At 67.6% G+C, this 56,547-nt stretch carries 50 protein-coding genes and 3 pseudogenes (2 of these 53 running past the window's edge); 32 read left to right on the plus strand and 21 right to left on the minus strand.

All coding sequences use genetic code 11. From position 1 onward, the window contains the following. On the minus strand, positions 1-4,374 hold the 5' portion of the coding sequence (locus tag AC1MLT_RS17760) for a PAS domain S-box protein (protein ID WP_481035406.1). The gene continues 300 nt to the left of window position 1, outside the view; the window shows 4,374 of its 4,674 coding nt (coding positions 1-4,374); the start codon lies at positions 4,372-4,374; its stop codon lies off the left edge, out of view. A 100-nt stretch (positions 4,375-4,474) separates the two neighbouring features. After that, on the minus strand, positions 4,475-4,762 hold the full coding sequence (locus AC1MLT_RS17765) for a hypothetical protein (RefSeq protein ID WP_481035407.1): 288 nt from the start codon (positions 4,760-4,762) through the stop codon (positions 4,475-4,477). Between the two features lie 134 nt (positions 4,763-4,896). On the opposite strand from AC1MLT_RS17765, the gene AC1MLT_RS17770 reads away from it, so the two are divergent. The 6 genes from AC1MLT_RS17770 (at position 4,897) to AC1MLT_RS17795 (ending at position 9,727) form a co-directional block, all read left to right on the plus strand. Beyond that, entirely contained in the window at positions 4,897-5,187 is a 291-nt protein-coding gene (locus AC1MLT_RS17770) for a hypothetical protein (RefSeq protein WP_481035408.1), read from the plus strand. Positions 5,188-5,408: 221 nt separating this feature from the next. After that, positions 5,409-6,440 carry a Bug family tripartite tricarboxylate transporter substrate binding protein gene (locus AC1MLT_RS17775; protein ID WP_481035409.1) on the plus strand — a complete coding sequence of 344 codons (1,032 nt, stop codon included), beginning with the start codon at positions 5,409-5,411 and terminating at the stop codon, positions 6,438-6,440. 103 nt (positions 6,441-6,543) lie between these two features. After that, positions 6,544-7,524, plus strand: a complete 981-nt coding sequence (locus AC1MLT_RS17780) for a tripartite tricarboxylate transporter substrate binding protein (RefSeq protein WP_481035410.1) — start codon at positions 6,544-6,546, stop codon at positions 7,522-7,524. A gap of 11 nt (positions 7,525-7,535) precedes the next feature. Continuing rightward, positions 7,536-8,516 carry a metal-dependent hydrolase gene (locus AC1MLT_RS17785; RefSeq protein ID WP_481035411.1) on the plus strand — a complete coding sequence of 327 codons (981 nt, stop codon included), beginning with the start codon at positions 7,536-7,538 and terminating at the stop codon, positions 8,514-8,516. A gap of 385 nt (positions 8,517-8,901) precedes the next feature. Beyond that, positions 8,902-9,414, plus strand: coding sequence for a hypothetical protein (locus tag AC1MLT_RS17790; protein ID WP_481035412.1), 513 nt, complete (start codon positions 8,902-8,904; stop codon positions 9,412-9,414). A 139-nt stretch (positions 9,415-9,553) separates the two neighbouring features. Next, positions 9,554-9,727, plus strand: a complete 174-nt coding sequence (locus AC1MLT_RS17795; RefSeq protein ID WP_481035413.1) for a hypothetical protein — start codon at positions 9,554-9,556, stop codon at positions 9,725-9,727. A 6-nt stretch (positions 9,728-9,733) separates the two neighbouring features. Here AC1MLT_RS17795 and pcaG read toward each other — a convergent pair whose 3' ends face one another. Further along, entirely contained in the window at positions 9,734-10,339 is a 606-nt protein-coding gene (gene pcaG / locus AC1MLT_RS17800; protein WP_481035414.1) for a protocatechuate 3,4-dioxygenase subunit alpha, read from the minus strand. A gap of 16 nt (positions 10,340-10,355) precedes the next feature. Beyond that, entirely contained in the window at positions 10,356-11,084 is a 729-nt protein-coding gene (gene pcaH / locus AC1MLT_RS17805) for a protocatechuate 3,4-dioxygenase subunit beta (RefSeq protein ID WP_481035415.1), read from the minus strand. A gap of 107 nt (positions 11,085-11,191) precedes the next feature. Here pcaH and AC1MLT_RS17810 point away from each other — a divergent pair, with 107 nt between their 5' ends. Beyond that, on the plus strand, positions 11,192-12,211 hold the full coding sequence (locus tag AC1MLT_RS17810; RefSeq protein ID WP_481035416.1) for a LysR substrate-binding domain-containing protein: 1,020 nt from the start codon (positions 11,192-11,194) through the stop codon (positions 12,209-12,211). Between the two features lie 17 nt (positions 12,212-12,228). Here the strand turns inward: AC1MLT_RS17810 and AC1MLT_RS17815 are convergent, their stop codons facing one another. Beyond that, positions 12,229-13,065 carry an IclR family transcriptional regulator domain-containing protein gene (locus AC1MLT_RS17815; RefSeq protein WP_481035417.1) on the minus strand — a complete coding sequence of 279 codons (837 nt, stop codon included), beginning with the start codon at positions 13,063-13,065 and terminating at the stop codon, positions 12,229-12,231. Positions 13,066-13,218: 153 nt separating this feature from the next. On the opposite strand from AC1MLT_RS17815, the gene AC1MLT_RS17820 reads away from it, so the two are divergent. The 9 genes from AC1MLT_RS17820 (at position 13,219) to AC1MLT_RS17860 (ending at position 21,512) form a co-directional block, all read left to right on the plus strand. Beyond that, positions 13,219-13,914 (plus strand): 3-oxoacid CoA-transferase subunit A, encoded by a 696-nt coding sequence (locus tag AC1MLT_RS17820; protein WP_481035418.1) that lies wholly within the window; start codon positions 13,219-13,221, stop codon positions 13,912-13,914. 30 nt (positions 13,915-13,944) lie between these two features. After that, positions 13,945-14,604, plus strand: coding sequence for a 3-oxoacid CoA-transferase subunit B (locus AC1MLT_RS17825; protein WP_481035420.1), 660 nt, complete (start codon positions 13,945-13,947; stop codon positions 14,602-14,604). Positions 14,605-14,736: 132 nt separating this feature from the next. Then, positions 14,737-15,942, plus strand: a complete 1,206-nt coding sequence (pcaF, locus tag AC1MLT_RS17830; RefSeq protein WP_481035422.1) for a 3-oxoadipyl-CoA thiolase — start codon at positions 14,737-14,739, stop codon at positions 15,940-15,942. A 2-nt stretch (positions 15,943-15,944) separates the two neighbouring features. Further along, the gene (locus tag AC1MLT_RS17835) at positions 15,945-16,874 is read left to right on the plus strand and encodes a shikimate dehydrogenase family protein (RefSeq protein WP_481035424.1); all 930 of its coding nucleotides are present in this window, start codon (positions 15,945-15,947) and stop codon (positions 16,872-16,874) included. A 106-nt stretch (positions 16,875-16,980) separates the two neighbouring features. Beyond that, positions 16,981-17,814: a shikimate dehydrogenase family protein gene (locus tag AC1MLT_RS17840; RefSeq protein WP_481035425.1), complete on the plus strand. Its 834-nt coding sequence runs from the start codon at positions 16,981-16,983 to the stop codon at positions 17,812-17,814. 11 nt (positions 17,815-17,825) lie between these two features. Further along, positions 17,826-19,058 (plus strand): 3-carboxy-cis,cis-muconate cycloisomerase, encoded by a 1,233-nt coding sequence (gene pcaB / locus AC1MLT_RS17845; RefSeq protein ID WP_481035426.1) that lies wholly within the window; start codon positions 17,826-17,828, stop codon positions 19,056-19,058. Continuing rightward, complete coding sequence (locus AC1MLT_RS17850; RefSeq protein WP_481035427.1) at positions 19,055-19,543, plus strand: carboxymuconolactone decarboxylase family protein; 489 nt, start codon at positions 19,055-19,057, stop codon at positions 19,541-19,543. Before pcaB ends, AC1MLT_RS17850 begins: the two co-directional genes overlap by 4 nt. Next, positions 19,540-20,745, plus strand: coding sequence for an MFS transporter (locus AC1MLT_RS17855; RefSeq protein WP_481035428.1), 1,206 nt, complete (start codon positions 19,540-19,542; stop codon positions 20,743-20,745). Before AC1MLT_RS17850 ends, AC1MLT_RS17855 begins: the two co-directional genes overlap by 4 nt. Next, complete coding sequence (locus tag AC1MLT_RS17860; RefSeq protein WP_481035430.1) at positions 20,742-21,512, plus strand: alpha/beta fold hydrolase; 771 nt, start codon at positions 20,742-20,744, stop codon at positions 21,510-21,512. Before AC1MLT_RS17855 ends, AC1MLT_RS17860 begins: the two co-directional genes overlap by 4 nt. Before the next feature lie 46 nt (positions 21,513-21,558). On the opposite strand, the gene AC1MLT_RS17865 is transcribed toward AC1MLT_RS17860, so the two are convergent. Then, positions 21,559-22,344 carry an IclR family transcriptional regulator domain-containing protein gene (locus AC1MLT_RS17865; protein ID WP_481035431.1) on the minus strand — a complete coding sequence of 262 codons (786 nt, stop codon included), beginning with the start codon at positions 22,342-22,344 and terminating at the stop codon, positions 21,559-21,561. A 175-nt stretch (positions 22,345-22,519) separates the two neighbouring features. Here AC1MLT_RS17865 and AC1MLT_RS17870 point away from each other — a divergent pair, with 175 nt between their 5' ends. The 5 genes from AC1MLT_RS17870 to AC1MLT_RS17890 all read left to right on the plus strand — a co-directional run bounded on the left by AC1MLT_RS17870 (position 22,520) and on the right by AC1MLT_RS17890 (position 30,121). Continuing rightward, positions 22,520-24,418, plus strand: coding sequence for a bifunctional sugar phosphate isomerase/epimerase/4-hydroxyphenylpyruvate dioxygenase family protein (locus tag AC1MLT_RS17870; protein ID WP_481035432.1), 1,899 nt, complete (start codon positions 22,520-22,522; stop codon positions 24,416-24,418). Positions 24,419-24,459: 41 nt separating this feature from the next. After that, complete coding sequence (locus AC1MLT_RS17875; RefSeq protein WP_481035433.1) at positions 24,460-25,875, plus strand: MFS transporter; 1,416 nt, start codon at positions 24,460-24,462, stop codon at positions 25,873-25,875. Positions 25,876-26,107: 232 nt separating this feature from the next. Next, positions 26,108-28,081: an acetate--CoA ligase gene (gene acs, locus AC1MLT_RS17880; protein WP_481035434.1), complete on the plus strand. Its 1,974-nt coding sequence runs from the start codon at positions 26,108-26,110 to the stop codon at positions 28,079-28,081. Positions 28,082-28,085: 4 nt separating this feature from the next. Further along, positions 28,086-28,394 carry a DUF485 domain-containing protein gene (locus tag AC1MLT_RS17885; RefSeq protein ID WP_481035436.1) on the plus strand — a complete coding sequence of 103 codons (309 nt, stop codon included), beginning with the start codon at positions 28,086-28,088 and terminating at the stop codon, positions 28,392-28,394. After that, positions 28,391-30,121, plus strand: a complete 1,731-nt coding sequence (locus AC1MLT_RS17890) for a cation acetate symporter (RefSeq protein WP_481035438.1) — start codon at positions 28,391-28,393, stop codon at positions 30,119-30,121. The genes AC1MLT_RS17885 and AC1MLT_RS17890 overlap by 4 nt, the downstream gene beginning before the upstream one ends. Before the next feature lie 136 nt (positions 30,122-30,257). Here AC1MLT_RS17890 and AC1MLT_RS17895 read toward each other — a convergent pair whose 3' ends face one another. Then, positions 30,258-31,286 carry a tyrosine-type recombinase/integrase gene (locus tag AC1MLT_RS17895; RefSeq protein WP_481035440.1) on the minus strand — a complete coding sequence of 343 codons (1,029 nt, stop codon included), beginning with the start codon at positions 31,284-31,286 and terminating at the stop codon, positions 30,258-30,260. Positions 31,287-31,438: 152 nt separating this feature from the next. Between AC1MLT_RS17895 and AC1MLT_RS17900 the strand changes: the two genes are divergently transcribed. Further along, on the plus strand, positions 31,439-32,113 hold the full coding sequence (locus AC1MLT_RS17900; RefSeq protein ID WP_481035441.1) for a Crp/Fnr family transcriptional regulator: 675 nt from the start codon (positions 31,439-31,441) through the stop codon (positions 32,111-32,113). A 21-nt stretch (positions 32,114-32,134) separates the two neighbouring features. Here AC1MLT_RS17900 and AC1MLT_RS17905 read toward each other — a convergent pair whose 3' ends face one another. From AC1MLT_RS17905 to AC1MLT_RS17915, 3 genes are all read right to left on the minus strand, one after another. Further along, a complete protein-coding gene (locus AC1MLT_RS17905) occupies positions 32,135-33,151 on the minus strand; it encodes an SDR family oxidoreductase (RefSeq protein WP_481035442.1) in 1,017 nt (338 codons plus the stop codon). A gap of 232 nt (positions 33,152-33,383) precedes the next feature. Then, positions 33,384-33,590, minus strand: a complete 207-nt coding sequence (locus AC1MLT_RS17910) for a hypothetical protein (RefSeq protein WP_481035443.1) — start codon at positions 33,588-33,590, stop codon at positions 33,384-33,386. A 144-nt stretch (positions 33,591-33,734) separates the two neighbouring features. Then, complete coding sequence (locus tag AC1MLT_RS17915) at positions 33,735-34,070, minus strand: hypothetical protein (protein WP_481035444.1); 336 nt, start codon at positions 34,068-34,070, stop codon at positions 33,735-33,737. A gap of 407 nt (positions 34,071-34,477) precedes the next feature. On the opposite strand from AC1MLT_RS17915, the gene AC1MLT_RS17920 reads away from it, so the two are divergent. The 3 genes from AC1MLT_RS17920 to AC1MLT_RS17930 all read left to right on the plus strand — a co-directional run bounded on the left by AC1MLT_RS17920 (position 34,478) and on the right by AC1MLT_RS17930 (position 38,697). After that, on the plus strand, positions 34,478-35,338 hold the full coding sequence (locus AC1MLT_RS17920) for an MBL fold metallo-hydrolase (RefSeq protein WP_481035445.1): 861 nt from the start codon (positions 34,478-34,480) through the stop codon (positions 35,336-35,338). 403 nt (positions 35,339-35,741) lie between these two features. Further along, the gene (locus tag AC1MLT_RS17925) at positions 35,742-36,923 is read left to right on the plus strand and encodes a glycosyltransferase (RefSeq protein WP_481035447.1); all 1,182 of its coding nucleotides are present in this window, start codon (positions 35,742-35,744) and stop codon (positions 36,921-36,923) included. After that, on the plus strand, positions 36,916-38,697 hold the full coding sequence (locus AC1MLT_RS17930; RefSeq protein WP_481035448.1) for an ABC transporter ATP-binding protein: 1,782 nt from the start codon (positions 36,916-36,918) through the stop codon (positions 38,695-38,697). The genes AC1MLT_RS17925 and AC1MLT_RS17930 overlap by 8 nt, the downstream gene beginning before the upstream one ends. A gap of 38 nt (positions 38,698-38,735) precedes the next feature. On the opposite strand, the gene AC1MLT_RS17935 is transcribed toward AC1MLT_RS17930, so the two are convergent. Together AC1MLT_RS17935 and AC1MLT_RS17940 are read right to left on the minus strand one after the other, a co-directional pair. After that, entirely contained in the window at positions 38,736-39,251 is a 516-nt protein-coding gene (locus AC1MLT_RS17935) for a YciE/YciF ferroxidase family protein (RefSeq protein ID WP_481035449.1), read from the minus strand. 134 nt (positions 39,252-39,385) lie between these two features. Beyond that, on the minus strand, positions 39,386-40,507 hold the full coding sequence (locus AC1MLT_RS17940; protein ID WP_481035844.1) for an MFS transporter: 1,122 nt from the start codon (positions 40,505-40,507) through the stop codon (positions 39,386-39,388). Positions 40,508-40,621: 114 nt separating this feature from the next. Here AC1MLT_RS17940 and AC1MLT_RS17945 point away from each other — a divergent pair, with 114 nt between their 5' ends. From AC1MLT_RS17945 to AC1MLT_RS17965, 5 genes and pseudogenes are all read left to right on the plus strand, one after another. Then, positions 40,622-40,888 (plus strand): type II toxin-antitoxin system RelB/DinJ family antitoxin, encoded by a 267-nt coding sequence (locus tag AC1MLT_RS17945; RefSeq protein ID WP_013521177.1) that lies wholly within the window; start codon positions 40,622-40,624, stop codon positions 40,886-40,888. Next, on the plus strand, positions 40,875-41,156 hold the full coding sequence (locus AC1MLT_RS17950) for a type II toxin-antitoxin system YafQ family toxin (protein ID WP_013521176.1): 282 nt from the start codon (positions 40,875-40,877) through the stop codon (positions 41,154-41,156). Before AC1MLT_RS17945 ends, AC1MLT_RS17950 begins: the two co-directional genes overlap by 14 nt. A gap of 143 nt (positions 41,157-41,299) precedes the next feature. After that, positions 41,300-41,860, plus strand: a complete 561-nt coding sequence (locus AC1MLT_RS17955; protein ID WP_011239984.1) for a recombinase family protein — start codon at positions 41,300-41,302, stop codon at positions 41,858-41,860. A 2-nt stretch (positions 41,861-41,862) separates the two neighbouring features. Beyond that, a pseudogene (locus AC1MLT_RS17960) lies at positions 41,863-42,123 on the plus strand (DUF4158 domain-containing protein); the annotation flags it as partial. A gap of 145 nt (positions 42,124-42,268) precedes the next feature. Then, positions 42,269-42,724: pseudogene (locus AC1MLT_RS17965) on the plus strand (DUF4158 domain-containing protein); the annotation flags it as partial. Positions 42,725-42,866: 142 nt separating this feature from the next. Here AC1MLT_RS17965 and AC1MLT_RS17970 read toward each other — a convergent pair. From AC1MLT_RS17970 to AC1MLT_RS18010, 9 genes and pseudogenes are all read right to left on the minus strand, one after another. Beyond that, entirely contained in the window at positions 42,867-45,569 is a 2,703-nt protein-coding gene (locus AC1MLT_RS17970) for a Tn3 family transposase (protein WP_274923531.1), read from the minus strand. Positions 45,570-45,728: 159 nt separating this feature from the next. Then, positions 45,729-46,010, minus strand: a pseudogene (locus AC1MLT_RS17975) (IS21 family transposase); the annotation flags it as partial. A gap of 514 nt (positions 46,011-46,524) precedes the next feature. Next, a complete protein-coding gene (locus tag AC1MLT_RS17980; RefSeq protein ID WP_031942805.1) occupies positions 46,525-47,253 on the minus strand; it encodes a class I SAM-dependent methyltransferase in 729 nt (242 codons plus the stop codon). 700 nt (positions 47,254-47,953) lie between these two features. Further along, complete coding sequence (locus AC1MLT_RS17985) at positions 47,954-48,745, minus strand: phosphodiesterase (RefSeq protein ID WP_029309111.1); 792 nt, start codon at positions 48,743-48,745, stop codon at positions 47,954-47,956. Between the two features lie 15 nt (positions 48,746-48,760). Next, the gene (locus tag AC1MLT_RS17990; RefSeq protein ID WP_481035452.1) at positions 48,761-50,023 is read right to left on the minus strand and encodes an ABC transporter substrate-binding protein; all 1,263 of its coding nucleotides are present in this window, start codon (positions 50,021-50,023) and stop codon (positions 48,761-48,763) included. Positions 50,024-50,041: 18 nt separating this feature from the next. Next, complete coding sequence (locus tag AC1MLT_RS17995) at positions 50,042-50,875, minus strand: carbohydrate ABC transporter permease (RefSeq protein ID WP_165091848.1); 834 nt, start codon at positions 50,873-50,875, stop codon at positions 50,042-50,044. Further along, the gene (locus tag AC1MLT_RS18000) at positions 50,872-51,744 is read right to left on the minus strand and encodes a carbohydrate ABC transporter permease (protein ID WP_029309265.1); all 873 of its coding nucleotides are present in this window, start codon (positions 51,742-51,744) and stop codon (positions 50,872-50,874) included. Before AC1MLT_RS18000 ends, AC1MLT_RS17995 begins: the two co-directional genes overlap by 4 nt. A gap of 9 nt (positions 51,745-51,753) precedes the next feature. Continuing rightward, positions 51,754-52,896: an ABC transporter ATP-binding protein gene (locus AC1MLT_RS18005; protein ID WP_029309264.1), complete on the minus strand. Its 1,143-nt coding sequence runs from the start codon at positions 52,894-52,896 to the stop codon at positions 51,754-51,756. Further along, positions 52,889-53,602 (minus strand): HAD family hydrolase, encoded by a 714-nt coding sequence (locus tag AC1MLT_RS18010; protein WP_051723375.1) that lies wholly within the window; start codon positions 53,600-53,602, stop codon positions 52,889-52,891. The genes AC1MLT_RS18005 and AC1MLT_RS18010 overlap by 8 nt, the downstream gene beginning before the upstream one ends. 116 nt (positions 53,603-53,718) lie before the next feature. Between AC1MLT_RS18010 and AC1MLT_RS18015 the strand changes: the two genes are divergently transcribed. Further along, positions 53,719-54,426 (plus strand): DeoR/GlpR family DNA-binding transcription regulator, encoded by a 708-nt coding sequence (locus AC1MLT_RS18015; RefSeq protein WP_274923534.1) that lies wholly within the window; start codon positions 53,719-53,721, stop codon positions 54,424-54,426. A gap of 118 nt (positions 54,427-54,544) precedes the next feature. Further along, positions 54,545-56,547 carry the 5' portion of a Tn3 family transposase gene (locus tag AC1MLT_RS18020; protein ID WP_274923531.1) on the plus strand. It continues 700 nt past the right edge of the window, so only the first 2,003 of its 2,703 coding nucleotides appear in the window; its start codon is at positions 54,545-54,547; its stop codon lies off the right edge, out of view.

Genomic DNA, 56,547 nt, shown 5'->3' on the forward strand with positions numbered 1-56,547 from the left:
GCGCGTGCGGTGGCCGGCGCGGCGCAGCAGCTGCGCCAGCGCCCAGGAGGCGTCGGTGTTGTCGTCGGCCACCAGGATGTCGCGCACTGCCGGGATGGCCGCCGGCGGGGCCGACGGCGGGACCGCCGCCGCCGCCGCCGGCGCCGCGCCGGCCAGCACCGCCGGCAATCGCAGGGTGAAGCGGCTGCCGCGTCCCGGGCCCTCGCTGGCGCCCTCGATGGTGCCGTGGTGCAGGCCGACGATGGTGCGCGCCAGCGACAGGCCCAGGCCCAGACCGTCGTTGAGGGCGTGCGTGGCCATCGGCCCCTGGGTGTAGAGCTCGAAGATCTGGTCGAGCCGCTCGGGCTCGATGCCCACGCCGTCGTCGCTCACGACCACGCGCAGCCACTCGCCCTCGACCCGCACGCTCAAGCCGATCCGGCCCGCCGGCGGGGTGTACTTGGTGGCATTGCCCAGCAGGTTCACCAGCACCTGGGTGACGCGCAGCGGATCGACCCGCAACCGCACCGGCGCGGCCGGCAGGTCGAGCATCAGGTGGTGGCCGGCGGCGCGCAGGGTGGCCTCGACGGCCTCGAGCGCCGGCTCGATCACCTCGGCGAGGTCGACCTCGGCCGGGCGCAGCTCGAAGCGGCCGGCGGCCAGACGGGAGACGTCGAGCAGGTCGTCGAGCAGCAGCTTCATGGTGCGGGCCTGGCGCCGCAGCAAGGCGATGGCGCGTCGCTGCTCGTCCGGCAGGGCCGGCCCGGCCAGCAGCTCGGCCGCCGTGCTCACGGCCGCGAGCGGGTTGCGCAGCTCGTGCGAGAGCAGCGCCAGGAAACGGTCCTTGGCGGAATCGGCCTTCTCCAGCGCGGCGCGCGCCTGCTCCTGCGCCGCCAGCGCGCGCAGCAGCTCGTCCTGGCTGCGCTGCAGCTCGGCGCGCGCCTGGCGCGCCTGGGTCTCGTCGCGCAGGATCTTCACGAAGCCGATGGCGCCGCCCCGGCCGTCGTCCATGCGCATCAGGGTGCCATTGGCCCAGAAGCGCGAGCCGTCCTTGCGCTGGTGCTGGCGCTCGTCGGCCGCGCGACTCTCGCGCATGGCGGTGGCGGCCTCGCGCGCCGGCACGTTGGCGGCGCGGTCCTCGGCGGTGAAGATCATGTCGGCCGGGCGGCCGATCGCCTCCGACTCGGCATGGCCCAGCAGGTGCTCGGCGCCGCTGTTCCAGCTGGTGATGACGCGCGCGGTGTCCATCGAGAAGATCGCATAGTCGCGCGCGTTCTCGATCACCAGCCGCAAGCGTTGCTCGCTGCGCCGCAGGGCCTCCTCGTTGCGCCGCGCCGCGGTGATGTCGCGCAGGCTGGCGGTGCCGCCCACGACGCGGCCCTCGACATTGATGATGGGCGAGGCGGTGACCGCCAGGTGCAGCGCCTGCCCGTCGCGGGCCTGGCCGAGCGTCTCGAGGTTGTCGATGCTGCGCTGCTGGTTGACGCGTGCCAGCGTGTCGTCGCACCAGCCGGTCTGCCCGGGCCGGGCCAGCACCGCCAGCGGCTGGCCGATGACATCCTCGGCGACATGGCCGAAGACGCGCCGGGCGCCGCCATTCCAGCTCAGGATCGTGCCCTGCAGCGAGAAGCTGATGATGGCGTCGACCGACGACGCCACCACCGCCGACAGCCACTGGCTGATCTCGTCGGCGCGCTTGCGCTCGGTGATGTCGATGAAGGAGAGCACCACGCCGGCGATGCGATCGTCCATCGTCCGGTAGGGCAGCAGGCGCGCCAGCAGCCAGGTGCCATCGGCCAGGCCGACCTCGCGCTCCATCGGCGTCAGGCGCTCCAGCACCCGCGTCGCGTCGTCGGCGACCTCGGCGTACTGGAGTCGTGGCGTCAGGTCGGCCAGCGGCCGGCCGACATCGCCCGGCACCACCCCGAACAGCGTCACCGCCATCGGCGTGTAGCGCGCGATGCACAGGTCCCGGTCCAGGAACAGGGTGGCGATGGCGGTCGCGTTCATCAGGTTCTGCAGGTCGCTGTTGGCGTGCACGAGTTCGTCGACCTTGGTCTGGAGCTGCCGGTTGACGGTGACGAATTCCTGGTTGACGGCCTCCAGTTCCTCGCGGCTGCCACGCAATGCTTCCATGGCGGACCGCAGGGCCTCGTTGCTGGCCTGCAGTTCGTCGTTGCTGGTGGTGAGTTCGCGCACCGAGACCGCGTGCCGCCGCACCGTCTCGCGCAGCTGCGAGCGCAGCTCCGCGATCTCGCGGTCGAGTTCGGCGGCGCCAGGATGCTCGGTCGCCGGCCGCAGCGCGATGGCGTCGGCCTGCGGCGCGGGCGCGCCGAGCAGTACCAGGTACAGCAGCGCCGGGCCGCGGCGCAGCGGCACCACGCGCAACAGGAGCGGGGCGGCGTCGGGCAGGGCCACGCGGGACTCGACCGGCCGGGCACTGTCGGCGGCCCGGAACAGCGCGGCGCGCAGTTCGATCCGCAGCGGCGGCTGCACCAATCGCAGCAGGTTGTGGTCGGGCTCGCCGGCGGGGTGCTCCAGGTAGCGCCCGGCGCCGGGCGACAGGTGCAGGATGTCGTGGGCGGCATCGACCAGGATCGAGGGCGGCCCCAGCTGTTCGAGCAGGTCGAGGTGCACGTCGCCCCAATCCCCGTCGGTCCCACCGATCCCGTCCGTCACGCCCGTCCCGCCCCAGCCCCGGCGCCCGGACCGTGGCGCCGCCGCCAGCGCGCTGGCCCGTGGCGACCCGGTCGCGTCCGGCGGCCGATGCGCCGGTGGCGCCGCCCCGGCCCACGACCAGGCCTGCGAGGGTGGCAGCGGCACGTCCTCCGGGTGGCCGGCCCGGGCCGGCGCCGCGCGGCGGGCGAACAGCCCGGGCGCTTCGGCGATGGCCGTGAAGCCGGCCGGGGCGGTGCCTGGATCCGGTTCGGAGACGCCCAGGAACAGCCGGCCGCGCGGCGCCAGGGCGAAATGGAACAGTCCGCACAGCCGGGCTCGCGCCGGTGGCGCCAGGTCGCCGACCAGGTAGCGGCAGCTCAGGAGGTCGAGGCGGGTGAACGGCAGGTCGCGCAGCAGGTCGTGCACCGCGAACATCACCAGCTTGCGCAGGTCGCGCCGGACCCGGAACGCGCCGCGCTCGGCGACGAAATGCCGCTGCAGCGATTCGGCCGGGATGCTGGCGCGGATCGACGCCGGATAGAGACCCTCGCGGGCGATGCGGATCGCCTCCGGCGCGACGTCGGTCGCGAAGACCTGCACCGCCGGCGGTGTCGCCAGGCCGCGCGCGTGGTCGGCCAGAAGCATCGCGACCGAATAGGCCTCCTCGCCGGTGGCGCAGGCCGCGACCCATACCCGCACGACATCCGCCGGGCCCTTGTGCTGGAACAGGGACGGCAGTTCGTCGCGCAGCGCGGCGAAGGCGGGGGGATCGCGGAAGAAGGTGCCCACCGGCAGCCACAGCTCGTCGCGCAGCGCCTCGGTCTCGCCCGGCCGGGTGTCGAGCGTCCGGACATAGTCCTGGAGGGTCGCGACGCCATGGATCCGCATGCGCCGCGCGATGCGGCGCCGCAGCGCGGGACCGCCATAGCCGTCGAACGCGCGGCCCGTGCGGCGGCGCAGCAGGTCGAGCAGCTGCCGCAGCAGGGCATCGTCGGCCGTCGGGGCCGTGGCGGGATCGGTGTCGCCTGCGGCATCGGGCTCGGCGGCGCTGGCGCTCCCTGCGGCGCCGAGATGCCGGCCCGGGGGCGCGCCGCTTGGGAAGCACTCCCGCAGGCGCGCGCCGATCCGCGCCGCCGGCAGGACCCGATCGACCATGCCCGAGGCGATGACGGCCCGGGGCAGGGCGGCCTGCGCGGCCTCCGACGGGTCCTGGACGATCACCACGCCGCCGTGGGCGCGCAGGCGACCGACGTCGATCGCGCCGGCATCGGCATCGGCTTTGGCGTCGTGGCCCGACAGCACCACGGCGGCGGCACGCGGGCCGCGCTGGCGGGCCAGGAGGTCGAGGAAGGCGTCGAGTCGCGGACGCAGACCGGTCGCCGGATCGCCTGGCCCGGCCTCGATGGCCTCCGGCGTCGCGGCCAGGACGGTCCCCGCCGGCAGCAGGTAGACGTGGTCGGGTTCGATCCGTGCCCGTCGCGCCACCCGCACCAGCGGCAATGGCGTGCGCGCCCGCAGTCCTTCGAGCCGGGCCTCGTCGGGCACCATGAGCGGCAGCACCAGGTAGGCCATGCCGTGGTCCGCCGGCAGGGTCGGCAGCAGATGTTCCAGCGCCGCCACCAGGCCTTCCTCGCCCACGATGCCGATCCAGGGCGTCATGCCCGCCGGCGGATCGGCCATGGGGCCGTCGGCGCCGATGCGGGCGCCGGAGCGGGGAGCCGGAGGGGTGGATGGCATGCGGATCGAGGTCGGGGGAAGCGGAAGCTCCCGGGCGGGGAAGACATGCTTGTCGCGCATTTGCTCCCGACGCGCAAGCCAGCGGCGGGAAACCGCGCGGCTAGGTGTCGCGCGGTTCCGATCGGTCGGCGCGCAGGGCGCGGATGAAGCCGCGTGCCTGCTCGATCGGCGGCGACCCCGGCGCTGGCCCGTCGCAGCGCTCCGTCAGCGGGACCAGATCGGTGTTGCTGAACGGCGGCGCCAGGCGGCCGCGCTCCAGCAGGGCCAGGCGCAGCGACAGTCGCCAGGCGAACGGCACGTCGATCGCCAGGTCGAGCAGCCGCGTGGCCAGGCGGGCCGCCTTCGGACTCAGGGCCTGGGCGGCACGGTAGTGGTGGGACAGCGACATGGATGGGGACCTTTCGATCCAGGTACATCGGCAAGGCGCGTGCCCGACGGGGCCGGGACAGCGTGGAGGGTGGAACCCTGGTATGCCGATTGCCCTGGAGAAGGAATACTTTCAAATACACCGAGGAGTCCACCATGTCGATTGAGAAGCTCCGGCAGATCGCGCGACTGGATCTGCCCTTCACCGTCAGCACCGAGGACGAGGTCGTCGAGCTGCGCGTGCTGATGAACGCCGGCCTGATCGTCGGGCTCTGCCTGAAGGTGCCATGCGAGGCGCGGCCGCAGGGTGGGGCCACCGACCCGGCGGCTCCCGGCACGGCGCCGCCGCGCGCCGTGGCGGCATTCCGGGTGCTGGCCATCACGCCCGAGGGGCGGCGCCTGCTGCGTCGCTGCGCCGAACGCTGGGAGGGCCCGGTGACGCCCTGAGGCCACGGCCGACCGGAAGGTGCGAGGGCTTCCTGGGTCGAACCCATTCCGGGAGCGCGGGTCCGCGACACCGCGCGGTGGCGGGCCGGCGAAAGCACGCGGAGATGCGCGTTTCTGCCCCTGGCGGGCCGGGGCCGGACCTGTACCCTATGGGCGAGCCGCCACCACGGACTCGAACCCCCCATCCCGCCCTCCGATCCCGGACCCTGGAGACCATGAAGATGAGAGACCCGCACCCCGCCCGCGCCGCCTTCGGCCCGACCCGCCGTCGCCTCGCGGCCCTCGCCGCCACCGCTGGTGCCTGCGCCGCCCTGTCGACGCTGCTGCTGCCCGGCGCGGCCCAGGCCCAGGACTTCCCCAATCGCCCGGTGCGCATCATCACGCCGTTCCCGGTCGGCGGCGGCCCCGAGGGTGTGGTGCGCCTGCTGGCCGACAAGCTCAGCCGCGCCTGGGGCCAGCCGGTGACGGTGGAGAACCGCCCCGGCGGCAACGGCTTCATCGCCATCGACGCCTTCAAGCGGGGCGCCAAGGATGGCTACGACCTGATCCAGCTCGACAACGTGCACCTGACGGCCTATCCGTCGCTGTTCAAGAAGCTGCCCTACGACCCGGTCAAGGACTTCGAGCAGATCGATCCGCTGTTCCGCACCAACTTCTTCTTCACGGTCGGCAACGACAGCAAGTACCGCTCGGTCGGTGCGATCGTCGCCGATGCCAAGGCCCGTCCCGGCCAGCTGAACTATGGCTCGTGGTCGATCGGCAATCCGGTGCACCTGGGCTCGGCCCTGTTCGAGTCGATGACCGGCACCACCATGTCGCACGTCGTCTACAAGGAGACCTCGCACCTCTACACCGCCGTGGCCACCAACGAGCTGTCCTTCGCGCTCGGCTCGATCGGCAGCGCCGGCGCCATGCAGCGCGCCGGCAAGCTGCGCTACCTGGCGGTGGCCGCGCCGGTACGCCATCCGGCCTTCCCCGATGTGCCCACGGTGGGCGAGTCGGGCGGTCCGGCCGGCTTCGAGGTCATCGGCTGGACCACCCTGGCCGCGCCGGCCGGCCTGCCGGCGGCCGTGACCGACAAGATCCGCCGCGACGTCGAGAAGGCCCTGGCCGACGACGAGTTCAAGGCCAAGTTCGCCGCCTTCGGCTACGAGCCCTTCCCGGTCACGCGGGTCCAGTTCGAGCAGTTCATCCGCTCCGAGTCGGCCCGCCAGGGCGATGTGATCAAGAAGGCCAAGGTCTCGCTCGACTGAGGCCAGTCGATCCCGGAGAAACCGCACGGCTGCCGGCATCGAGGCGCTGGCGACCCGCATGCGGGCCTGCCGGCCACCCCATCCACCCACCCACCACCCCCGCATGACCGCTTTGCTCCGCCGCCATCTCCTCGCCACCGCCGCGCTCCTCGCCACCGGGGCCTGGCATCCGGCGCGCGCCGCCGAGATCGACCCGTCGCGGCCGATCCGGATCCTGGTCGGCTACAGCGCCGGGGGCGCAGTCGATGCCATCGCGCGCACGGTCGGCCAACGCCTGGCGACGCAGCTGGGGCAACCGGTGGTGGTCGAGAACAAGCCCGGCGCCGGCACCAACATCGCCGTCAAGGCGTTGATCGCCAGTCCGCCCGATGGCCACACGCTGCTGCTGGCGGCCAACGCGCTGGCGGTCAATCCGTCGCTGTTCCAGCCGCCGCCCTACGACCTCGCGCGCGATGTGACGCCGGTGGCGGCGGTCGGCCGGGTGCCGGTGGTGTTGGGCGTGCGCGAGGGTGGGCCCATCCGCAGCCTGGCCGACCTGCTGGCGGCGGCGCGCCAGCGGCCCGGGAGCGTCGGCATCGCGACGCCGGGCAACGGCTCGACGCCGCACCTGGCGATGGAACTGTTCCAGCACACCGCCGGCGTCGAGCTCAAGCACGTGCCCTACAAGGGCGGCGCGCAGGCCATCACCGATGTCCTCGGCGGCCATGTCGAGGTGGTGGCGGTGAACGCGCTGGAGGTGCTGCCGCTGGTCAAGGCCGGCAAGCTCAGGGTGCTCGCCGTGATGAGCGCCGAGCGCTCGGGCGTGCTGCCGGGCGTGCCGACGGTGGCGGAGTCCGGCCATCCGGGCTTCGAGGCCAGCGTCTGGTATGGCTTCGTCGCGCCGGCCGGGCTGCCGGCGTCGCTGCGCATGCGGCTGCACGCGGCGGTGCAGCAGGCACTCGAGGCCGGCGAAGTGCGCGAGCAGCTGGCGGCCGCCGGTGGCGTCACGCTGCCGGGGCCGACGGCGCGCTTCGAGGAACTGCTGCGGACCGACGCGGCCCGCTATGGGCAGCTGATCCGCACCGCCCACATCCAATCCGATTGAGGAGATCCGCCATGTCCTGCCCGTCCCCGTCGCCCTCGTCCTCGTCCTCGTCCTCGTCCTCGTCCTCGTCCTCGTCCCGGTTCTTCCGCAGCCCCGGAGCCCGCCGGTCCCGGCGCCTGCCGCTGGCGCTCGCGGCCGGCGCGCTGGCCATCGGCCTGGTCGCCGGCTGCGCGACCACGCCGCCGCCGCCCACGGTCACGCTGACCGCGCCCGGCGCGGCCGCGCCGCCCCTGGCCGCCGGCCGCACCGAGGTGCTGTGGCTCGGGCAGGCGGCCTTCCGCATCACCTCGCCGGGTGGCAAGGTCATCGTCATCGATCCCTGGCTGCGGCAGAACCCGGTGACGCCGCCGGCCTACAAGCAGCTGGAGGCGCTCGGCAAGGTCGATGTCCTGCTGGTGACGCACGGCCATCTCGATCACTTCGCCGATGCGCCGGCCCTGGCGCAGATGCATCAGGTGCCGATGCACGCGCCGGCCGACATGAACCAGACCATCGGCGTGCTGGGCATCCTGCCGCCCGCGCTGGCGCCGCGCTTCGGCAAGGGCGGCACGATCAGTCCGGTGCCGGGCATCCAGGTGACGGCGGTACGCGCCGAGCATTCGTCGGTGGTGGTCTGGAAGGACGCCGCCACCGGGCGCGAGGCGGTGCACCCGGGCGGCGAGCCGGTGGGCTACATCATCCAGTTGGAGAACGGCTTCCGGATCTACCACATGGGCGATACCGGCTTGTTCGCCGACCTGAAGTTCATCGCCGAGTACTACAGGCCCGACCTGGTGCTGATGCCCATCGGCGGCCATTTCACGATGGATCCGGTCGATGCCGCCCATGCGACGCGCGAATGGATCAAGCCGAGGTTCGTGATGCCCATGCACTACGGCGCCAACCCGCTGGCGCGTGGCACGCCGGAGGCCTTCAGCCGCGCCCTGGGCGGCGCCACCGGCACGCAGGTGCTGGCGTTGCAGCCGGGCGGCCGGGCCACCTTCGGCCCCTGAGCAGCATGTCGGCGCGGCAGGATCGCGGCGATTCGGCAGGGTCCGATGCCATATCGTCCAATCTGACAAATATTTAAGTACTTTCGTACTACTTATCGGGCTGTCGTCTTACACTTTCCTGGATCGGTCGATGAGCACCGGGTCCAGCAAGGCCGCGACATGCATGCAGCAACTCCAGCCCGGAATCGACGTCATCGGACACGACCCGCGCCATCGCCGGCGACCCCCGGCAGACCCCGTCCGGCGCCCGGCCATGGCGCGGTGGCGATGCCCCTCGCCGGTCCCGCGCCTCGCGATGCCGGCCGCGCGCGCGGCTGAAGATACCCCGACGTGAGGGAGGTATCCACCCGTGCGCCCGCTGTTGCATCGGCTTTCCTCCGCTGTCATGACCTGGCTGGTGATGGCGCTCGCCGTCCCGCTGGTTCTGCTGCTCGTTCTCGTCGTTCCGCCACTGCTGCACCTCTGGCAGCCTTCCGATCGACTCGCGCTGGTCGAGCACCTGCTGCAGACGGAGGCGGGCCCGTACCTGGAGACCCGCGTGCAGGCCCGGTGGCCGAGCACCCGGACGGCCGGCCTTTCCTCGCTCGAAGGGGATGCCGCCGCTCCACGCTGCATGGATTGCCGCGCGACCCGAGGCGGACGCTCTCCCCGGGTCGGTTCCGTCGGCCTGCGGTCCGATGCCACCTGGCCGGCGCAGCCGCTGGCCCGCGCCGACGATCCACCCTCGCATCTCGACGTCAGGCGCCTGTGTCGCCTGCTGCGCGAGAACGTCGCTCAGGCGCGGCGCGCCATCGATGCCACCATGCCGGGTTATCCGGTCGCCGAACCCCGATGCGGGGCATCGCGGCCTCGTTTCGTCGCCATGGTCGGCACCTCGGGCGTCCTGGCGCGCTTCTAGGAGCGCGCCGCAGGCCCACGGACGACAGGCGACGGCGGCATTTGTCCACCCGCGTCGCGCCCGGTTCGGCCGGACCATGCATGCATCGCAACATCAAGGAGCCGTCATGGCCAATCCCTGGTTGAAGAAGAACCCTTTCATGAGCATGTGGCTCAGCGCCGCCAACTCGGTGGCGGGCAAGGCGCGCGGGCAGGCCACGGCGCAGGCCAAGCGCGCCGGCCGCACCGCCACCACCCAGATGACCAAGGGCATGCTGGACCTCTGGACCGCGCCCCTGAAGGCCGGCACCAAGCGGCGCGCCAAGAAACGCTGAGCGCGCTCAGACGTCGAAGAACACCGTTTCCAGGTCGCCCTGCATGCGGATGTCGAAGCGGTAGCTCGGGAGGCCGTTCGCCTCGGAGCGCCTGGCGATCAGCGTGTCGCGTCGCTCGGCCGGCACGCTGGCGAGCACCGCGTCCTTCGCGTTGGCGCTGCTCTCGTCGTCGAAGTAGATCCGCGTGAAGGTGTGCAGCAGCAGGCCGCGCATCGTCACGATGACGTTGACGTGCGGGGCCTCGCCGGGGGTCTCGGGACCCGGCTTGACGGTGTCGAAGACGAAGCGGTTGTGGGCATCGGTGCCGGTGCCGCAGCGGCCGAAGGCGCGGAAGCCCATCGCCCTGGCGTCCTCGACCGAGGTCGGATACCGGCCTTCGCCATCGGGTTGGCTGATCTCCACCAGGGCGTCGATGATGGGGTTGCCGTCGCCATCGATCACCTGACCCTCGAGCCGGATGCGTTCCCCGACGGCGCCGTCGAGCGCCAGGATGGCATCGAAGGGCTGGTCGTGGTCGTAGCCATACTGGGTGGCAGCGAGGCCATAGGCGAAGTAGGGGCCGACCGTCTGCGAAGGGGTCTGGCCGAAATTGGTTTCCAGGGCGCTCATCATGATGGTGGGTCCTCGCTCAGCGGTTCTCGAAAGGCGTCTCGTCGGCGCCGCGCAGCACGATGTCGAACTGGTAGCCCAATGCGTAGTCGGCTTCGGTCACGTCGAGACTGAAATCCGCCACCAGCCGGTTGCGGTACTGCTCCGGCGTGCCGGTGACCATCGGGTCGTACTGCATCAGCGGATCGCCGGGGAAATACATCTGCGTCACCAGGCGGCTGGCGAAATGCTGGCCGAACAGCGACACGTGGATGTGCTGCGGCCGCCAGGCGTTGGGGTGGTTGCCCCAGGGATAGGCACCGGGCTTGATGGTCAGGAAGCGGTAGCGGCCCTCGGCGTCGGTCATGCAGCGGCCGGCGCCCAGGAAGTTGGGGTCGAGCGGCGCGTCGTGCTGGTCGACCTTGTGCACATAGCGGCCGGCGGCGTTGGCCTGCCAGATCTCGACCAGCGTGTGCGGGACCGGGCGGCGGCGCTCGTCCATCACCTGGCCGGTGAGGATCATGCGTTCACCCAGCGGTTCGCCGTTGCGGCGGGCGTTGCGGGTCAGGTCGTGGTCGAACTCGCCGATGCAGTCGTGGCCATAGACCGGCTGCTGCAATTCGCCCAGCGAGGCCTTCAGCGGGATCAGGGGCTTCGTCGGGCCTCGCCTGGCGGTCGAGCGATAGCCGGGATAGAGGTACGAGGGATGGCTGTCCCAGTCGCGGGGATCGAGCCGGGGCAGGGCGGCGGGAGGGGGGGCGATCGGCATGGTTGTCTCCTGTGGGGAGTCCGGACTCTAGGATCGACGACTCATGCTGTAAATTGACGATTCGTCGATTTCTCATAACCCACGGTAATCCACCCCGATCCCATCCCATGTCGATCCCGACGGCCGATGCCTTCGCCCGTGGCGTGCAGCTGCGACACCTGCGCTGTCTGGTGGCGGTCGCGCAGGAGCGTCACCTGGCGCGCGCCGCCGAGCGACTGGCCCTGAGCCAGCCGGCCGTCTCCAAGACCCTGGCCGAGCTCGAGACACTGGCCGGCGCGCGGCTGGTGGAGCGCGGCACGGCCGGGCGCCGTGGCGTGCAGGGGCTGACGCCGGCCGGCGAGCAATTGCTGGTGCATGCCTTGCGGGTGCTGGAGGCGGTCGATGCCAGCGCGCTGGCCATGGCGCCGGCGACCGGCGCCCGCATCCAGCGCCTGCGCATCGGTGCATTGCCCAGCGTGGCGCCGGACCTGCTGCCGGGCGCTCTGGCCGAATTCCGCACGCGCTGGCCGCATGTCCGGCTGGTCGTCGAGAGCGCGGCCAATGGCGCGCTGCTCGACGCCCTGCGCGCCGGCGACCTCGACCTGGTGGTCGGCCGCATGAGCGATCCGCGCCTCATGACCGGCCTGAGCTTCGAGCTGCTGCAGACTGAACCGCTGGTCTTCGCGGCCCGCGCTGGCCATCCGCTCGCGCGCGGCGCCGGGCTGGCGGTGGCCGACGTGCTGGCGCATCCGCTGGTGGTCTATGGCGCCGGCACGATCCCGCGCCACACCACCGAGAGCTTCCTGTCGGCGCTGGGCCTGGCATTGCCATCGGCCACGCTGCAGACCCTGGACGTGGCGGTGGCGCGCGCGGTGATGGCGCGCTCCGACGCGGTGTGGATCACGCCGCTGGGTGCGGCGCGGGCCGACCTGGACGAGGGCCGCCTGGTGCGCCTGCCGATCGACACCGCCGGCACCGAGGAGCCCGTGGGGCTGCTGCTGCGCAGCGATGCCGAGCCCTCGGCCCTGCGCGGCGCCATGGCGGTCCTGCTGCGCGAGGCGGCGCGGCACCGGGCCATGGAGCGGCCCGTGGCGGGCCGGCGGACCCGGCGCCGGCCGGGGGCGGGAGCGGCCACGCCGGCCGCCTGACGGGTGTCCCGCGCGCCTCAGAGCAGGGCCGAGATCCCCCGCGCCGCCGCCAGCAGCGGCGGCAGCATCGTCTCCTGCATCACCTTGGCGCTGGTGCGATTGGCCTGGCCGCTGATGTTGAGGGCCGCCACCATGCGGCCGGCGCGGTTCACGATCGGGGCGGCGATCGACACCAGGCCTTCCTCCAGTTCCTGGTTCACCAGGCACCAGCCCTGGCGGCGCGCCTGCGCGATGCGGGCGATCAGGGCGTCGACATCGGTGACCGTGTGGCGCGTCAGCGGCTCGCGCGCGGAAGCCTCCAGGCGCGCGCGCGCCGCGGCCTCGCCCAGGTCCGACAGCAGCAGCCGGCCCATCGAGGTGCACGACGCCGGCAGGCGCGAGCCCACGCCCAGGCTGATGCTCATGATCTTCTGCGTCGCCACCCGCATCACGTAGACGATGTCGGTGCCGTCGAGCACGGCGGCCGAGCACGATTCCTGGACCTGGTGCGCCAGCGCATCCATCAGGGGCTCGGCCCGGTTCCAGATCGGCATCGACGACAGGTAGGCGAAACCCAGGTCGAGGATGCGCGGCGTGAGCGCGAAGAACTTGCCATCGGTCTCGACATAGCCCAAGGTGTGGAGCGTGAGCAGGATACGGCGGGCCCCGGCGCGCGTCAGGCCGCTGGCGGCGGCGACCTCGCTCAGGGTCTGGCGCGGCGCCGTGGCGCTGAAGGAGCGGATGACCTCCAGGCCGCGCGCGAAGGACTGGACATAGCTGTCGCCCGGCCGGGGCGCATCGGCCGCGAGCGGCGCCGCCGGGGCGGGGGCGGCGGTCGTGCCGGCCGGCACGGTTTCGCGAAGGGTGGTTGCCATGGGGGTTCAAAGCTCCTAGAATTCATTATAAGAACAAATGTTCGACATACGAACAAATTCGAGCGACATGCGATCCACCGGCCCGGCCGGCGCCGCATGGACAGGGAGGAAGAAGCCGGTGATTTCCCTCATTCCCGCAGGAGACAACTTCACATGATCGACAAGATCGCCCGCTCCATCGCCGATGCGATGGCCGACATCCAGGACGGCTCCACGGTCCTGATCGGCGGCTTCGGCACGGCCGGCATCCCCAACGAACTGATCGACGGCCTGATCGAGCAGGGCGCCCGCGACCTGACGGTGGTCAACAACAACGCCGGCAATGGCGAGGTCGGGCTGGCCGCGCTGCTCAAGGCCGGTCGCGTGCGCAAGATCATCTGCAGCTTCCCGCGCCAGGCCGACAGCCAGGTGTTCGACGGCCTCTACCGCGCCGGCAAGCTGGAGCTGGAGCTGGTGCCGCAGGGCAACCTGGCCGAGCGCATCCGCGCCGCCGGTGCCGGCATCGGCGCCTTCTTCTGCCCGACGGGCTATGGCACCCAGCTCGCCGGCGACCGCGAGACGCGCGTGATCGATGGCGTGCACCACGTGCTGGAATATCCGATCCACGGCGACGTGGCGCTCATCAAGGCCGAGCGCGGCGACCGCTGGGGCAACCTGGTGTATCGCAAGGCGGCGCGCAACTTCGGACCGGTCATGGCCATGGCCGCGAAGAAGACCATCGCCACCGTCCACGAGATCGCCGAACTCGGCACGCTCGACCCCGAGACCATCGTGACGCCGGGCATCTTCGTGCAGCAGGTCGTGAGGATCGACCGCGTCGCGACGCAGGCCGGCGGGTTCAAGAGCTAAGCCCCCAGTACCCCCTTCCGGAGATTCGCAATGACCGCTTCTTCCACCCCCGCCTACCAGCGCCGCAGCAAGAACGAACTCGCCGCCCGCGTGGCGCAGGACATCTTCGACGGCGCCGTCGTCAACCTCGGCATCGGCCAGCCGACGCTGGTGGCCAACCACCTGCCGGCCGGCCGCGAGGTCATCCTGCAGAGCGAGAACGGCATCCTGGGCATGGGCCCGGCCCCGGCCGCCGGCGAGGAGGACTACGACCTCATCAACGCCGGCAAGCAGCCCGTGACGCTGCTGCCGGGCGGCTCGTTCTTCCACCACGCCGACAGCTTCGCCATGATGCGCGGCGGCCACCTCGACATCTGCGTGCTCGGCGCGTTCCAGGTCTCGGCCACCGGCGACCTGGCCAACTGGCACACCGGCGAGAAGGACGCCATCCCCGCCGTCGGCGGCGCGATGGACCTGGCCATTGGCGCCAAGCAGACCTGGGTCATGATGGACCTGCTGACCAAGCAGGGCGCCAGCAAGCTGGTCGAGCAATGCACCTATCCGCTGACCGGCATCGGCTGCGTCAAGCGCGTGTACTCCGATCTGGCGACACTCGAATGCACGTCCGACGGGCTCAAGCTGATCGACAAGGTCGACGGCCTGGAGCACGCCGAACTCGAGCGCCTGGTCGGTCTGAAAATATCTGGCTGACCCCCCGTCTTTGCGCACTTCGTGTCGCTTCGCCAACCCCCTTCCAGGGGGCAACACCAGCGGCCCGGCAGAGCCGGTTCCGCGGTGTTGCCGGCCTGACGTCCCATCCACATTCTGAGAGAGAGACATCCCATGACGAATCAAGCCTTCATCTGCGACGCCGTTCGCACGCCCTTCGGCCGCTACGGCGGCGCGTTGTCCTCGGTGCGCGCCGACGACCTGGGCGCCGTGCCCTTGCGCGCGCTCATGGAACGCAACAGGAACGTCGACTGGCAGGCCGTGACCGATGTCATCTATGGCTGCGCCAACCAGGCCGGCGAGGACAACCGCAATGTCGCGCGCATGTCGGCATTGCTCGCGGGCCTGCCATTGGAGCTCGGCGGCGCCACCATCAACCGGCTGTGCGGCTCCGGGCTGGATGCCGTGGGCACGGCTGCGCGCGCCATCAAGGCGGGCGAGGCCGGCCTGATGATCGCCGGCGGCGTCGAGAGCATGAGCCGCGCGCCCTTCGTGATGCCCAAGGCCGAGAGCGCCTTCAGCCGCGCCAACGCGGTCTACGACACCACCATCGGCTGGCGCTTCATCAACAAGAAGATGAAGGAGCTCTATGGCGTCGACTCGATGCCCGAGACGGCCGAGAACGTGGCGACCGACTACAAGATCGAGCGCGAGGCGCAGGACCGCATGGCGTTGGCCTCCCAGCAGCGCGCGGTGGCGGCGCAGAAGTCGGGCTTCTTCGATGCCGAGATCGTGCCCGTGACCGTGCCGCAGAAGAAGGGCGAGGCGATCGTCGTCTCCAAGGACGAGCATCCGCGCGAGACCTCGCTGGAGACCCTGGCCAAGCTCAAGGGCGTGGTGCGCCCCGACGGCACCGTGACCGCCGGCAACGCCAGCGGCGTGAACGATGGCGCCGCCGCGCTGCTGCTGGCCGACGAGGCCAGCGCCGCCAAGTACGGCCTGACGCCGCGCGCCCGCGTGGTGGGCATGGCGACGGCCGGCGTGGCGCCGCGCGTCATGGGCATCGGTCCGGCGCCGGCGACGCAGAAGGTGCTGGCGCTGACCGGCCTCACGCTCGACCAGCTCGATGTCATCGAGCTCAACGAGGCCTTCGCCGCGCAGGGCCTGGCGGTGCTGCGCCTGCTGGGGCTGGCCGACGACGACGCGCGCGTGAACATCAATGGTGGCGCCATCGCATTGGGCCATCCGCTGGGCGCGAGCGGCGCGCGGCTGGCGACCACGGCGGTCAACCAGCTGCACAAGCAGGGCGGGCGCTATGCGCTGTGCACGATGTGCATCGGCGTTGGCCAGGGCATCGCCGTCATCCTCGAGCGCGTCTGAGCATGGTCGACCGCGCACCGGCCGCCGCCCTGCGTTCGCGCTTCCAGGGCGACGCCACCGTCTACCTGATCCCCGGCGACCCGGTGCGCAACGTGCGCCTGCCGCGCATGTTCGATGCCGTCTTCGAACGCTATGGCATCGATGCCGTGCTGCTGCCGATGCAGGTCACGCGACGCGATTTCGCGGTCTTCTTCAAGGCCGCCTTCCTGGCGCGCAATGTCGGCGGCATGGTGATCGCGCCGCCGCACAAGCCGCTGGTGGTGGACCTGCTCGACGGCTGCGGCCTGGCCGGGCGCGTGGCCGGCTCGGTCAACGTGGTGCGGCGCACCGAGGGCGGGGCGCTCGAGGGCGACCTGTTCGATGGCGACGGCCTGCTCGATGCGCTCGACCACTACGCCATCCCGTATCGCGGCAAGCGCGTGCTGGTGCTGGGCGCCGGCGTCACGGGCGCGGCCATCGGCACCGCGCTGGCCGAGGGCGGCACGGTCAACGGCGCGGCCCACATCGCCTTCCACGACAGCGTCGCGGGCAAGGCCGCCGGCCTGGCGGCCAAGCTCGATGCCTTCTTCGATGCCGAGGTGGTCGCCGCCGCGAGCAACGCGCCGGAGGACTTCGACCTGGTCATCAACGCCACGGCGCTGGGCCTGAACGACGACGATCCGTTGCCGGTCGAGGTCGAGCGCATGGCGCCGCACGCGGCGCTGTTCGACATCCTGCTGCGCAACCAGCCGACCGCGCTGGTGCGCGCGGCGCGCGCGCGCGGGCTGGTCGCCCAGGCCGGCTTCGAGATGCTGATCCAGCAGATGCCGCACTACCTGCGCTATTTCGGCCACGACGAAGCAGCCGAGGCGCTCGGCGACGACGCCGACTTCCTGCGCGAGCTGATCTATCCGCCATCGATGCGCGGCGAGATCGTCCGGTCGCCGCGCTGAGCGCCGGCCGTCGCCGGACGCGGTGCCCGATCCGCAGCGACCGGGTCCGCGTCCCCCTCCACCGAACCGCAACCCGAATCCTCATCTCCCCCTGGAGCCGATCGCCATGATCTCCGGCAAGACCACCCTCATCGCCCACCTGGGCTATCCGACCGAAGCCTTCAAGGCGCCGATGATCTACAACCCCTGGTTCGACCAGCGGGGCATCGACGCCGTCGTCGTGCCGATGGGCGTCAAGCCGGAGGACTATGCCGCCTCGCTGGCGCAGATCTTCAGGTTCAGCAACCTGCGCGGCGCTCTCGTCACGATGCCGCACAAGGTCGTCACGATGGGCCTGGTGGACGAGGTCACGCCCACGGCCCGCATCGCCGGCGCCTGCAATGCCATCCTCAAGCGGCCCGACGGCACGCTGCTGGGCGACCAGTTCGACGGCGCCGGCTTCGTGCGCGGCGTCGAGCGCAAGGGCCGGCCGTTCGCGGGCACGCGCGTGCTGGTCTCGGGCACCGGCGGCGTCGGCTCGGCGATCGCGGCCTCCATCGCCGCCGCCGGCGCCGCCGAGCTGGCGCTGTTCGACCTCAGCGACGCCTCGGCCGAGGCCCTGGCCACGCGCCTGCGGCAGCACTATCCGCAACTGCACGTCACGACCGGCTCCAAGGATCCGGCCGGCTTCGACGTCGTGGTCAACGCCACCCCACTGGGCATGAAGGACAGCGACCCGCTGCCATTCGACATCGACCGCATCGCGCCCGGGACCTTCGTCGGCGAGGTGGTCATGAAGTCCGAGTACACGCCGCTGCTGCAGGCCGCCAAGGCCAAGGGCTGCGCGGTGCAGGTCGGCACCGACATGCTGTTCGAGATGATCCCGGCCTACCTGGAGTTCTTCGGCTTCGGCACCGCCACCGCCGACGAACTGCGCGCGGTGGCGCAGCTGCGCTACTGAGGGCGGGCGCCATGAGCATCTTCGACGGCTTCCTCTCCACGCCCGAGACCCTGGACGCCTTCGGCGACCGCGCGGTGGTCGAGGCCATGCTGCGCTTCGAGGCGGCGCTGGCCCGCGCCCAGGCCGCCGCGGGCCTGATCCCCGCCGCCTCGGCCGCCGTCATCGTCGCCGCCTGCGAGGCGCGCGACTTCGACGTCGCGGCCATCGTGCGCGACAGCGGCCGCGCCGGCACCGTCGCCATCCCCCTGGTGAAGGCCCTGCGCGAGGCGGTGGCCGCGCGCGACGCCGCCGCTGCGCCGCACGTGCATCTGGGCGCCACCAGCCAGGACGTGATCGACAGCGCCGTGGCGCTGGTCTCGCGCGATGTCGTCGCCTGGCTCGAGGCCGATCTGGTCGTCGCCGCGCGCGCGCTGCTGGCGCATGCCGAGGCGCATGCCGAGACGCCGATGCTGGCGCGCACGCTGATGCAGCCGGCCTCGGTCACCAGCTTCGGCTTCAAGTGCGCCGGCTGGGCCGCGCCTCTGGTGCGCGGCGTCGGCCGGCTGCGCCGGTCGGCACGCCACGCGCTGCAGGTGCAGCTCGGCGGTGCCGTCGGCACGCTGGCGCAGATGGGCGCGCAGGGCGCGGCGGTGCGCGCCGATGTCGCGCGCGAGCTCGGCCTGGGCGATCCGGGCGCGACCTGGCACACCCAGCGCGACGAATGGGTCGCGCTGGGCTGCGAGCTCGGCCTGGTCACCGGCAGCCTCGGCAAGATCGCGCTCGACATCGGCCTGCTCGGTCAGTACGAGGTCGGCGAGGTGTCGGAGCCGAGCGAGGCCGGACGCGGCGGTTCCTCGGCCATGCCGCACAAGCGCAATCCGGTGGCCTCGATGGTCGCCGTGGCCGCCGCGCACCGCGCGCCGCAGCACGTGGCTGCGCTGCTCGGCGCGATGCCGCAGCAGCACGAACGCGCCCTGGGCGCCTGGCAGGCCGAACTGGCCGAATGGCCGCTGCTGGCGATGGCCGCGCATGGCAGCGCGCGCGCCCTGGCGACCGCCTTGCCCGGCCTGCGCATCGACGCGCCGCGCATGCGCGCCAACATCGACCGCCTGCGCGCCGAACTGCCACCCGCCGCCGCCGCCGAATGGTTCGACCCCGCGCTGGCGCTGCACGCCGGCACGCTCGCCCGCGCCGAAGTCGCGCGTCTGCGACGCCAGCTGGACCACCCCGAAGACATCCGACCCACCCAGGAAACCCACCCATGACCGACTCCCGCATCACCGCCGCCGCCGACGCCGCCACCGCCGGCACCGCCGCGCCTGCCGAGGGCTATGCCTCGGGCCTGGTCAATCGCCGCCGCATCCTGGGCGATGCCTGGGTCGACAAGTCGCTGGCCAACCGCAACGGCTTCAACGCCGAGTTCCAGGAACTCATCACGCGTCATGCCTGGAACGACATCTGGGGCCGGCCGGCGCTGGGCGACCGCACGCGCCGCTTCATGGTGCTATCGATGATGCTGGGCATCCACGCCTACGAGGAGTTCGCGCTGCACGTGCGCGCCGCGCTCGACGGCCCGGCCGAGTCGCGCCTGACGCCCGACGACATCAAGGAAGTGATCATGATGGCCGCCATCTACTGCGGCGTGCCCGTGGCCAACCACGCCTTCGGCATCGCCGGCGGCATCCTGCGCGAGAAGGGCCTGCTGGCGCCGTTCGACGCGTCCGCGCCCGCGCCCGCCGCCGGGACGTGACCGGGGCCCCGCCCCGGCGGGGCGCGAGCTTCGCCTTCCTGCTGCCGCTGCTGCTCGCGGCGCAGCCCGTGGCCACCGACAGTTACCTGCCGGCGTTGCCTGCCATCGCGCGCGAGCTGGGGTCGGCCAGCACCAGCCTCACGCTGTTCGTCCTTGCCTTCGGTGTCGCGCAGCTCGTGTGCGGACCGCTGGCCGATCGGTTCGGCCGGCGTCCGGTGCTGCTCGGCGGGTTGGCGCTCTACGTCGTCGCGGCCATCGGCGGCGCGTTCGCCACCGGCGTCTTCATGCTGGGAGCCTGGCGCGTCGCGCAGGGAATGGCGATGGCCGCCATCCTGGTGTGCGCGCGCGCCGCCGTGCGGGACCTGTATCCGGCGCACGAGGGTCCGCACGTCATGGCGCGCGGACTCGGCGGGCTGGGCGCGGTGGCACTGGTGGCGCCAGTGCTGGGCGCGCAGATCGTGCAGGCCGTCGGCTGGCGCGCGGTGCTGCTGGCGATGGCGCTGTACGCGGCGGCGCTGCTGGCGCTGTGCTGGCGGCGCTTCGACGAGACCCGGGCGCCGCGCGTCGACGGCGCCGCGGTGCTGCCGGGCGGCGCGCGCCAGGTGTTCGCGAGCGCCGCCTTCCGCGCCTGGGCGAGCCTGGCGGCGACCACCTATGGCGGCCTCTTCGTCTTCCTGCTGCTCTCGCCGATGGTCTACATCGGCTACCTCGGCCTGTCGCCCGCGCTGTACGGCTGGATTCCGGCGGGGGGATCGTTGATCTACATCCTGGGCACCATCGCGTGCCGGCGGCTGCTGCGCCGCTGGGGCGCGCTGCACTCGGTGCAGGTGGCCTCGCTGCTCAGCCTGGGCGGGGCGTCGATGCAGGCGCTGGGCTGCTGGCTCGCACCCGGCAGCGTCATGCCGCTCCTGGCCGGCCACGTGCTCTATGCCTTCGGGCACGGCATCCACCAGCCTTGCGGCCAGGCCGGCTCGGTCGGGGATCTGCCACATCTGGCGGGACGTGCGGTGTCGTGGTCGGGCTTCGGCATGATGATGGTGGCGTTCTGCGCCGGCCAGTTCGCCTCCCGTTTCGTCGACGCCGATTTCTCCCGTGGCGCCTGGCCGATGGTGGTGCCCATGCTGCTGGCGGGCGCCTCGCTGGTGGCCATCGCCTTTCTCTGGCTGCCACGCCTTCCTCCACATTCCAAGGAAACACCATGACCGCTCCCCGCCTCCACGTCGTCCGCGAGGGCGAAGGCCCCTTCGTCTTCCTCAGCCACGCCCTGGGCTGCGATCTCCACATGTGGGACGGCGTTGCCGCGCTGCTGGCGCGGGCCCACACCGTGGTGCGCTACGACCATCGCAACCACGGCGCGTCCGAGCGCGTGCCGGGCGCCTTCGGCATGCAGACGCTGGCGCGCGACGCCGCCGCCCTGATCGAGCGCGAGGCCGGCGGCGAGCCGGTCCATTTCGTCGGCCTGTCGATGGGCGGCATGACGGCGCAGGCCCTGGCGGCGGAGCGGCCGGAGCTGCTGCGCAGCGTCGCGATCGCCAACTCGTCGGCCTACTATCCGGATCAGGCGCCCTGGCGCGCGCGCGCCGAGACCGTGGGCGCGCGCGGCATCGAGGCCATCGCCGATGGCGCCGTGGAGCGCTGGCTCACGCCGGGCTTCGTGGCGACCCCCGAAGGCGCGGCGGCGGCGCGGGCCTTGCGCGAGGTGCTGGTGCGCAACGATGCCCAGGCCTACATCGACAGCTGCGCGGCGGTCGCCGCCATCGACTTCCGCGAGGGCAACCATCGCATCACGGTGCCGACCCTGGTCATCGCCGGCACGCAGGACCTGGCGACGCCGCCGGCGATGTCCGATGCCATCGTGGCCTCGATCCCCGGGGCGCGGTCGGCGCTCATCGATGCCGCGCATGTCAGCGCGGTCGAGCGGCCGACCGAGTTCGTGACGCTGCTGATCGACTTCTGGCGCAGTCTCTGAGCGCGGCCGCGCCGGCCGCCCGCCGCGGCCCGCCGCGCCCCCTCGATCACAGCAGCGGACGCAGCGTGTCGGCGACGTCGCGCAGCACCGGCAGCAGCTTCGCCACCAGCTGATCGCCCGGATAGACCTGGCGCTGCACCGTCACGCTCAGGGCGTAGTGGCAGCGCCCCTTGCGATCCTGCAGCGGCACGGCCAGGCCGCAGAGGCCGAAGTTCAGGTGCTGGTCGGCCTTCCAGTAGCCCAGCGCGCGCGCCGCCACCACGGCCTCGCGGAAGCGCTCGGCATCGACCGAATCCGATCCCGTGTACTCGACGAAATCGTGCTGCGCGATCCAGGCCGAGAGCGCATCGTCGTCGAAGGTCGAGAGCAGCACGAAGCCCTGCGACACTACGTGCGCCGGCACGCGCGCGCCCGGATGGAAGCCGATCGAGACCATGCGCGGCGCGTTGCTGCGCGCGATGTAGATCACCTCGTGGCCGTCGAGCGCGCCGACGTTGAGGGTCTCGCCGCACTGCATGGACGCGCGCTGGATGTAGGGCTGCACCAGCCGGGGCACGCGGGCGCTGTCGAGGAAGGACTGGCCCAGGCGCAGCACGCGCGGCAGCAGCCAGTAGTATTTGCCATCGGTGGCGGCATAGCCGAAATGCACCAGGCTCAGGAGGTAGCGGCGCGCGGCGGTGCGGGTGAGGTCGGCGGCCAGGCCGGCCTCGGTGGCGGTCATGCGCGGGCGGTCGTCGGTGAAGGCCTCGATCACGCGCAGCCCCTTGCCGAGGCCCTCGATGAGGAGCTTGCGATCGAAGGCGGGCAGGTCGGGGGCGGGCGGATGGGTCATCGGGCTTTCTCAGGGCTAACCCCGGTTTCGATCGTACAGCGCACGGACGCGATCGATGATCGCTCGCCTCAGGGTTCGGCGGCATTGTGAGGAACCCTTGGGCTTCCTACAGTCGGCGCCATGAAGAAGTTCACGCAAGGTCTTCGCGCCCGCCACGGCGCGACGCAACGCTGAGATGCATCGCAGCGTCGCCACCGTCTCGCTCAGCGGCACCCTGCGCCAGAAGCTGGAGGCCATCGCGGCCGCCGGCTTCGATGGCATCGAGCTGTTCGAAGCCGATTTCATCAACTTCCGCGGCACCGCGGCCGAGCTCGGCGCCATCGCCTCGGACCTCGGCCTGTCGATCGACCTCTACCAGCCGTTCCGCGACTTCGAGGGCATGCCCGAGGCGCAGTTCCGCCGCAGCCTGGAGCGCGCCGAGCGCAAGTTCGACCTGATGCAGGCGATGGGCGCGCCCCTGGTGCTGTGCTGCTCGAACACCTCGCCGCTGACCATCGACGATCCGGAGCTGGCGGCCGCGCAGCTGCGCGAGCTGGCCGAGCGCGCCGCGCGGCGCGGGCTGCGCGTCGGCTTCGAGGCGCTGGCCTGGGGCCGCAAGACCTCGCTCTATGGCCAGGCCTGGGACATCGTGCGGCGCGCCGACCATCCGGCCCTGGGCCTGATCCTCGACAGCTTCCACACCCTGTCGCTCAAGGACGATCCGGCCGGCATCGCCCGCATCCCGGGCGACAGGATCTTCTTCCTGCAGATGGCCGACGCGCCGCTCATGGAGATGAGCGTGCTGCAGTGGGCGCGCCACCACCGCTCGTTCCCGGGGCAGGGCGACTTCGATGTCGTCGACTTCTTCGTCCAGACCCTGCGCGCCGGCTACACCGGGCCGCTGTCGCTGGAGATCTTCAACGACGTCTTCCGCGAGACGCCCAACCGCCGCATCGCGGTCGATGCGATGCGCTCGCTGCTCTACCTGGAGAGCGAGGCGCGCGAACGCCTGGCGGCCCGTCCGGCGCCGGCATCGGTGGCGGTCGAGCTGGCCGCCCCGCCGGCGCTGCCGGCGCTCGACGGCATCACCTTCGTCGAGTTCGCGGCCGATGCCGCCGCCGGCGCGGCGCTGGGCGCGACCTTCGAGCAGTTCGGCTTCCGCCGCATCGGCCGGCATCGCTCGAAGGCGGTGTCGCTCTATCGCCAGGGCGACATCCATCTGCTGATCAACGCGCAGCCGGACTCGTTCGCCAGCGAGCGCTTCGAGGCCCATGGCACCTCGGTCTGCGCGCTCGGACTGCGCACCCCCGACCCGCGCACGGCCGTCGAGCGCGCCGTGGCGATGCGCTCGCAGCGCCACGACAGTCCGACCGGACCGGACGAGGTGGCGATGCCGGCGATCGTCGCGCCGGGTGGCAACCTGCTGCATTTCGTGCCGTCCGCGCTCGGCGCGCGCGGCCTCTACGAAGCCGACTTCATCCTCGACGAGGCCGCCATCGGGCAGCTGGAGGCGGCCGATGCCGGCCTGCGCGCCATCGACCACGTGGCCCTGGGCCTGGCGGTCGACCAGCTCGACACCTGGGTGCTGTTCTCGCGCGCCGTGCTGGGCCTGGAGCCGGCCGACAGCCTGGAGCTGGCCGATCCCTTCGGCCTCATCCGCAGCCGTGGCGTGGCCAATGCCGAGCGCAGCGTGCGCCTGGTGCTCAATGTCTCGCTGAGCCAGCGCACGCGCACCGCCCGCGTGATCGGCGTCACCGGCGGCGGCGCGGTGCATCACGTCGCATTGAGTTGCGACGACATCTTCGAGAGCGTGACCCGGCTGCGCTCCCATGGCGTGCGCTTCGTGCCGATCTCCGAGAACTACTACGACGACCTGCCCACGCGGCTCGACCTGAGCGCATCGCTGGTGGCGCGCATGCGCGCGGCCGGCGTGGTGTTCGACCGCTCCGCGAGCGGCGACTACCTGCACATCTACGCCGAGAGCCTGGAAGGCGAGGGCGTCTTCTTCGAGATCGTCCAGCGCGTGGGCGCCTACGATGGCTATGGCAGCACCAACGCGCCGGCCCGGATGGCCTCCCAGGCCCAGCAGAACTGATTCCTTCCCCCGCTTCCGCCTCACACCTATCGGAGACAACCATGGCGACTTCCGCGACAGAGCACGAGCCTCACGGCAAGCACCAGACCAAGAAAGCCACCGCCAGTGGCTGGATTGGTTCGGCGCTCGAGTACTACGACTTCTTCATCTACGCCACCGCGGCGGCGCTGATCTTTCCGCAGATCTTCTTTCCCAAGGGGGACCCCAAGACGGCCATCATCGCCTCGCTGGCGACCTATGGCGTGGGCTACATCGCCCGCCCGATCGGCGCCGCCGTGCTCGGCCACTGGGGCGACACCCACGGCCGCAAGCAGGTGCTGGTGATCTGCATGTTCCTGATGGGCTTCTCGACCGTGGCCGTGGGCCTGCTGCCGACCTACGACCAGGTCGGCCTGCTGGCGCCGTTCCTCCTGGTGCTGCTGCGCCTGGTGCAGGGCTTCGCGGTGGCCGGCGAGATCTCGGGCGCCAGCTCGATGATCCTGGAGCACGCGCCCTTCGGCCGGCGCGGCTACTTCTCCAGCTTCACGCTGCAGGGCGTGCAGGCCGGCCAGATCATGGCGGCGGCGGTGTTCCTGCCGCTGGCCCACTACATGCCGGCCGAGCAGTTCAACTCCTGGGGCTGGCGCATCCCGTTCCTGCTGAGCTTCATCGTCATCGTGGCCGGCTACATCATCCGCCGCGAGGTCAGCGAGACCCCGGCGTTCACCGAGGTCGATGCCTCCGGCAAGGTGCCCAAGGCGCCGCTGGTGCAGGCCGTGACCGAGAGCTGGGGCGACATGCTGCGTGTGATGGCCTGCTCGCTGATGAACGTGATCCCGGTGGTGACCACGATCTTCGGCGCCGCCTACGCGGTGCAGCCGGGCTATGGCATCAACTTCGAGAAGGACGTCTATCTCTGGATCCCGGTGATGGGCAACATCGTGGCCGTGCTGGTGATCCCCTTCGTGGGCAGCCTGTCCGACCGGATCGGCCGCCGCATCCCGATCATGGCGGGCGCCGTCGGCTCGGGTCTGCTGTCCTTCGCCTACCTCTACGCGATCAGCATCCACAACGTGCCGATGGCGATCGTCTTCTCGCTCCTGATGTGGGGCGTGGTCTACCAGGGCTACAACGCGGTCTTCCCGAGCTTCTATCCGGAGATGTTCCCGACCCGCACCCGCGTCTCGGGCATGGCGATCTCGCAGAACCTGGGCACCGCCGTGACCGCGCTGCTGCCGGCGCTGTTCGTCGCCGTGGCGCCTCCGGGCGCCATGAACATCCCGTTCATGATCGGCTCCATCACGCTGGCCGTGACGGTGGTGGCGGCCATCGGCGCCTTCACGGCGCGCGAGACCTATCGCGTCCACATGCAGGACCTGGGCGACAAGAACGCCGTGCCGGTGCCCGTCGCCGAGTACGAGCGCCTGCGCCAGAAGGCCATCGCCGACGGCAAGCTGCCCGACGTCCGGACCGCCTGACGCGCACCGATCCGTCCCGCTTTGCACGCGATGGCGTCACGCCATCGCCTCGCTCCCCACTCCCGGCCAGCGCCCGCGCTGTGTCCGGGAGTTTTTCTTTTGGGCGCAGCCAATTGATTTCCTCGATCTTGACAATTCGCAAACTGGCGTCCGAATGGGTACTAACACGCCTTGCCAGTCCAGGAGGCTGACACCTAGACTTCTCCGCAATCACAAAATAGCAACATAGGAGATGTCCTTGTCCGATACGCCCTTGACCACCTTTCCGGTCGTCGAATCCATCCAACGCAATGCCTATGTGTCGGGCTTCCCGGCCTACGAGGCGCTGGTGGCCGAGGCCGAGGCCGACCACGGCGCCTATTGGGGTCGTCTGGCACGCGAGTTCGTCGCCTGGCGCACGCCCTTCACCCGCACGCTCGACGACAGCGCCGCGCCATTCTTCAAGTGGTTCGAGGACGGCACCCTCAACGTCTCCCACAACTGCCTGGACCGCCAGGTCGAGCGCGGGCTGGGCGGCAAGACCGCCATCCGCTTCGAGGCCGACGATGGCCAGGTCACGCTGGTGACGTACTCGGAACTGCTCGAGCGCACCTGCCGCCTGGCCAACGCCCTGCGCGCGCGCGGCGTGAAGAAGGGCGACCGCGTGGTGATCTACATGTCGATGAGCGTGGAAGGCATCGTCGCGATGCAGGCCTGCGCGCGCATCGGCGCGACGCATTCGGTGGTCTTCGGCGGCTTCTCCGCGCAGAGCCTGCGCGACCGCATCGAAGGCGCCGGCGCCGTGATGGTCATCACCGCCGACGAGCAGCTGCGCGGCGGCAAGCAGCTGCCGCTCAAGGCCATCGTCGACGAGGCGATCGCGCTGGGCGGCTGCGACTCGGTCAAGGACGTGATCGTCTATCGCCGTACCGGCGGCGACATCGCCTGGCACCCCGGGCGTGATCGCTGGATGCACGAGGAGACCGCGACCCAGCCCGTGACCTGCGAGCCGGAGTGGGTCGGCGCCGAGCACCCCCTGTTCCTGCTCTACACCTCCGGCTCGACCGGCAAGCCCAAGGGCGTGCAGCACTCGAGCGGGGGCTACCTGCTGCATGCGGCGCTCACCACCAAGTGGACCTTCGACCTGCACGACGACGATGTCTTCTGGTGCACCGCCGACATCGGCTGGGTCACCGGCCACACCTACATCGCCTACGGTCCGCTCGCCCTGGGCGCCACGCAGGTGGTCTTCGAGGGCGTGCCGACGTACCCGGACGCCGGGCGCTTCTGGAAGATGATCCAGGACCACAAGGTGACGGTGTTCTACACCGCGCCGACGGCCATCCGCTCGCTGATCAAGGCGGCCGAGGGCAACGCGGCGGTGCATCCCGACCGCTATGACCTCTCCAGCCTGCGCATCCTCGGCTCGGTCGGCGAGCCGATCAACCCGGCGGCCTGGGAGTGGTATCACAAGCACGTGGGCGGCGGTCGCTGCCCGATCGTCGACACCTTCTGGCAGACCGAGACCGGCGGCCACATGATCACGCCGCTGCCGGGCGCCACGCCGATGGTGCCGGGCTCGTGCACCTTGCCGTTCCCCGGCATCACCACGGCCATCGTGGACGAGATGGGCAACGACGTGCCCCATGGCCAGGGCGGCATCCTGGTGGTGAAGAAGCCGTGGCCGAGCATGATCCGCACCATCTGGGGCGACCCCGAGCGCTTCAAGTCGAGCTACTTCCCGGCCGAGCTCAAGGGCTACTACCTGGCGGGCGATGGCGCCATCCGCGACGCGCAGACCGGCTACTTCACCATCACCGGGCGCATCGACGACGTGCTCAACGTCTCGGGCCACCGCATGGGCACGATGGAGATCGAGTCGGCGCTGGTGTCGATGACCGACCTGGTGGCCGAGGCGGCCGTGGTGGGGCGCCCGGACGACACCACCGGCGAGGCGATCTGCGCCTTCGTGGTGCTCAAGCGCGCGCGCCCGACCGGCGAGGAGGCCAAGCAGATCGCCGCCCAGCTGCGCGCCTGGGTCGGCAAGGAGATCGGACCGATCGCCAAGCCCAAGGACATCCGCTTCGGCGACAACCTGCCCAAGACCCGCAGCGGCAAGATCATGCGCCGCCTGCTGCGCTCGGTGGCCAAGGACGAGGCCATCACCCAGGACACCTCCACGCTGGAAAACCCGGCCATCCTCGAACAACTGGCCGAAAGGAACTGACCCCATGGAAGACGTCCTCTTCAAACGCATCTCCAGCGATCCGCGCTACATCGAGCTCAAGCGCAAGCGCACCCGCTTCGGCTGGTGGCTCACCCTGTCCATGATGGTCGTGTACTACGGCTTCATCGTGCTGGTGGCCTTCGACAAGGAACTGTTGTTCCGGCGGCTGGGCGCCGGCGTCACCACCCTCGGCATGCCGATCGGGCTGGCCGTCATCGTCTTCACCGTCCTCATCACCGGCATCTACGTGCGCCGGGCCAACAGCGAGTACGACTCGCTGACCGAACAGATCGCCCGGGGAGTCAAGCAGTGAGAGCATCTTCCCATCGCGCCGTCCTTCCGGCGGCGCTGCTGGCGCTCGCCGCCGCGGTCGCGCCCGTCGTCCACGCGGCTGGCGCCGATCTCGGCCAGCTGCAGAAGCAACCCACCAACTGGACGGCGATCGCGATGTTCGCCGCCTTCGTGGTGGGGACCCTGTTCATCACCAAGTGGGCCGCCGCCAAGACCAAGAGCGCGGCGGACTTCTATACCGCCGGTGGTGGCATCACCGGGTTCCAGAACGGGCTGGCGATCGCCGGCGACTTCATGTCCGCCGCGTCCTTCCTGGGCATCTCGGCGGCCGTGATGGTCGGCGGCTTCGACGGCCTGATCTACTCCATCGGCTTCCTGGTCGGCTGGCCGGTGGTCACCTTCCTGCTTGCCGAGCGGCTGCGCAACCTGGGCAAGTTCACCTTCGCCGACGTGGCGGCCTTCCGCTTCGAGCAGAAGCCGGTGCGCGTCTTCGCCGCCTCCGGCACGCTGGTGGTGGTGGCGTTCTACCTGATCGCTCAGATGGTCGGCGCGGGCCAGCTGATCAAGCTGCTGTTCGGGCTGGAGTACTGGATCGCGGTGGTCATCGTCGGCGCGCTGATGATGGTCTACGTGCTGTTCGGCGGCATGACGGCCACCACCTGGGTGCAGATCATCAAGGCCTGCCTGCTGCTCGCCGGCGCCAGCTTCATGGCCTTCATGGTGCTGCTGCATTTCGGCTTCAGCCCGGAGGCGATGTTCGCCAAGGCGGTCGAGGTGAAGACCGGGCTGGCCCGCGCGGCCGGCAAGACGCCGGAAGTGGCGGCGGCCGAGGGCTTCTCCATCATGGGCCCCGGCGGCTTCATCAAGGATCCGATCTCGGCCATCAGCTTCGGCATGGCGCTGATGTTCGGCACCGCCGGACTGCCGCACATCCTGATGCGCTTCTTCACCGTGCCCAACGCGAAGGAAGCGCGCAAGTCGGTGCTGTGGGCGACCACCTGGATCGGCTACTTCTACATCCTGACCTTCATCATCGGCTTCGGCGCCATCACCTTCGTGCTGACCAATCCGGAGTTCCTCGATGCCAAGGGCGGCTTGCTCGGTGGCGGCAACATGGCGGCGGTGCACCTGGCCAAGGCGGTCGGTGGCAACGTGTTCCTGGGCTTCATCTCGGCCGTCGCCTTCGCCACCATCCTGGCGGTGGTGGCCGGGCTGACGCTCTCGGGCGCCTCGGCGGTGTCGCACGACATCTACGCCACGGTCATCAAGAAGGGCCAGGTCGACAGCAAGTCGGAGCTGAAGGTCTCGCGCATCACGACGGTGGCGCTGGGCGTCATCGCGGTGGTGCTGGGCATCGTCTTCGAGAAGCAGAACATCGCCTTCATGGTGAGCCTGGCCTTCGCGATCGCCGCCTCGGCCAACTTCCCGGTGCTGCTGATGTCGGTGCTGTGGAAGGACTGCACGACGCGCGGCGCGGTGATCGGCGGCTTCCTCGGCCTGATCTCCTCGGTGGTGCTGACGATCGTCTCGCCAGCGGTGTGGGAGGCGACATTCGGCTATCCGAAGGGCTCGGCGCTGTTCCCCTACGCGTCGCCGGCGCTGTTCTCGATGACCATCGGCTTCGTCGGCATCTGGCTGTTCTCGATCCTGGACCGGAGCCCGCGCGCCGCCCAGGACCGCGATGGCTTCCTGCCGCAGCAGGTGCGATCGGAGACCGGTATCGGCGCCTCCGGGGCATCGGGCCACTGACCGGACCACGGCCGGCGGCGGCCTGACGCCACGGTCCAAGGCCCCGGGGGGCGACGGCGGAATCGTTCCGCGTCGCTCCACTGGGGCCTTGTCACGTCCGGACCACGTCCGGACGACGGATGCGCCGGCGTGGGCCTCAGACGACGTCGACGGGCGAGGTCAGGACGCGCCGGTAGCGATCCATCGACGCCGGATCGACGCCGAGCCAGCGCGCGACCGTCACCGGATCGACGCCGCGGCGCAGCTGCCGTAGGGCGAAGGTGTGGCGCAGCTGGAACGAGCCGCCTTCGCTGCGGTCGAGTCCGGCGTCCTCCAGCACGCCCATCGCGCAGCGGTACTGCGCCTCCTTGGGCCAGGGGCGCCCCGAGCGCGTGGCGGGGAACAGGACATCGCCCTGGATCCGCGCCGCGACCCGCACCTGCAGCCAGTACTGGAGCAGTTCGGCGGCCCAGGGGGCCAGGGGCGTCTCGCGCGCGGTCGAGCTGCCGTTGCCGGGCACCGCGATGCGGCGCGGGCGCGGCCGGGCGTCATCGTTCGACACGATCGGGGAAGCGAGCGTGAGCGCGCGGATGTCGCCCGGCGTCAGTCCACCACCGAGCTGCAGGGCCACTGCCGTGCGGTCGCGCAGTTCCTGCCAGGTGAAGGCGACGTGGCTGTCGCGCCGCGAGGGCGAGAGGCCGGGGCGCGGCCGGGCGCTGGAGACGAAGGCGATCAGGTAGCGCGCCTCGGCGACGGTGAGGAATTCCGGCAGCGGATCGCCCTGGGCCGCATCGGCGAAGCGCACCTCCGGCCGCGAGGCGATCCAGTCCGCCGCCGCCGTGTTGGGGGATGTGCCGGTGCGGCGCGCGTGGTGGGTCAGGACGCGATCGACCAGGCGCACCAGCCGCAGCGCATGGCGCGGCGACAGCGAGAGATCGGTGTTGCGGCGGCCGAAGCGCGCCGCCTGGAAGGCCTGCAGGTGTTCCAGCGTCAGCGCGGACATCGGCAGGGGCGGAACGCGGGCGAGGCACCACGCCATGAAGGCATCCCACATGTCGCGATACACCTGGACCGAGGCCGGCTGCTGCAGCGCGCCGGTCGCGCGCTTGTCGCGCAGCCAGGACTCGAACGCCGTGCGGTAGGTCTCCTCGACCGGCGTCTCTTCGAAAAGGGAGGGAGTGAACATGCGATCAGATTAACGCGCAACCGGGGCCCGTCGGCGCCAGCGGGAGATCATTTGCGCGCCCCGCGTTCCCAAGCCCGCCGGCGCCTGATACAAACGGACCCTTTCATGACTCCGGCGCACGGGCGTTCCGCTCCCGCACGCCGACCGTGGCGATGACCATCCTCTCCAATCTGGATCTGCTCCTGCGCGTGCCCCTGTTCGCGTCGCTCACGCCGACGCAGGCTCAGGTGGTGGCCGAGGCCATCGTCAAGAAGCGCTATCGCAAGCGCGAACTGATCGTGGAACAGGGCAAGTCGTCCGATGCGCTCTACATCATCCTGACCGGGCGCGCCCAGGTCCTGAGCACCGATGGCAAGGGACGCGAGGTCATCTTCTCGCTGCTCCAGCAGGGCGACTACGTCGGCGAGATGAGCCTGATCGACGACGAGCCGCATTCCGCCACCGTGCGCACCGAGACCGACTGCGACGTGCTGCGACTCGATCGCGAGGCATTCTGGCACTGCCTGCCCGATGCCTCGTCGATGACGCACAACATCATGCGGGTGCTGGTGCAACGCCTGCGCGCGGCCGATCGGAAGATCGAATCGCTGGCATTAATGGACGTGCATGGCCGCATCGCCCGGCTGCTGATCGACTTCGCCGTCGACGACGGGCAGGGCACGCTGGTGATCCGCGACCGCATCTCGCGCCAGGACCTGGGCAAGATGGTCGGCGCCTCCCGCGAGATGGTCAGCCGCGTCATGAAGTCGCTGGAGGACCGGGGCTTCGTGCAGACGCTGGAGGATGGTTCGATGCTGATCCGCGAGAACGTCGTCTTCGCCAACTGAGCGGCGATGCCGACGGCCGGCTCAGCGTCGCCGGGGCGAGCGCGTCGCCCAGACCAGCAGCGCCACCGCGCCGACGGCCATCGCCACCTTCGAGGCCTGGACCGAACTCAGGCTGCGCGCGGCGCGGAATCCGCCATCGATGGCGGTGCCGTGCGAGGGCTCGTAGAGGTTGCCATCACCACCCTCGATGGGCGTCGCCCGCTCCAGCGCGCGCCCGGTAATCCACATCATGGTCTTGCCGACCCAGGATGGCGCGATCATCTGCGCCACGATGCCGGGCCATGAGGGCGCGCCGACATACACCTTGTCCTGCGGCCGATAGGCCAGCGACACCGCCACCGAGGCGATGCGTCGCGGATCGATCAGCGGCGGTGGCGGCTTCAGCCGGCGTCCCGTGTAGTTGGCGCCATGCGTGATGCCGGGGGTGTCGACGAAGGTCGGGTAGATCTCGCAGACCTGGATGCCCGGCGTCGCCGACAGTTCGGCCCGCAGGGCCTCGCTGAAGCCGCGCAGGCCGAACTTGCTGGCCGAGTACGCGGTGGCATAGGGGGAGGGCACCCAGCCGCCGAGCGAGATCATGTTGATCAGCGTGCCACTGCCCTGGCTGCGGAAGTGCGGCAGGATCGCATGCGCGCCGTGCATGTGGCCGAGCAGGTTGGACTCGATGACGCGGCGATGCGCCTCGATCGGCGTCTCGTCGAACAGGCCCACCGCGCCGACGCCGACATTGTTGAACCAGACATCGACATGTCCGAAATGCGCGATCGCATGGTTGGCCAGCGCGCGGACCGCGGCCGCGTCGGTGACATCGGTAGGCACCACCAGCGCCCGGCCCCCGATGGCCTCGCAGGCCTCGGCGATCGGCTGCAGGGTGTCCTCGTCGCGCGCCGCCAGCACGACGTGATGCCCGCGCTCGGCGAAGGCGAGGGCGGTCGCGCGGCCGATGCCGCTGGAGGCACCGGTGATCACCACCACCTTGGGCGCGAACCATTGTCTGGCCAGGGCGGCCGATGTGAGAGGTCTGGCGTCGAGATCCATGAGTCTTCCGTTGGTCTGTCGAAAAAGGAAAAGCGGTCATCGCTGCGGGGTGGGAGGCAGCCGGTGGACCGGACCGCCTCGAGCGCATCGACATGCTTCGCGATCGTCCGGAACCAGCCGGACGGGTTGTTCGACACTGTCCAACGGAAGCATCACGGCCCGCTGTAGGACGCCTTTCGATCTTCGGGCAGGGCTGCCGCGCGCCAGGGCCGGCCTTGCGGAGAGCGGCAGGCTATTTGCGTGTCTTGCGCATGCGCGCGCGGATCGCCAGATAGCCGGCCGACCAGGCGGCGGCGGCGTCCCGATGAGGCTCGCTGAACTGCTGCGGCACGTAGCTCAGCAGATCGTCCGACGAGGATTCCTCTTCAAGAAGGATCCAGTGGAATTCGCCTGCTTCCAGTTCCTTGACCGCCAATGCCAATGAAAAATTAGTGCTCATGGTCTACAGTGATCTTGAAAGCATTAATTTTTCTTCTTAAGTATTCAGCGACCTAGGCACCTGTGCACAGATAGCCCATCCGGCAATGAGTCAATCGGTGGAAACGAGAAAAATTTTGGATCGCTGGGTTACGGAACCGGGAACTCATGACTCGTCGTCGGCCGTGATCGACGCGTGCCAGGTGGCGTAGGGCGTGGTGTGGACCATGTGCCGATTGAGGTCGGGCGCGCCATCGTCCCACCAGACCGGACCTCGTTCACCCAACTGGTGCTTGGCTTCGTCGACCTGATCGCGCGCCAGACGCAGGGCGATCGGATCGTCCCGGCGCCGCGCGTCACCGACAGCCCGGCGGGCCCGCATCAATGCCGCGACGTGCCGGGTTTTCTCATCGACGGACAGGCCGGGATTGGTGGCGCGCCACAGGCGGTCGCGCACCACGATGTAGCGGCCGTCTGGCGTATGGAGCACTGGATCGGACATGCCGTCAATTTAGCGCAAAGCGAAGGAGTGACCGTCACGATGCCTGATTTTGTTTTAGGCTAACGGCTCGCGTTACTTTAGCTTTAGGGTTCACGGCGACTAAAGTAGCAGATGAGAGCTGGATTGAGTAGCTGAGCGTTGTGAGGCAATGAATATGAACCAAAGATAATGAATTAGCGTTAGCTTAAATTAGTTATTTCAAGATGTGTATCGAAAGGTCGAAACGATTCGTCGTCAGTCTGGACCGGAGCAGTCCGTGTCTCAAAGGGCACTGATCAAGGCCGTCATCCCCCGACCGATATCATCAATACAATAAAGCTTATGTTAAGTTTAATCGATGCGGGGCGGCAGGTGGGCACGTCACGTGCCACGCCCATGGGATCGGTCTTCCCACCCTGTCGTCCACCATGCGAATCCATCACCTCAACTGCATCTGCGCCTGTCCACTCGGCGGCCGTCTCATGGACGGCCGTTCTCCCTCCGTGTTCCAGCGAGGCTCGCTGTGTTGCCATTGCCTGCTGGTCGAGACCGACACGGGCCTGTGCCTGATCGATACCGGCTATGGGCTGCAGGACGTCCGGCATCCGGCGTCACGCCTGAGTGGATTCTTCCTGCGGCTCATGAGTCCCGATTTCCACGAGGACATGACGGCATTGCGGCAGATCGAGCGTCTGGGCTTCGAAGCCTCGGATGTCCGGCACATCGTCCTGACGCATCTGGACTTCGACCACGCCGGCGGGCTCGACGACTTCCCGCGGGCAGTCGTGCATCTGATGGCCCGTGAGCGCGACGACGCCATGGCCCAGCGTGGCTGGCTGGATCGTCAGCGCTACCGGCCGGCCCAATGGTCGTCACGCCCGCGCTGGCGTGTCCACACCCCGCTGCGAGGCGAACCCTGGCACGGTTTCGACTGCGTGCGTGATCTCGCGGGTCTGCCGCCGGAAATCCTCATGGTGCCGTTGCCGGGCCATACGAACGGACACGCGGGTGTCGCGATCCGCACCGACGACAACTGGTTGCTGATGGCGGGTGACGCCTATTTCCATCATCTCGAGATGGACTGGACCGCGCCACGGTGCACGCCCGGCCTGCGCCTCTACCAGACCCTGATGGAAAAGGATCGCGGCGCGCGACTGCGCAACCAGCGTCGCCTGCGTGAGCTGGCCCATGCGCAGGCCGGCCGCGTCACCGTGATGTGCGCGCACGACAACAGCGAGTTCGAAGCGCTCGCCCAGCGGTCGATCCACGAGCCGGTTCCGGGCGGCTGAGCGATCCGCCGGCCGCGCTAGCGACCAGGGCGCCCGTGACCATGGCCATGGGACATGGCGGCAGCGTGGCACGTGGATTGCCATGAAGGATGGAGCGTCATGGCGCCGCCATGACGCATCGTTCTTGCCATCCCCGCAGCCCGTGTGAACATCCGATCGCCCTTCCGTCCGCCCGCCCTCCCTCCTGGCACGCCCCGCTCCGGATGCGTTTCGCCGCCGCCGGCCGCAAGTGGAATTTATTGCCGCCGACCTTGCCGTCCGCCTTACCGGTCCGCCGACCGACCGCCGCGCCGCCGGCACCCGCGCGCCCATCGCGCGAGCGGCCCGGGCCCGCCCGTCACCCATGCGCATCGCTCGACGCCGTCCTTCTCCCCCTCATTCCCTGCTCCGCCGGAGCCTCGTCATGACCACACTCATCGTCTTTTCCCATCTGCGCTGGAATTTCGTCTACCAGCGTCCCCAGCAGCTGCTGTCGCGGCTGGCGCGGCGCTTCCCGGTGGTCTTCCTGGAGGAGCCGATGCAGGGCGCCGCAGCGGACACGCTGGAATGTCTGTACCCTTGCGCGGGCGTCGAGGTGCTGCGGCCGCATCTGCACGGTGGCGCGTCCGGCTTCCATGACGACCACATCCCGACCTTGCGGATGCTGCTCGCCCACCACCTCGAGACCCACGCGATCAACGACTACTGGCTCTGGTTCTACACCCCGATGGCGATGCCGCTGGCCACCGGCCTGCCCGCTGGCGGCGTGGTGTACGACTGCATGGACGAACTGGCGGCCTTCCGTCATGCGCCGCGCCAGCTGCTGCAGCGCGAGAACGCGCTGTTCCGGCAGGCCGACCTGGTGTTCGCCGGCGGCCAGAGCCTGTACGAATCCAAGCGCGACCGCCACGCGGCGGTGCATTGCCTGCCCAGCAGCGTGGATGCGGCCCACTTCGCGCCGGTCGCCGGCGCGGCGGCGCGCGCGCCGGCGACCGGGCGCGCGGATGCGCCGCGCATCGGCTACTACGGCGTCATCGACGAGCGCATGGACCTCGAACTGATCGATGCCCTGGCACGCGCGCGTCCGGACTGGGACATCGTGATGGTCGGTCCGGTGGTGAAGATCGACCCGGCCAGCCTGCCGCGATCCGCGAATCTCCACTGGCTCGGGCAGCGCGACTATGCCGAGCTGCCGGCGCTGGTCGCCGGCTGGGACGTCTGCATGATGCCCTTCGCGCTGAACGAAGCCACGCGCTTCATCAGCCCGACCAAGACGCTCGAATACCTGGCGGCCGACAAGCCGGTGGTGAGCACGCCGATCCGCGACGTGGTGGAGCCCTACGCCGGCGTGGTGGCCATCGCCGCCACGCCGGCGGAGTTCGTGGCGGCCTGCGAACGCGCCCTGGCGCGCACGCCCGGGGAACGGCGCGCGGACGCCGACGCGCGCACGTCCGTGGTGGCTGGCACGTCCTGGGACAAGACGGCCGCCCGCATGATCGAGCTGATCGACGAGGTCCGTGCACGCCGCCGGCGCCACGCGGCGCGTGGAAGCGTGCAGCAGGCATCGCCGCTGCCGCCCGCCCGACCGGCTTCCGCAGTTGCCTGATTCCGCCGTCGTCCCGTTGCCGATCCGCCCGGGGCGCTTCCTGTGGCGCTATGCGCGGCGTCGGCCCTGGCTCTTCGGCGTCTTGCTGCTGCTGATCGTCACCGCCGCCGCCTGTTCGGTCGGCGTGCAGTACGGCATGAAGCTGATCGTCGACACCATGACGCTGGACGACCGCGCCAGCGATGCCATCTGGCACTGGCTCGCGCTGTTCGTCGGCCTCATCGCGGCGGAAAGCATCTGCTGGCGGCTGAGCGGGTGGCTCGGCTGCCGCGCCGTGGTGGCGACCGGCGTCGACGTCCGGCTGGACCTGTTCGCCCACCTGTCGGGCCACTCGATCGACTACTTCTCGCAGCACATGGCCGGCTCGCTCGGCAGCCGGGTGACGGCGACGGCCGGCGCCACCGGCGCGGTCTACAGCACCCTGATCTGGAAGATCCTGCCGCCGTGCGTCGACTTCGTGGGCGCGGTGATCGTGCTGCTCACCATCGACGGCCGGATGGCCCTGGCGCTGATCGGCTTCGTCGCCGTGGTCGCCGCGATGATGAGCCTGTTCGGCCATCGCGCGCGGCCGCTGCAGCAGCATTTCGCGCGCGAGGCGGCGCGGGTCGGCGGCGCGCTGGTGGATGTCGTGTCGAACATCTGGACCGTCCAGGCCTTCTCGGCGCGCCAGCGTGAATACGAGCGGCTGCGCCTGGCCTTCGGACTGGAGGCGGACGCGCAGCGCCGGGGCTGGCTCTACCTGGAGAAGGCCCGCGCGCTGCACGACCTGTGCCTGTGGCTGATGGCCGGCGGCATGCTGGTCTGGGCGGTCGAGGGCTGGCGCTCCGGCGTCCGTCTGCCGGGCGACGTGGTGGTCATCAGCGCCCTGACCTTCCGCATCCTCCACGGCTCGCGCGATCTCGCGCTGTCGCTGGTCGACGCGTCGCAGCAGCTGGGCGTGATCGCCGACATGCTGGGCGTGGTCGCGGTCGCGCACGACGTGGCCGACGGCCGTGACGCCGTGGCGCTGCGCCCGCCGCACGAGGCCGGCGCGGGTCGCATCGCGCTGGAGGATGTCGCCTTCTCCTATCCCGGCGGCGGCGCGCCGATCTTCGAGCATCTCGATCTGGCGATCCCGGCCGGCCAGCGCGTCGGCGTGGTCGGTCCGTCGGGCGCCGGCAAGTCGACGCTGGTGCGTCTGATCGCCCGCATGGCCGATCCGGATGCCGGTCGCGTCGTGCTCGACGGCCAGGACGTCGCCGGGCTGCGCCAGGACAGCCTGCGCCAGGCCATCGCGGTGGTGCCGCAGGACGTCAGCCTGCTGCATCGCAGCGTCATGGACAACCTGCGCTATGGCCGCCCCGATGCCAGCGACGCCCAGGTGCTGGCGGCCGCCAGGGCGGCGCACTGCGACGAGTTCATCCGGCCCCTGCCGGCGGGCTACGACACGCTGGTGGGCGAGCGCGGCATGCGCCTGTCGGGCGGCCAGCGCCAGCGCATCGGCATCGCGCGCGCCATGCTCAAGGACGCGCGCGTGCTGCTGCTCGACGAGGCCACCTCGGCGCTCGACAGCGAATCGGAAGGCCGGATCCAGCGCGCGCTCGAACGCGCGATGCACGGGCGCACGGTGGTCGCCGTGGCGCACCGGCTGTCGACCGTCGCCGGCTTCGACCGCATCCTGGTCATGGTCGCCGGCCGGATCGTGGAGGACGGCACGCCCGACGCGTTGCGCGCCCGGGGTGGCGTCTATGCGCGGCTCTGGGCGCTGCAGGCCGGCGGTTTCGAGACGGAGTGACCCGGTCCGGCCCGGCCTGACGCGACCCGGCACCGGGCTCAGGCGGCGGCCGGCTGCTCGCTCGTCGCTCCGGCCTGCTCGTTGACGCCGCCCTCGGCCAGCCGGGTCAGGCGCTGGTCGGCGGTGAGCTCCTCCTGCAGCGTGTTGCCGAGGATGCCCTTGGCATCCAGGAACCCGAGCTGCTTGGCCAGCTCGGCCAGCGTGCCGTAGCTGGCGATCTCGTAATGCTCGACCTTCTGCGCCGCGGCGATCAACGCCACGTCCAGCACCGGACCGGGCTCGATCTCGTCGATCACCTCCTGCGCCTCTTCGACGAGGCCCTCCATGGCCACGCACTTCATGCGCTTGAGCTTGATCTGGCACGACTCGACGACGCGATCGATGCGCTCGACCTGGCCGCGGGTCTCCTCCAGATGGCTCGTGAAGACCTCGGCCAGCGCGGGATGGGTGGCCGCGCGCGCCATCTTGGGCAGCGCGCGCACCAGCTGCTTCTCGGCGCTGTAGGTATCGGAGAGCAGATGGATGAAGACATCCTTGAGTGTCTTGCGGGGCATGGTCATGACTCCTGGGGAAGGGGATGGAAACGAGGGAAGGGAACGGGCACGAGGGGCCCGCCCACGGGACCGGCAAACCGCGTTCCCGGGCCCGCCGCCTCCGGTCGACCCGCCCCGCCCCGCGCCGCGCCGGCTCAGCGGTCCAGCGCGCGCCGCGACAGCGACAGCACGATCGCGCCGCCGACCAGCAGGCTGGCGGCGATGACGAACAGTCCGTTGTTGGTGCTGCCCGTGGTGTCCTTGATCCAGCCGACGATGAACGGGCTGACGAAGCCGGCGAGATTGCCCACCGAGTTGATCAGCGCGATGCCGGCCGCCGCGGCCGCGCCGCCCAGGAAGGCCGGCGGCAGGCACCAGAACTGCGCCAGCCCGGTGAGGATGCCCATGGTGGCGATGGTCAGGGTGACGATGGCCCACAGCGGCGTCTGCGGCACCAGCGTGCTGGCCACCAGGCCGACCGCGCCGGCGACCGCCGGGATGGCGATGTGCCAGCGCCGCTCACCCGTGCGGTCGGAATGGCGGCTGGTCCAGATCATGCAGGCCACGGCGGCGGCGTAGGGAAGCGCCACCAGCCAGCCGATCGTCGCCGGATCGGAGATGCCGGAGGCCTTGACCAGCGACGGCAGCCAGAAGCCGATGCCATAGAGCCCCATGATGAAGCCGAAATACGCCGCGCTCAGGATCCACACCTTCGGATTGCGGAAGGCGCCCAGCGCCGAATGGCTCTCCGCCTTCGCCTGGCCGGCATCGACGTTGCGCTGGAGCATGCGCTTGTCCTCCGCGCTCAGCCAGCGGGCATCGCCGATGCGGTCGTCGAGGAACTTCAGGATGACGACGCCCAGGATCAGCGAGGGCACCGCCTCCAGCAGGAACAGCCACTTCCAGCCCGCCATGCCGGCCATGCCGTCGAAGCCCTTGAGGATCCAGCCCGACAGCGGTCCGCCGATGACGCCGGCCATCGGGATGCCGGTCATGAACAGCGAGGTCACCTTGGAGCGCCGCTCGGGCGGATACCAGTAGGTGAGGTACAGGATGATGCCGGGGAAGAAACCGGCCTCGGCCACGCCCAGCAGGAAGCGCATGACATAGAACATCGTCGGCGTCGTCACGAACATCATGCAGCCGGAGATCAGGCCCCAGCTGATCATGATGCGGGCGATCCAGCGCCGCGCGCCGAAGCGATGCATCAGCAGGTTGCTCGGCACCTCGAAGACGAAGTAGCCGATGAAGAAGATGCCCGCGCCCAGGCCGTAGATGGGGTCGTCTCAGAAAACGGACAACAAAGCACGGTAAGCAAACCGGCATTGCCCTTAAGCTGTAGTCACATTGCGACTACAATAGAGCCTCTGAAACCTTCAAGGGAAATGACCATGAGCACCGCCGATACCTATGTCCGCGCTCGCATCGACACCAGCACCAAGGAGCGTGCCGCTGATGCGCTCGAAGCAATGGGGTTGTCCATCTCTGACGCCATCCGCTTGCTGATGCTGCGCATTGCTGATGAGCGCCGGATGCCCTTCGATGTGAAAGCCCCTAACGCCACCACGCGCAAGGCCATTGCCGAACTTGAGGCTGGGAAAGGCAAGCGTTTCGCCAGCGTTGATGACCTGATGGCAGACTTGCATGCGGACGATTGATCGCGCCTCAGCCTTCAAACGCGACTACAAGCGCGAGGCCAAGGGCCAGCATCGGGCTACGCTCGATAGCGATTTGAAGCCCGTTCTCGTGGCCCTGGCGACCGATCAGCCGCTTGACGCAAAATTCCGCGATCACGACCTGAGCGGCGACTGGGCAGGTTATCGGGAATGCCACGTCAAGCCCGACCTGCTGCTGATCTACCGCAAGTCGGATGCCGACACTCTCCGACTGGCACGGCTTGGCTCGCACAGCGAGCTTTTCGGTTGAGCCTGTCCGATTGAAGTATACCCTAACCGGATGTCAGGGTAGACTGCCTCACAACGTCAGAATAGAGTCGGTTGTGTTATTTATTGACACTAGCTGAAAAAGGTCATAGATTTCTTCCTGACATTTTCGTCCAGGGAGGCATCTTGCAGGGTCAACGCATCGGCTACGTCCGGGTCAGCAGCTTCGACCAGAACCCGGAACGGCAACTTGAACACGTCGAAGTCGGCAAGGTGTTCACCGACAAGGCGTCGGGCAAGGACACCCAGCGGCCCGAGCTTGATTCGCTGCTGGCCTTCGTGCGCGAAGGCGACACCGTGGTGGTTCACAGCATGGATCGCTTGGCGCGCAACCTCGATGACTTGCGCCGCCTCGTGCAAAAGCTCACCAAGCGCGGCGTGCGCATCGAGTTCGTCAAGGAGAGCCTGACCTTCACCGGCGAGGATTCGCCGATGGCGAACCTGATGCTGTCGGTCATGGGGGCGTTCGCTGAATTCGAGCGGGCCTTGATCCGCGAGCGGCAGAGGGAAGGCATCGCGCTCGCCAAGCAACGCGGAGCCTACCGGGGCCGCAAGAAAGCGCTGTCGCCCGAACAGGTAGCCGATCTGCGGCAGCGGGCCGCCGCCGGCGAACAAAAAGCGAAGCTGGCCCGCGAGTTTGGTGTCAGCCGGGAGACCCTGTATCAATACTTGAGAGCGGATCAGTAAATATGCCACGTCGTTCCATTCTGTCCGCCGCCGAGCGGGAAAGCCTGTTGGCGTTGCCGGATACCAAGGACGACTTGATCCGATACTACACGTTCAGCGATACCGACCTCTCCATCATCCGGCAACGGCGCGGGCCTGCGAACCGCTTGGGCTTTGCAGTTCAGCTCTGCTACCTGCGCTTTCCCGGCATCCTCCTTGGCGTCGATGAGCCGCCGTTTCCGCCCTTGCTGAAACTGGTCGCCGACCAGCTCAAGGTCAGTGTCGGGGTCTCCTCGTTTTCAGTGCAATAAGTGACGGTACGCAAAGCTAGCACTGGCGCGGGGGTGGTCTGGGTAGACCGTTGATTTCATTGACTTTCCTGTTCGCTTTGTAAACGGGTATGGTGGCCTCCCACTTTTGAGGTTCACGATGCAGGGTTGGCACACAACGTTTTTGGGGATGCGTGGGCTCCCCCGCGATATCAGCGACTTCGAGATGAAGGCATTTTTCACCTTCGATGGTGCCGAGCGCGACGCAATCAATGCACGCCGAGGTGATTCCCACAAGCTTGGTCTGGCGCTCCATATTGGTTTCCTGCGCATGAGTGGGCGTTTGCTCGGTGCCTTTCGGGTAATTCCAGTAGCCTTGTGGCGCCACCTTGGCAACGAGCTTGGCATTGCAGCACCAGAAGTCGCCTCGCTGAGAGCCATGTATGAACGCGGGCGCACGCTATTCGATCACCAACAAGTAGCCTGCACGGTCCTTGGATTCCAGTGGATGAGCGAGCACCAGCGCCGCTCACTGGTACGTGAACTGCGCGACGAAGTGGCGCGCTGCGCCGACCGCGATCAGCTACTCGTGCGGGCGCGTCAATGGCTGTACAAGGGGTCTCCTCGTTTTCAGTGCAATAAGTGACGGTACGAAAAGCTAGCACTGGCGCGGAGGTGGTGTTGGTAGATCGTTGATTTCATTGACTTTCCTGTTCACTTTCAAATCTGCGATTCGTGGCGTCAAACCGTGGTCGGTTTCATCCATTGGTGCCAGTTATCGATGCATTTGGCCGCGAAGGCAGGATTTGGTCAGCATAGCGGTCAACCGGGAAGCGAAACACACCCCGCAAGTTGATGCTCTCCAGCCTGGTGGGCGCAATCTTCCCGATCAGTTCCGGTGGAATGACCTGGCGGCGGTTCGACCAGCGATCCAGGACCGCCTGCATCTGTGAGGTATTCCACGCCATCACGATGTTGGCCATCAGGCTCAACGCATCGGCCACAGCCTGCATTTCATCGACACGTTTGGCCTGCGCCGGGCTGATCCGGCCGGTATAAATGGCGCGCTTGAGGGCGTTAACAGCCTCGCCCCGATTGAGCACCCGGCGCAACTCGTTCCTGAAAGCGTCCTTGACAAAGTAGTCAGCCAAAAACGCCGTACGCAGCAACCGCCCCAATTGCACGCCAGCCTCATAGATTGGATCGCCCTGGGCGGCAGAACCGAACCGCGCAAGAGCTGCCACCGCACTGGCATGTCCGCTCATGACCGAGGCTGCCAGGTGCACCAGACTATCCCAATGCTTTTCGATCAAAGCGACGTCGACATTGGCTTCGCACACCGCAGCGATTTCTGCGGGCACTTTGGTGCCGCGTGGCACAAAGAGGTGGCGCTGTTTGAGTTCCTTCAACCGCGGGCAAAGATCAAAACCAAGCAAACGGGCATGTGACATGGCAAAGTCGGTGTAGCCATGGGTATCCACAGCAAGCTGGCTGGTCTCCAGCTTTTCTTGGCGGATGACACCTTCAATGGCCACGCCCGCCTGGCGCTCATTGAGCACAAAGGGCTGCGCATGGAAGATGCCCCACCGGTCTTTTACATGGGAGTAGATTCCAATGGAAGGTGTGTTGCGCCGAGGATCAAGCCGGGCTTGCCACACCCGTTTGGTGGTCTCCATGCTCATCATGTCAGAAGATGCCAAATCGGACCGCCCCCAGGTGGCGGCAATCGGGTGTCGCTGCATGAATTCCAGCACAGCCTGGCAGGCCTGGCTCAGACGCCGTTCGTCCCGCGCCCAGCGCATGGCCTGGCGAATGCTGGTGGCAAACAATTGCGGAATCATGCGCGCGCATTCGACCGCAGTCAGACTGGTGCCGTGGGCCATGATGCCGGCATAGACCATCAGCAGCTCGTCGGTAGAGCGCGGCTCACGTCCGAGCATGATCCAGCTAAAGCGCACCTGGGCGTCAACGGCCAGAATCACTTCCGGCAATTGAACCTCACCGATGCGGTGATCCAAAGCCGCGCGCAGCTTGGTCACTTCTGGGTCTTCGTCCTCTGCGGGCAATGGCGACAAATGGAGTTCATCATCCACGCGCAGTACGCCACTGCGGGCTGCAGCGGCCACCGCATCGACACCGGCAGTTACTCTGGCCAGCAAAGGCTTCAAGAAAGTGGCAGCCTTGCTGGGTAACGATAGACGGGCATAGTGTTTCTTGGACTCTGCCTGCCAACGCTCGTCCGTGAAGAACAAGCGCGCACGACCCCGAAAGCTCAGGCTGTGCTCAATCCAGACCGAGCCATTGCGCACCGCGCGGCGCAGGGCAAACAGGGTGGCCACCTCCAACGCCTGAAACGCCCGTTCCCGGTCTGGGCTGGAGATCGAAACCTGCCAGATCATTCCCAGACTTGGTGCCACCACTTCAACTGGCAGCTTTCTGGATCCTTTGAGATATAAAGCTTGCAGCTTGGCAAGGTACTCGATGGCAGGATGCTCGCCGGTGGCCTGCCAGGGCAGCTTTGCAATGGCGACGAGCAACGACCGCACGGGGCGAATTCCATCAATCAATCCCTCGCGGACCAGGGAGGCCCTGCTCGGTGGTTTGCGTTTCTGGGTTTCGGTGATCAAGGCTTCAAGACGGGCACGCAACTCAGCATCTGGCACCGCACCTTGCGCGCTCAAGGCAACAAGTTCGCCGAGCAGCGTTTTGTACATTGCGGCCCAATTGACGGTAGCGGGGACATCGGCGGCAGCCTGACGCCACAGATCGGCGATCCGGCGCTGCACCATAAGGATCAACTGGTCTGTGGTGGTGAACAGGCAATACCGAAGAAAGCATGCGACCTCCACGGTGCGCGCTGGCTCTTTGATCTTGGCTCCGGCTGAGGGCGGCCTGGAGACAAGTCGGCGCGCGTAGCGGCGCAAGATGAGATCGGGGATGTCTGCCAGGTGCTTATGAACGTCCAGCGTGTAAAGCAGGTCGATGCGCTCCAGTACCTCGCTGATTTGGCGGGTTGAGTGTTTCGCCGGTGCAGCCCATAGCCAACTCTGCTGGGTTTGTCCATCTGGGCGCAGCTCTGAAACTGAGGCTCGCCAGCGATCAAGTGTTGCTGGATCAACGCTGGCGGCGATGGCGGTGCCTGTTTCAACTTCAAGCTGGGCAAGTGCCGCCGCAATCAGTGTCCGAATTGCCCGCTCGTGCACGATCACCAGCTTGTTCTTGTACAGCCATTGACGCGCCCGCACGAGTACTGGAATTACCCGAAAGGCACCGAGCAAACGCCCACTCATGCGCAGGAAACCAATATGGAGCGCCAGACCAAGCTTGTGGGAATCACCTCGGCGTGCATTGATTGCGTCGCGCTCGGCACCATCGAAGGTGAAAAATGCCTTCATCTCGAAGTCGCTGATATCGCGGGGGAGCCCACGCATCCCCAAAAACGTTGTGTGCCAACCCTGCATCGTGAACCTCAAAAGTGGGAGGCCACCATACCCGTTTACAAAGCGAACAGGAAAGTCAATGAAATCAACGGTCTACCCAGACCACCCCCGCGCCAGTGCTAGCTTTGCGTACCGTCACTTATTGCACTGAAAACGAGGAGACCCCAACCAGCGCGTGCCCACGTTGAATTGGCTGTGTTCGGGATGGCGGATCTCGTTCCACAGGGCGCGGCAGCGCTCACTCAGCCAGGCATTGAGTTCGACAAAGGAACTGAAGCGATGTCGGGCCGCCTCGATCCAGATGCGCCGACGGCTGTACTGCACGTTCTTCTCCACGCGCCCCTTCTCCCAGCCCGCCGCGACGTTGCAGAAGTCAGGGTCGTACAGGTAGTGCGCGCACATCACCGAGAAGCGCGCGTTGACAGTGCGGCCCTTGCCCTTGTGGACCTTGTCGACGGCGGTAAGCCCCGCTGCTTCAGGCCGCCCCACGAAGACGCAGACAAGTCGACTTAAAGGCAGCTTCAGACTGATGGCAGAAGTTTTAGGCCGCCGCGCTACTCGTTTGTACCAAAGCTGAAAGCATGCATCCGCGACATTGATAGGTCAGGCGACCGTGCCGGCACTTGCAAACCTCGACGGCGGCGATGTATTTGGCCCCATAAACTGACTGCTGAAAGTCGGCAATCAGGATGACGACAGGGGTACCGCATAGATCCTCAAGTGGCGAGCGGCGGCTGCCGTACGCACATGGCGCAAAGCGCCTTTGTGCGCAGCATCTAGGTTTCTCTGAACGTCGATGACATCAAGCCGGCAGGTTTCGTCTTGACGATGGCGGCGTTTAATCAAGCATTGGATCCGCCTGGATCCGCCGTCATTTGGCTCGTCGACGACCTAAATGCGCGTTTGGTGCTCGATCCGACGAACTGAAGATTACCCGCCAAGGCCAAGAAGCTTGCACTCGCCAAAGCTCTGCAGTTCAGGATTTCTTTCGGAAAATGACGACGTGCTGCCACGGCAGCCTCGCGTCTGTACGCACCCACTGCAACGGCAGGATTTCCGCTTCCCGGCGGATCTGCCTTTCCGTCATCTTGTGCAGCTGCTTGATCTGTACTGCGGGATCTTCCGCCTTGTACTCCACGAAAACGACCCGCCCGCCGGGCGCGAGCGACTGCACCACACTCCTGAGCATCTCATACGGAGCAGACAGCTCGTGATACACGTCGACCATGATCGCCAGGTCGACGGACCCCGGCGCCAGACGGGCATCGTTTTCAGTACCCAATGAAGGCGTGATATTGCGCATGCCTTCGGCTTCCGCAGCCTGGCGCAAAAGCGCGACCATCTCGGGTTGCACATCGACCGCCAGGACTCTGCCGGAAGGGGCGACCAGGCGCGCCATGCGACGGGACAGGTAGCCGGTACCAGCGCCGATGTCGGCAACCACCATGCCTGGCTTCAACTCCAGCGCATCCAGGAGAAGGTCGGTACGTTCTTCCTTCTCCCGTTCCTGGCGTTCGAGCCATGGCGCTCCTTGCCACCCCATGACCTGTGCGATCTCGCGACCCAGGTAGCGTTTGCCGATGCCGTCGGCGCTGGGCACTCCAGCGACGTACGCTAGCTCTTGCGCTTGCGCCGGAAAGCTGCCGGCACCAAGCAGCGATCCCAAAACCCCAGCTAAAACTGCAACGTTCCGAAAGAGTGTCATGTCAATCCAGTCAATCTCAGACAGGCATTTCGAAGTGGCCTGAATCTGCAGGTCAAGCCCTGCCGTCGCATTTGTCGCTGCAATGAAATGGGAACAACAGGGAGACTTATTTGACCCAGGTAGCAATCAACCAGTTTCAAATTTCGAAGACCCGCAGTTGGCCGTTTGGAGTCATGGCCCTCACAGATCTGGAACACAAAAGCACGTTAGCACCGCTTTCGCAAGGTAAAGCGCTTCGATTCTGCTCGGAGAGTGCCATTAGGCCAGCAGCAGGTTTCGCCCGCGGCTCACGTGTAAAGCCCGTGTAATCATGCCGCGAATACTTCACATAAAAGGGGAACCTGCGAGAACAGTTCAGTAGCCTCAATCAACCGCAAACTCGCATGGATGCTGGATTTTTCCAACTTTTTGAGATTCTTTAGAAATCGAGGTAGCGAAGACTCTTAATTCGTAGGTCGAGTTGTTGGCGCCGACTGGAGAGTGAGCCAACGGGGGTGCGGCACCGACAGCTATTTCCTCGGGTCGAAGCCTTTCGTGCAGCGTGCGCAGCGCTCGCGGCGCACGCTGGGCGTGCCCGTCCGGCAGGTGCACTACGATTTCTTAGGGCCCGCTTCGGCCCTTGATTGAGGCTTGAATCGCCTGCAGAGTCGGCAGGATCGACTTCACGGCACTGGACCAAGGGCCGCCTCTGCATCCGCGCCTACGCGCCTAGCCAGAATCTCTCGCTGCGATCGAGAAAGTCATGCAGGTGCACGATCACCGAATCGTCGTCGAGCAGGACGACGGCGTACTGTGGTGGCTCGAAGCTTCCCGGGATGTCTTCGGATTCCCCAAGGTGCAGTGCCACCTGATGGTTGGTACCGCGCAAAGTCGAGAAGGGGATGCCGCGCCAGGTGCCCGAGATGGGCCGGTGGATGTGGCCGAAGAACAGGTGCTTGATGCGATGCGCGTGGCCCTTCAGTGCTGTCAGCAACCATTCGTTGTCGACCAATCCGATTCGATCCGCGACCGGGATGCCAAGGTGGAATGCCGGATGATGCATGAACAGGAGCACCGGTGAATCATCCTCCGCCAAGCGCTGGGAAAGCCAGTTTGCCCGTTGCTCGCAGAAGACGCCGCAATGCGTTCCCGGTTCGTTGGTATCCAGAAACAGACCCCTGAACCTCCCGATGGCCTGCTCGTACTGGACGAACCCATTGCTGTCCACCGGCACCTGTGGGAAGCGCTCGCGGAAGTTGGTCCGGCTGTCGTGGTTGCCGAGAATCAGATGAACCGGCATTGGCAACCGCGCGCATTGCTCCGACAGCTGGCGGTAGGCGTCCGGGTGCCCGACATGTGCGAGGTCGCCCGTGATCACGCAAGACGCTGCGTCCGCGTGCTCGGCGATCACGCTGTCGATGCAGCGCTCGAACCGTTTGCCGGGGTCATGGCCGTAGAGGGCGCGACCCTGCTCGACAAGATGAATGTCCGTGATGTGGATGAACTTGTGCATGGTCGTGCCTTGCACTCAGCGCGGCAGCAATGCCTGGACGGCCTTGCTCATCTCGCTAAGGGCAACGGCGGGTTGCACCTCTTGCGAAACCACGGTCTGGAGGTGATCCTTGATTACGTCGGTAATCTTGAAGCCGTTGTCACCCGGAAACGCGTACGAGCCGGTGAGTACCGGCATCTGCGCGATGGCGGTCAGATGATTGGGGTTTGCCTTGTAGAAGGGCGCAAGCAGGTTCGGGTCGGTCGCTGGCAACGTGTTGGCCGGGAAGTAGCCGGTTGCCTTGACCATGGTCGTCGCGCCCAGCGGGCCGGTGGCGAACTTGATGTATTCCCAAGCAGCGGCCTGCTTGGCAGGATCCTTGGAAAACATCATCGCTGCATTGCCGCCGGCCGGCAGTCGGCCGTCCTTGGCAACGGGCATGCGGGCGGTACGAATCTCGAACTTGCCTCCCACCTGCTTCGTGATGCTGCCCAGGCGCGCAGTGGTTGTCACCAGTACCGCGAGCTTGCCGCTCACGAAGTCCTGCAAGGCGGCCGAATAGGAGATGTTGCGCATCTCACCCTGCTTGACGAGCTGCTCGAGGGTCAGCATGGCGGCCTTGCCTGCGGGGCCGTCGAAGGCCACCTTCTTCTCGTCGGCGGTCAACATGGTGCCGCCGTTGCTGAAGACCAGCGCCTGCCACATCCAGTTGCCCGTGATGTCCCACTCGACGTGAAGGCTCTCGGTGCCGGGCGTTGCCGCCTTCGACTTTTTGGCCGCGTTCATGATGGCATCCCAGTTCATGGGAAAGCGATCGGGCTCCACGCCCGCCTTGCGCATCAGGTCGGCGTTGTAGTAGATGACGGGTGTAGACAGCGCGAAGCCGATGCCGACCTGCTGACCCTTGACTTGCCCCAGTGAAAGCAACGCTTGGTCGTAACCCATCCCCGCCCAGCCCTTCTCCGCCTTGATGAAGGGCGTCAGGTCGACAGCGAGCCCACGGTCGGCAAACACGCGCTGACGATTGAGGCCCTGATAAGACACATCGGGGAGCTGGCCCGTGACGGCCTGGCGCAGAACCTGTTGTGCCGCGACCTCGTAGTCAGACGTGGGCGCACGGAACGTGACCTTGTACTGGGGGAACTTCGCCATGAAGTCTTTTGCGATTGATTCATGGACCTCTTTGAAGAGATCAGCGTACGCGTAGTCGATCACGATCTCAGTCGGTTGCTGAGCCTGTGCCAGGCCGGTGGTCATTAACACGGCCAGTGCGGCGGTTTTCTTAAACAGTTGTTTCATTGCTTGATTCCTTGCGGTTTAACCTTTGACGCCGGTGAGCGTCACACCTTCGATGAAGCGCTTTTGCGCGACGACGAACAACAGCACCAGCGGCGCCGTGATCAGCACCGTGCCGGCCATCAGCGGACCGAACGCGCTGCCTGCTTCCTCATTGCGGAAGAACATGGTTCCCAACGGCGGCGTCGCCAGATGGGGTGAATTGATGACCAGCAGTGGCCAGAAGTAGTCGTTCCAATGCCAGACCACCGAGAAGATCGAGAACGCCAGCAAGGCAGGCATGGCCGTGGGCAGCATCACGCGCCAGACGATCTCCAACTCACCCATGCCGTCGAGCCGCGCGGCGTGGATCAGGTCGTCGGGCACGGTGCGAAAGAACTGCCGCATCAGGAAGATGCCGAACGCGGACACGCTGAAAGGCAGGATGAGCGCGGCCATCGAGTCGAGCAGACCGGCGTGATACAGCATTACGTAGAGGGGGATGGCCGTGGCTTGGTATGGCACCATGAGCGCCAGCATCACCAAGCGCCAAGCCCACGGCTTGCCACGGAACGACAGCTTGGCAAAGGCGTAGGCGGCAGGCAGTGCCACCAGGATCTGCAGCACCAGGATGCCCGCGCAGACGAGCACGCCATTCCACAGGTAGCGCAGCAAGGGGACCTTGGTTAGCGCGAGGGTGTAGTTCTCCACTGCAGCGAAGCGCGTCGGAAAAAGATGAATCTCGCTGCCGAAGATTTCGTCGGCAGGCTTGAGCGAGGTCAGCACCATCCAGATGAACGGCATCAGGAAGACCAGGGCCACGGCCATCAGCACCACGTGGCGAAGAATCCGAAAGGAAGGGGAAGGAGGTTTCATGCGTAGTGCGTCCTGCGCTCCAGCGCGGCGTGCTGGATCTGGGTCAAGAGGAAGATGCCGGCGATGAAGACCACCGTCATGGCGCTGGCGTAACCCATGCGGAAGAAGCTGAACCCCTCCGCATAGATGGTGTGCAGCAGCACTTCGGTGGCCTTGTTCGGCCCGCCCTTGGTGAGCACATGGACGGTGTCGAAGACCTGCAGGGCGCGGATGGCGCAGACAGTGATGACGAACAAGGTGGTAGGGCCCAGCAACGGCCAGGTGACGAAGCGGAATCGATCGAAGGGGCGATCGATGCCGTCGAGTTCCGCCGCATCTCGCACGTCGCGGGGGATTCCTTGCAGCCCGGCCAGGAAGAACACCAGGGCAAGCCCCGACATCTGCCAGATGCCGATCGCGGCGACCGAGTACAGCGCGAGGTGGCGGTCGTTGAGCCAGTTCTGGGGTGCGACGCCGACCTGCTGGAGCAGGTGATTGACGAGCCCGGCGCTCGGATGCAGCAGGAATTCCCACACGACCGCCATTGCGATCAGCGTCGATGCGGCCGGCATGAAAAAGGCTGTGCGGTAGAAGCCGCGTCCCGATCGATCGGATTCGATCAACAAGGCGAGGCTCAGGCCCAGCGTGATCGATCCCCCGGTGACCAGGACGAGGTAGACAAGGGTGTTGGCCACAGACTTGCGGAACACCGCGTCCGACCAGAGTTCGGCGTAGTTCTGCAGGCCGACCCAGTTCAGGGTGGTGGCGCCGAACTGCCAATCGGTCAGCGACATCAGAAATACGGCAAGGACGGGTATGAACAGCAGAAGCGTCGCAAGAAGGCCCGCGGGCGCGAGAAGTGAAACGGTGGAAAGAGGATGGGCGCGCATGCTCGGCTTTCAGGCCACTCGCTTCAGGGTGTCGCATCGACCGATCGACATGCGCTGGCCGCCGGCGTCGAAGACATGCAGGGCTTCCCACGGGACCGTGACCTCGAACTCGGCCCCTGCGTGCGCTGCCGTGCCAGCCGGGAGGCAGACGATGCAGGCTTCCCCCTGGCTCGGCAGGGTCAGCGTGGCCATCAATTCGGCACCCGCGTATTCCACATGGCCAACCACGCCGCGCACGGTGAGGCCCGGCGCCTTTGCCAAGGTGACAGCCTGCGGCCGGAAGGCGACACGGCAGGGCCCGCCGTTCCCCGCGGTATCTGCGATGCGTTGCGCCAGGCAATGGATCTCGCCATTGGCGAGGATGTCGCCCGGCACGACGTTGATCCGCGGTGCGCCGACGAATCGAGCCACCTCGAGGCTTTGTGGCCGCATGTACAGATCTTCGGGTGGCGCCACCTGAAGGATGCGGCCTTCGCGCATGACCGCCACACGGTCCGACATGGACATGGCTTCGTGCTGATCGTGCGTGACGTAGATGAACGTCACGCCCAACTGGTCGTGAAGCTGCCGGATCTCGGCACGCAGCGCATGGCGAAGGTTGGCGTCCAGATTAGAAAGGGGCTCGTCGAACAGGAACACGGAGGGGTGGCGAACCATCGCGCGCGCCAGGGCGACGCGTTGGCGCTGGCCGCCCGACAGGTGCGCCGGCTTACGATCGAGTAACCCGTCGATGGCGAGTCGCCGGGCCACTTCATGTGCGCTGGCATGGATGTCGGCGAGCCGGCGGCGCACCCCGGGGGATACCAGGCGTGCCCCCGGCAGGCGACCCCAGAACCCCAGGCCGCGCATCACCAGCGGCATCGAGATGTTCTCGCGCACGGTCATGTGCGGGTACAGCGCATAGGACTGGAACACCATCGCGCAGTCCCGTGCGCTGGGTGACAGGGCGAGCAGGTCGCGGTCTCCCATGCGGATCGTGCCGGTGTCGGGCGTGTCCAGGCCGGCGATCAGCTTCAGCAAGGTGGACTTGCCGCAACCGGACGCGCCCAGCAGGGTGAGGAATTCGCCGTCGCGCACTGTCAGGTCGAGTTCCTGAAGAACGGCAGCGTTGCCGAAGCGTTTGGTCAGGCCGGAAATCTGGATGTCAGACATGGTCGTTCGTCTCCGCCGTTGACTGAGTCGATGTCCGGGCGGCCATCCAGCTGTGAAACTCTGCGTAGCCCGAAAACGCCACGGTGCACGGGCGCAAGTCGTCGGGCGCCGCGGCGTAGCCGCCGAGATGGGCCGCCAGCCGTACGCCAGCCGCCTGGGCACACGCTGCGTCAATGCCGGAGTCCCCGACGAACAGCGCTGTCCGCGGCGTCCCGCCCAACTGGGTCAGTGCGAGGTGCAACGGCGCGGCGTCCGGCTTGGGATGCTCGGTGTCGCCCAGGCCCACGATCGCGTCGAAGAAGCCGGTCAGCGCTGCCTTGTCCAGAAGCGTGCGTGTGGAGCCTTGATCGCGGTTCGTGCAAATGCCCAGTGCGATGCGCTGCGAACGAAGCATCGACAGCAGATCGAGAGCGCCGTCGTATGCCACAGTTTTGTGCAGCCAGTGCGATGCGTAGCGGTGCGCGAAGGCATCTTCGAGTCGCGACCCCAACGCGAGCGGCACAGACGCGGCCTGAAGCCGGAGCGCGCTCTGGAAGAGGGCGGTGATGCCCTGGCTCAAGGCAGGACGAAGATGCTGCGGCTCGACGGCCTGCAATCCGGCGAGCACAAGCACCTCATTGGCCGCGGCTGCGAGGGTGGGCAAGGTGTCGAAAAGGGTTCCATCGACATCAAAGACGACTGTTCGTATTTGATCGTTAGTGTTCATGTCCTGAATGCTACGAACATGATGAGTCAAACTCATGACAAATACGGGCGGTACAGTTTCCGCATCGATCCCGTGCGCGCGTGGCGCGTCAACCGTCCTGAAATGCAAGAAAACAGATGCTCAAAGCAGCTCGCCAGAAAGAAATCGTCGCCCTTTTGCAAGGGGGCGGCGTCGTCGAAGTCAGCGTGCTGGCGGAGCGTTTTCAGACATCGCCGATCACTGTCCGCCGTGACCTCATCGAATTGCAGGAGCGTGGCGTGCTGGCCCGCACGCGAGGGGGCGCGATTCCCGGCAATGAGGTGTATGCAGAGGGTTGGGCGCGGTACGAGAGTGTTAGCTACGCGGAGCGCGAGAGGGAAAACTACCGCGAGAAACGAGCCATCGCGGAGCTGGCCGCGCAATCAGTGTCGGACGGCGACTGCATCCTCATCAACGGCGGTACCACGTGCAGGCACCTCGCGGAAGCTCTGCGAGGTCATCACCACCTTCATGTCGTCACCAACGGACTGACCGTCGCCATGGAGCTGGCCAAGAGCAGAAACGCCACTGTCCATCTCCTGCAGGGCACCGTGGACTTTCAGAAGATGACGAGTGTGGGCCGCCTCGAAACAGGTGCATTCGAGGACATCACGGTCAGAGCGGCCTTCCTGGGCGTCCACGGGATCTCCGCGACCGGGGGCATCGGCATGCTGACGCCCGAGGAGTCAGCGATGAATCGAGCCTTCGTGGACGCGGCCCAGTCCGTCAATGTCCTCGTCGACTCCTCCAAGTTCAAGGCGCAAGCAATCTTCAGGATCGGGGTCTCCTCGTTTTCAGTGCAATAAGTGACGGTACGCAAAGCTAGCACTGGCGCGGGGGTGGTCTGGGTAGACCGTTGATTTCATTGACTTTCCTGTTCGCTTTGTAAACGGGTATGGTGGCCTCCCACTTTTGAGGTTCACGATGCAGGGTTGGCACACAACGTTTTTGGGGATGCGTGGGCTCCCCCGCGATATCAGCGACTTCGAGATGAAGGCATTTTTCACCTTCGATGGTGCCGAGCGCGACGCAATCAATGCACGCCGAGGTGATTCCCACAAGCTTGGTCTGGCGCTCCATATTGGTTTCCTGCGCATGAGTGGGCGTTTGCTCGGTGCCTTTCGGGTAATTCCAGTACTCGTGCGGGCGCGTCAATGGCTGTACAAGAACAAGCTGGTGATCGTGCACGAGCGGGCAATTCGGACACTGATTGCGGCGGCACTTGCCCAGCTTGAAGTTGAAACAGGCACCGCCATCGCCGCCAGCGTTGATCCAGCAACACTTGATCGCTGGCGAGCCTCAGTTTCAGAGCTGCGCCCAGATGGACAAACCCAGCAGAGTTGGCTATGGGCTGCACCGGCGAAACACTCAACCCGCCAAATCAGCGAGGTACTGGAGCGCATCGACCTGCTTTACACGCTGGACGTTCATAAGCACCTGGCAGACATCCCCGATCTCATCTTGCGCCGCTACGCGCGCCGACTTGTCTCCAGGCCGCCCTCAGCCGGAGCCAAGATCAAAGAGCCAGCGCGCACCGTGGAGGTCGCATGCTTTCTTCGGTATTGCCTGTTCACCACCACAGACCAGTTGATCCTTATGGTGCAGCGCCGGATCGCCGATCTGTGGCGTCAGGCTGCCGCCGATGTCCCCGCTACCGTCAATTGGGCCGCAATGTACAAAACGCTGCTCGGCGAACTTGTTGCCTTGAGCGCGCAAGGTGCGGTGCCAGATGCTGAGTTGCGTGCCCGTCTTGAAGCCTTGATCACCGAAACCCAGAAACGCAAACCACCGAGCAGGGCCTCCCTGGTCCGCGAGGGATTGATTGATGGAATTCGCCCCGTGCGGTCGTTGCTCGTCGCCATTGCAAAGCTGCCCTGGCAGGCCACCGGCGAGCATCCTGCCATCGAGTACCTTGCCAAGCTGCAAGCTTTATATCTCAAAGGATCCAGAAAGCTGCCAGTTGAAGTGGTGGCACCAAGTCTGGGAATGATCTGGCAGGTTTCGATCTCCAGCCCAGACCGGGAACGGGCGTTTCAGGCGTTGGAGGTGGCCACCCTGTTTGCCCTGCGCCGCGCGGTGCGCAATGGCTCGGTCTGGATTGAGCACAGCCTGAGCTTTCGGGGTCGTGCGCGCTTGTTCTTCACGGACGAGCGTTGGCAGGCAGAGTCCAAGAAACACTATGCCCGTCTATCGTTACCCAGCAAGGCTGCCACTTTCTTGAAGCCTTTGCTGGCCAGAGTAACTGCCGGTGTCGATGCGGTGGCCGCTGCAGCCCGCAGTGGCGTACTGCGCGTGGATGATGAACTCCATTTGTCGCCATTGCCCGCAGAGGACGAAGACCCAGAAGTGACCAAGCTGCGCGCGGCTTTGGATCACCGCATCGGTGAGGTTCAATTGCCGGAAGTGATTCTGGCCGTTGACGCCCAGGTGCGCTTTAGCTGGATCATGCTCGGACGTGAGCCGCGCTCTACCGACGAGCTGCTGATGGTCTATGCCGGCATCATGGCCCACGGCACCAGTCTGACTGCGGTCGAATGCGCGCGCATGATTCCGCAATTGTTTGCCACCAGCATTCGCCAGGCCATGCGCTGGGCGCGGGACGAACGGCGTCTGAGCCAGGCCTGCCAGGCTGTGCTGGAATTCATGCAGCGACACCCGATTGCCGCCACCTGGGGGCGGTCCGATTTGGCATCTTCTGACATGATGAGCATGGAGACCACCAAACGGGTGTGGCAAGCCCGGCTTGATCCTCGGCGCAACACACCTTCCATTGGAATCTACTCCCATGTAAAAGACCGGTGGGGCATCTTCCATGCGCAGCCCTTTGTGCTCAATGAGCGCCAGGCGGGCGTGGCCATTGAAGGTGTCATCCGCCAAGAAAAGCTGGAGACCAGCCAGCTTGCTGTGGATACCCATGGCTACACCGA

The sequence above is a fragment of the Variovorax sp. PEI5 genome, assembly GCF_056679935.1.

Bases quoted from the DNA above. Each gene is read 5' to 3' on its own strand.
- AC1MLT_RS17840 (WP_481035425.1), top strand. From the start codon at position 16,981: ATGATCTCCGGCAAGACCACCCTCATCGCCCACCTGGGCTATCCGACC.
- pcaB (WP_481035426.1), top strand. From the start codon at position 17,826: ATGAGCATCTTCGACGGCTTCCTCTCCACGCCCGAGACCCTGGACGCC.
- AC1MLT_RS17905 (WP_481035442.1), bottom strand. From the start codon at position 33,151: ATGGATCTCGACGCCAGACCTCTCACATCGGCCGCCCTGGCCAGACAA.
- AC1MLT_RS18015 (WP_274923534.1), top strand. From the start codon at position 53,719: ATGCTCAAAGCAGCTCGCCAGAAAGAAATCGTCGCCCTTTTGCAAGGG.
- AC1MLT_RS17995 (WP_165091848.1), bottom strand. From the start codon at position 50,875: ATGAAACCTCCTTCCCCTTCCTTTCGGATTCTTCGCCACGTGGTGCTG.
- AC1MLT_RS17770 (WP_481035408.1), top strand. From the start codon at position 4,897: ATGTCGATTGAGAAGCTCCGGCAGATCGCGCGACTGGATCTGCCCTTC.
- AC1MLT_RS17925 (WP_481035447.1), top strand. From the start codon at position 35,742: ATGACCACACTCATCGTCTTTTCCCATCTGCGCTGGAATTTCGTCTAC.
- AC1MLT_RS17950 (WP_013521176.1), top strand. From the start codon at position 40,875: ATGCGGACGATTGATCGCGCCTCAGCCTTCAAACGCGACTACAAGCGC.
- AC1MLT_RS17920 (WP_481035445.1), top strand. From the start codon at position 34,478: ATGCGAATCCATCACCTCAACTGCATCTGCGCCTGTCCACTCGGCGGC.
- AC1MLT_RS17895 (WP_481035440.1), bottom strand. From the start codon at position 31,286: ATGTTCACTCCCTCCCTTTTCGAAGAGACGCCGGTCGAGGAGACCTAC.
- AC1MLT_RS17850 (WP_481035427.1), top strand. From the start codon at position 19,055: ATGACCGACTCCCGCATCACCGCCGCCGCCGACGCCGCCACCGCCGGC.
- AC1MLT_RS17765 (WP_481035407.1), bottom strand. From the start codon at position 4,762: ATGTCGCTGTCCCACCACTACCGTGCCGCCCAGGCCCTGAGTCCGAAG.
- AC1MLT_RS17885 (WP_481035436.1), top strand. From the start codon at position 28,086: ATGGAAGACGTCCTCTTCAAACGCATCTCCAGCGATCCGCGCTACATC.
- AC1MLT_RS17870 (WP_481035432.1), top strand. From the start codon at position 22,520: ATGCATCGCAGCGTCGCCACCGTCTCGCTCAGCGGCACCCTGCGCCAG.
- pcaH (WP_481035415.1), bottom strand. From the start codon at position 11,084: ATGCCGATCGCCCCCCCTCCCGCCGCCCTGCCCCGGCTCGATCCCCGC.
- AC1MLT_RS17795 (WP_481035413.1), top strand. From the start codon at position 9,554: ATGAGCATGTGGCTCAGCGCCGCCAACTCGGTGGCGGGCAAGGCGCGC.
- AC1MLT_RS18010 (WP_051723375.1), bottom strand. From the start codon at position 53,602: ATGAACACTAACGATCAAATACGAACAGTCGTCTTTGATGTCGATGGA.
- AC1MLT_RS17910 (WP_481035443.1), bottom strand. From the start codon at position 33,590: ATGAGCACTAATTTTTCATTGGCATTGGCGGTCAAGGAACTGGAAGCA.
- AC1MLT_RS18000 (WP_029309265.1), bottom strand. From the start codon at position 51,744: ATGCGCGCCCATCCTCTTTCCACCGTTTCACTTCTCGCGCCCGCGGGC.
- AC1MLT_RS17875 (WP_481035433.1), top strand. From the start codon at position 24,460: ATGGCGACTTCCGCGACAGAGCACGAGCCTCACGGCAAGCACCAGACC.
- pcaG (WP_481035414.1), bottom strand. From the start codon at position 10,339: ATGATGAGCGCCCTGGAAACCAATTTCGGCCAGACCCCTTCGCAGACG.
- AC1MLT_RS17775 (WP_481035409.1), top strand. From the start codon at position 5,409: ATGAGAGACCCGCACCCCGCCCGCGCCGCCTTCGGCCCGACCCGCCGT.
- AC1MLT_RS17990 (WP_481035452.1), bottom strand. From the start codon at position 50,023: ATGAAACAACTGTTTAAGAAAACCGCCGCACTGGCCGTGTTAATGACC.
- AC1MLT_RS17780 (WP_481035410.1), top strand. From the start codon at position 6,544: ATGACCGCTTTGCTCCGCCGCCATCTCCTCGCCACCGCCGCGCTCCTC.
- AC1MLT_RS17820 (WP_481035418.1), top strand. From the start codon at position 13,219: ATGATCGACAAGATCGCCCGCTCCATCGCCGATGCGATGGCCGACATC.
- AC1MLT_RS17785 (WP_481035411.1), top strand. From the start codon at position 7,536: ATGTCCTGCCCGTCCCCGTCGCCCTCGTCCTCGTCCTCGTCCTCGTCC.
- AC1MLT_RS17980 (WP_031942805.1), bottom strand. From the start codon at position 47,253: ATGACACTCTTTCGGAACGTTGCAGTTTTAGCTGGGGTTTTGGGATCG.
- AC1MLT_RS17945 (WP_013521177.1), top strand. From the start codon at position 40,622: ATGAGCACCGCCGATACCTATGTCCGCGCTCGCATCGACACCAGCACC.
- acs (WP_481035434.1), top strand. From the start codon at position 26,108: ATGTCCTTGTCCGATACGCCCTTGACCACCTTTCCGGTCGTCGAATCC.
- AC1MLT_RS17900 (WP_481035441.1), top strand. From the start codon at position 31,439: ATGACCATCCTCTCCAATCTGGATCTGCTCCTGCGCGTGCCCCTGTTC.
- AC1MLT_RS17835 (WP_481035424.1), top strand. From the start codon at position 15,945: ATGGTCGACCGCGCACCGGCCGCCGCCCTGCGTTCGCGCTTCCAGGGC.
- AC1MLT_RS17790 (WP_481035412.1), top strand. From the start codon at position 8,902: ATGACCTGGCTGGTGATGGCGCTCGCCGTCCCGCTGGTTCTGCTGCTC.
- AC1MLT_RS17865 (WP_481035431.1), bottom strand. From the start codon at position 22,344: ATGACCCATCCGCCCGCCCCCGACCTGCCCGCCTTCGATCGCAAGCTC.
- AC1MLT_RS18005 (WP_029309264.1), bottom strand. From the start codon at position 52,896: ATGTCTGACATCCAGATTTCCGGCCTGACCAAACGCTTCGGCAACGCT.
- AC1MLT_RS17860 (WP_481035430.1), top strand. From the start codon at position 20,742: ATGACCGCTCCCCGCCTCCACGTCGTCCGCGAGGGCGAAGGCCCCTTC.
- AC1MLT_RS17815 (WP_481035417.1), bottom strand. From the start codon at position 13,065: ATGGCAACCACCCTTCGCGAAACCGTGCCGGCCGGCACGACCGCCGCC.
- AC1MLT_RS17935 (WP_481035449.1), bottom strand. From the start codon at position 39,251: ATGCCCCGCAAGACACTCAAGGATGTCTTCATCCATCTGCTCTCCGAT.
- AC1MLT_RS17810 (WP_481035416.1), top strand. From the start codon at position 11,192: ATGTCGATCCCGACGGCCGATGCCTTCGCCCGTGGCGTGCAGCTGCGA.
- pcaF (WP_481035422.1), top strand. From the start codon at position 14,737: ATGACGAATCAAGCCTTCATCTGCGACGCCGTTCGCACGCCCTTCGGC.
- AC1MLT_RS17970 (WP_274923531.1), bottom strand. From the start codon at position 45,569: ATGCAGGGTTGGCACACAACGTTTTTGGGGATGCGTGGGCTCCCCCGC.
- AC1MLT_RS17985 (WP_029309111.1), bottom strand. From the start codon at position 48,745: ATGCACAAGTTCATCCACATCACGGACATTCATCTTGTCGAGCAGGGT.
- AC1MLT_RS17825 (WP_481035420.1), top strand. From the start codon at position 13,945: ATGACCGCTTCTTCCACCCCCGCCTACCAGCGCCGCAGCAAGAACGAA.
- AC1MLT_RS17915 (WP_481035444.1), bottom strand. From the start codon at position 34,070: ATGTCCGATCCAGTGCTCCATACGCCAGACGGCCGCTACATCGTGGTG.